General features: G+C 56.1%; 41 protein-coding genes, 1 tRNA gene and 1 pseudogene. 3 read left to right on the top strand and 40 right to left on the bottom strand.

Annotated features, from left to right (window positions below):
• A partial coding sequence (locus SD961_RS15950) for a hypothetical protein (protein WP_318791323.1) occupies positions 1 to 203 on the bottom strand: 203 nt, incomplete at its 3' end.
• A gap of 136 nt (positions 204 to 339) precedes the next feature.
• Here SD961_RS15950 and SD961_RS15945 point away from each other — a divergent pair.
• Positions 340 to 606, top strand: coding sequence for a hypothetical protein (locus tag SD961_RS15945; RefSeq protein WP_318791322.1), 267 nt, complete (start codon positions 340 to 342; stop codon positions 604 to 606).
• 46 nt (positions 607 to 652) lie between these two features.
• Here SD961_RS15945 and phnE (SD961_RS15940) read toward each other — a convergent pair whose 3' ends face one another.
• The 37 genes from phnE (SD961_RS15940) to SD961_RS15760 form a co-directional block, all read right to left on the bottom strand.
• On the bottom strand, positions 653 to 1,534 hold the full coding sequence (gene phnE / locus SD961_RS15940; protein WP_318791321.1) for a phosphonate ABC transporter, permease protein PhnE: 882 nt from the start codon (positions 1,532 to 1,534) through the stop codon (positions 653 to 655).
• Positions 1,531 to 2,400, bottom strand: a complete 870-nt coding sequence (gene phnE, locus SD961_RS15935; RefSeq protein WP_318791320.1) for a phosphonate ABC transporter, permease protein PhnE — start codon at positions 2,398 to 2,400, stop codon at positions 1,531 to 1,533. The genes phnE (SD961_RS15940) and phnE (SD961_RS15935) overlap by 4 nt, the downstream gene beginning before the upstream one ends.
• Positions 2,401 to 2,475: 75 nt before the next feature.
• On the bottom strand, positions 2,476 to 3,402 hold the full coding sequence (gene phnD, locus SD961_RS15930; protein WP_318791319.1) for a phosphonate ABC transporter substrate-binding protein: 927 nt from the start codon (positions 3,400 to 3,402) through the stop codon (positions 2,476 to 2,478).
• Positions 3,403 to 3,422: 20 nt separating this feature from the next.
• A complete protein-coding gene (gene phnC / locus SD961_RS15925) occupies positions 3,423 to 4,256 on the bottom strand; it encodes a phosphonate ABC transporter ATP-binding protein (RefSeq protein ID WP_318791318.1) in 834 nt (277 codons plus the stop codon).
• Positions 4,257 to 4,372: 116 nt separating this feature from the next.
• The gene (gene phnP, locus SD961_RS15920; protein WP_318791317.1) at positions 4,373 to 5,122 is read right to left on the bottom strand and encodes a phosphonate metabolism protein PhnP; all 750 of its coding nucleotides are present in this window, start codon (positions 5,120 to 5,122) and stop codon (positions 4,373 to 4,375) included.
• A gap of 78 nt (positions 5,123 to 5,200) precedes the next feature.
• Positions 5,201 to 5,779 carry a ribose 1,5-bisphosphokinase gene (phnN, locus tag SD961_RS15915; RefSeq protein ID WP_318791316.1) on the bottom strand — a complete coding sequence of 193 codons (579 nt, stop codon included), beginning with the start codon at positions 5,777 to 5,779 and terminating at the stop codon, positions 5,201 to 5,203.
• On the bottom strand, positions 5,779 to 6,915 hold the full coding sequence (gene phnM / locus SD961_RS15910) for an alpha-D-ribose 1-methylphosphonate 5-triphosphate diphosphatase (RefSeq protein ID WP_318791315.1): 1,137 nt from the start codon (positions 6,913 to 6,915) through the stop codon (positions 5,779 to 5,781). The genes phnN and phnM overlap by 1 nt, the downstream gene beginning before the upstream one ends.
• A complete protein-coding gene (gene phnL / locus SD961_RS15905; RefSeq protein ID WP_318791314.1) occupies positions 6,912 to 7,613 on the bottom strand; it encodes a phosphonate C-P lyase system protein PhnL in 702 nt (233 codons plus the stop codon). Before phnL ends, phnM begins: the two co-directional genes overlap by 4 nt.
• A gap of 31 nt (positions 7,614 to 7,644) precedes the next feature.
• Positions 7,645 to 8,406 carry a phosphonate C-P lyase system protein PhnK gene (gene phnK, locus SD961_RS15900; RefSeq protein WP_318791313.1) on the bottom strand — a complete coding sequence of 254 codons (762 nt, stop codon included), beginning with the start codon at positions 8,404 to 8,406 and terminating at the stop codon, positions 7,645 to 7,647.
• Complete coding sequence (locus tag SD961_RS15895; protein WP_318791312.1) at positions 8,403 to 9,248, bottom strand: alpha-D-ribose 1-methylphosphonate 5-phosphate C-P-lyase PhnJ; 846 nt, start codon at positions 9,246 to 9,248, stop codon at positions 8,403 to 8,405. Before SD961_RS15895 ends, phnK begins: the two co-directional genes overlap by 4 nt.
• Positions 9,241 to 10,314 carry a carbon-phosphorus lyase complex subunit PhnI gene (locus tag SD961_RS15890; protein ID WP_318791311.1) on the bottom strand — a complete coding sequence of 358 codons (1,074 nt, stop codon included), beginning with the start codon at positions 10,312 to 10,314 and terminating at the stop codon, positions 9,241 to 9,243. The genes SD961_RS15895 and SD961_RS15890 overlap by 8 nt, the downstream gene beginning before the upstream one ends.
• On the bottom strand, positions 10,314 to 10,889 hold the full coding sequence (gene phnH / locus SD961_RS15885; RefSeq protein ID WP_318791310.1) for a phosphonate C-P lyase system protein PhnH: 576 nt from the start codon (positions 10,887 to 10,889) through the stop codon (positions 10,314 to 10,316). The genes SD961_RS15890 and phnH overlap by 1 nt, the downstream gene beginning before the upstream one ends.
• Complete coding sequence (gene phnG, locus SD961_RS15880; RefSeq protein WP_318791309.1) at positions 10,889 to 11,335, bottom strand: phosphonate C-P lyase system protein PhnG; 447 nt, start codon at positions 11,333 to 11,335, stop codon at positions 10,889 to 10,891. Before phnG ends, phnH begins: the two co-directional genes overlap by 1 nt.
• Positions 11,336 to 12,052, bottom strand: coding sequence for a phosphonate metabolism transcriptional regulator PhnF (gene phnF / locus SD961_RS15875; RefSeq protein WP_318791308.1), 717 nt, complete (start codon positions 12,050 to 12,052; stop codon positions 11,336 to 11,338).
• A 297-nt stretch (positions 12,053 to 12,349) separates the two neighbouring features.
• A complete protein-coding gene (locus tag SD961_RS15870) occupies positions 12,350 to 13,195 on the bottom strand; it encodes an oxidoreductase (protein WP_318791307.1) in 846 nt (281 codons plus the stop codon).
• Positions 13,196 to 13,315: 120 nt separating this feature from the next.
• A complete protein-coding gene (locus SD961_RS15865) occupies positions 13,316 to 15,109 on the bottom strand; it encodes a thiamine pyrophosphate-requiring protein (protein WP_318791306.1) in 1,794 nt (597 codons plus the stop codon).
• A 61-nt stretch (positions 15,110 to 15,170) separates the two neighbouring features.
• Positions 15,171 to 17,156, bottom strand: a complete 1,986-nt coding sequence (locus SD961_RS15860) for a hydantoinase B/oxoprolinase family protein (protein ID WP_318791305.1) — start codon at positions 17,154 to 17,156, stop codon at positions 15,171 to 15,173.
• Entirely contained in the window at positions 17,146 to 19,203 is a 2,058-nt protein-coding gene (locus tag SD961_RS15855; protein WP_318791304.1) for a hydantoinase/oxoprolinase family protein, read from the bottom strand. The genes SD961_RS15860 and SD961_RS15855 overlap by 11 nt, the downstream gene beginning before the upstream one ends.
• Positions 19,200 to 19,667, bottom strand: a complete 468-nt coding sequence (locus tag SD961_RS15850; RefSeq protein WP_318791303.1) for a GNAT family N-acetyltransferase — start codon at positions 19,665 to 19,667, stop codon at positions 19,200 to 19,202. The genes SD961_RS15855 and SD961_RS15850 overlap by 4 nt, the downstream gene beginning before the upstream one ends.
• A 180-nt stretch (positions 19,668 to 19,847) precedes the next feature.
• Positions 19,848 to 20,354 (bottom strand): Lrp/AsnC family transcriptional regulator, encoded by a 507-nt coding sequence (locus SD961_RS15845; RefSeq protein WP_318791302.1) that lies wholly within the window; start codon positions 20,352 to 20,354, stop codon positions 19,848 to 19,850.
• 134 nt (positions 20,355 to 20,488) lie between these two features.
• Positions 20,489 to 21,805, bottom strand: a complete 1,317-nt coding sequence (gene gabT / locus SD961_RS15840; RefSeq protein WP_318791301.1) for a 4-aminobutyrate--2-oxoglutarate transaminase — start codon at positions 21,803 to 21,805, stop codon at positions 20,489 to 20,491.
• Between the two features lie 151 nt (positions 21,806 to 21,956).
• Positions 21,957 to 22,883 carry a glyoxylate/hydroxypyruvate reductase A gene (locus SD961_RS15835; protein ID WP_318791300.1) on the bottom strand — a complete coding sequence of 309 codons (927 nt, stop codon included), beginning with the start codon at positions 22,881 to 22,883 and terminating at the stop codon, positions 21,957 to 21,959.
• Positions 22,883 to 23,725 carry a GNAT family N-acetyltransferase gene (locus tag SD961_RS15830; protein WP_318791299.1) on the bottom strand — a complete coding sequence of 281 codons (843 nt, stop codon included), beginning with the start codon at positions 23,723 to 23,725 and terminating at the stop codon, positions 22,883 to 22,885. Before SD961_RS15830 ends, SD961_RS15835 begins: the two co-directional genes overlap by 1 nt.
• Positions 23,726 to 23,736: 11 nt before the next feature.
• Entirely contained in the window at positions 23,737 to 25,068 is a 1,332-nt protein-coding gene (locus tag SD961_RS15825; RefSeq protein ID WP_318791298.1) for an FAD-binding oxidoreductase, read from the bottom strand.
• Between the two features lie 53 nt (positions 25,069 to 25,121).
• The gene (locus tag SD961_RS15820) at positions 25,122 to 26,786 is read right to left on the bottom strand and encodes an ABC transporter ATP-binding protein (RefSeq protein ID WP_318791297.1); all 1,665 of its coding nucleotides are present in this window, start codon (positions 26,784 to 26,786) and stop codon (positions 25,122 to 25,124) included.
• The gene (locus SD961_RS15815) at positions 26,783 to 27,634 is read right to left on the bottom strand and encodes an ABC transporter permease (RefSeq protein WP_318791296.1); all 852 of its coding nucleotides are present in this window, start codon (positions 27,632 to 27,634) and stop codon (positions 26,783 to 26,785) included. The genes SD961_RS15820 and SD961_RS15815 overlap by 4 nt, the downstream gene beginning before the upstream one ends.
• Positions 27,634 to 28,587, bottom strand: a complete 954-nt coding sequence (locus SD961_RS15810; RefSeq protein WP_318791295.1) for an ABC transporter permease — start codon at positions 28,585 to 28,587, stop codon at positions 27,634 to 27,636. Before SD961_RS15810 ends, SD961_RS15815 begins: the two co-directional genes overlap by 1 nt.
• A gap of 14 nt (positions 28,588 to 28,601) precedes the next feature.
• Positions 28,602 to 30,206, bottom strand: a complete 1,605-nt coding sequence (locus tag SD961_RS15805; RefSeq protein ID WP_318791294.1) for an ABC transporter substrate-binding protein — start codon at positions 30,204 to 30,206, stop codon at positions 28,602 to 28,604.
• A gap of 31 nt (positions 30,207 to 30,237) precedes the next feature.
• Positions 30,238 to 31,515, bottom strand: a complete 1,278-nt coding sequence (locus tag SD961_RS15800) for an FAD-binding oxidoreductase (protein WP_318791293.1) — start codon at positions 31,513 to 31,515, stop codon at positions 30,238 to 30,240.
• 19 nt (positions 31,516 to 31,534) lie between these two features.
• Positions 31,535 to 32,203: a haloacid dehalogenase type II gene (locus SD961_RS15795; RefSeq protein ID WP_318791292.1), complete on the bottom strand. Its 669-nt coding sequence runs from the start codon at positions 32,201 to 32,203 to the stop codon at positions 31,535 to 31,537.
• A 34-nt stretch (positions 32,204 to 32,237) separates the two neighbouring features.
• On the bottom strand, positions 32,238 to 33,707 hold the full coding sequence (locus tag SD961_RS15790; protein ID WP_318791291.1) for an aldehyde dehydrogenase family protein: 1,470 nt from the start codon (positions 33,705 to 33,707) through the stop codon (positions 32,238 to 32,240).
• 381 nt (positions 33,708 to 34,088) lie between these two features.
• Positions 34,089 to 35,549 (bottom strand): NAD-dependent succinate-semialdehyde dehydrogenase, encoded by a 1,461-nt coding sequence (locus tag SD961_RS15785; RefSeq protein ID WP_318791290.1) that lies wholly within the window; start codon positions 35,547 to 35,549, stop codon positions 34,089 to 34,091.
• A gap of 176 nt (positions 35,550 to 35,725) precedes the next feature.
• Complete coding sequence (cbl, locus tag SD961_RS15780) at positions 35,726 to 36,682, bottom strand: HTH-type transcriptional regulator Cbl (RefSeq protein WP_318791289.1); 957 nt, start codon at positions 36,680 to 36,682, stop codon at positions 35,726 to 35,728.
• Positions 36,683 to 36,820: 138 nt separating this feature from the next.
• The gene (gene nac, locus SD961_RS15775) at positions 36,821 to 37,738 is read right to left on the bottom strand and encodes a nitrogen assimilation transcriptional regulator NAC (protein ID WP_318791288.1); all 918 of its coding nucleotides are present in this window, start codon (positions 37,736 to 37,738) and stop codon (positions 36,821 to 36,823) included.
• A gap of 333 nt (positions 37,739 to 38,071) precedes the next feature.
• Positions 38,072 to 39,103: an ABC transporter permease gene (locus tag SD961_RS15770; protein WP_318791287.1), complete on the bottom strand. Its 1,032-nt coding sequence runs from the start codon at positions 39,101 to 39,103 to the stop codon at positions 38,072 to 38,074.
• A gap of 17 nt (positions 39,104 to 39,120) precedes the next feature.
• Positions 39,121 to 40,605, bottom strand: coding sequence for a sugar ABC transporter ATP-binding protein (locus SD961_RS15765; RefSeq protein ID WP_318791286.1), 1,485 nt, complete (start codon positions 40,603 to 40,605; stop codon positions 39,121 to 39,123).
• A 22-nt stretch (positions 40,606 to 40,627) separates the two neighbouring features.
• Positions 40,628 to 41,551 (bottom strand): sugar ABC transporter substrate-binding protein, encoded by a 924-nt coding sequence (locus SD961_RS15760; RefSeq protein WP_318791285.1) that lies wholly within the window; start codon positions 41,549 to 41,551, stop codon positions 40,628 to 40,630.
• Positions 41,552 to 42,058: 507 nt separating this feature from the next.
• Between SD961_RS15760 and SD961_RS15755 the strand changes: the two genes are divergently transcribed.
• Positions 42,059 to 42,134 (top strand) — tRNA-Asn (locus SD961_RS15755).
• Positions 42,135 to 42,328: 194 nt separating this feature from the next.
• Positions 42,329 to 42,954, top strand: a pseudogene (locus tag SD961_RS15750) (tyrosine-type recombinase/integrase); the annotation flags it as partial.
• Positions 42,955 to 43,065: 111 nt separating this feature from the next.
• On the opposite strand, the gene SD961_RS15745 reads toward SD961_RS15750, so the two are convergent.
• The gene (locus SD961_RS15745) at positions 43,066 to 43,398 is read right to left on the bottom strand and encodes a type II toxin-antitoxin system PemK/MazF family toxin (RefSeq protein WP_318791284.1); all 333 of its coding nucleotides are present in this window, start codon (positions 43,396 to 43,398) and stop codon (positions 43,066 to 43,068) included.
• On the bottom strand, positions 43,399 to 43,656 hold the full coding sequence (locus SD961_RS15740; RefSeq protein ID WP_318791283.1) for an antitoxin: 258 nt from the start codon (positions 43,654 to 43,656) through the stop codon (positions 43,399 to 43,401).
• Positions 43,657 to 43,719: the final 63 nt, after the last annotated feature.

The following is a 43,719-nucleotide window of genomic DNA, read 5'->3' as shown; positions in this document are numbered from 1 at the left end:
CCCCTCCCTGGGGGCTGCGAAGCGGCGTCCATGCCGCTTAGCTTTTGCTTATCAGCCCCCTCTCCCTTCCCCACAGCATTGGTGTTGCCTGTTACAGAAAACCAAAACCAACTTCCAAAGCCAAAGCCAAAGCCAAAGCCAAAGCCAAAGCCAGCATCAAATCTGGTTTTGACCTGTGTGAACGCCAAACTCACCAACAACACCGAATTCGTTGGGTGGCACCCCGGAGTGCATTAGCCGAGTGTCTGCCGCAGGGATGCGGCAGCCAGGTTTGCGCTAATGCCCCGCAACATATCAAAGTTAACATTTCGCACTACGACGTCCCGGATAACGTGCTTCATGGTGACACCTTTGCACCGATCCGGTTTTGACCTGTGTGAACACCAGACTCCCCAGCAACCCCGAATTCAATGGGTGGCACCACGGAGTACGTTAGCCGAGTGTATGCCGCAGGGATGCGGCATCAAGGTTTGCGCTGATGCCGCGCAACATATCAAAGTTAACATTACGCACTACGGCGTCTCGGCTAACGTGCTCTATGGTGACGCCTTTACACCGAACCCGGTTTTGACCTGTTTGAACGCCAAAATCTACCAGCAACACTAAATTTAACGGGTGCCGCCACTCCACCGACTCCGGTTTTATCTGCACCCTATTCCTGACCAAACAGCGGGATCGCCTTGCCGGTAATATAGCGTTTGCGTAATTTTGCGGAGACGATATCCATCGCCATCACAACCATTACCAGAATCAGGGTAATAAACATCACCACATCCCAATTCCACAAGCGCATATTCTCGGCATAGACCAGACCGACACCGCCCGCACCGACAAAACCCAATACCGCAGCCGATCGGGTGTTGGACTCAATCTGATAGAGACTCAATGCCAGAAATGCCGGGAAGGACTGGGTAAAAATGGCGTAACGATGTTTTTGCAATGAATTCGCTCCCACTGCATTCAGCCCCCTGCCTGGCGAGCGCTCTACCGCCTCGTGCCCTTCCGCATAGAGCTTGCCCAGCAGACCTACATCCTGCATCACAATTGCCAGCACACCAGCCAGCGGCCCCATGCCTACGGCACGCACGAAAATCAGCCCCCAAATCGCCATATCGATACCGCGAAGAATATCAAGCAGACGGCGTATCACCAGCGCCACGGGACGCAGCATTTTGGATGACATCACGTTACGTGCGGCCAGAAACGACAGCGGTAACGCCACCAGCGTGGCGGTAATGGTACCGGCAAAGACAATTGCCAGCGTGATGAAAATTTGATTGAAATAGTAAGCAAACGGCCAGTTTTCCACATCGTGCCAGACAAACATCCGCAGAAAATAACGGCCAATTTGCGAACAGCCCGTGGCTAACTGCGCCCAGGAAATGCCGAACATATTAAAAAAGAAAAGGTAATAAAGCAGCACGGCGGCAGCGACAATGCCAAGCCTGCGCACATAGCGCCGTTGCAAAGAGAACAGCTCGCTGTGCTTCGCTTTCATACTGTTTAAAGAGTCAGAACCGGCTAAGGCGATCATGCTGCTCTCCCCTCCACAACCCAGCGGCGCAGATAGCCGGAAAAAGTATCCAGAAGCGACACCACCACGATAATCAACAACATCGTCATACTTACCTGATCGTAGCGATCCAGCTTGATATTGGTCATCAGCTCCTGACCAATTCCTCCGGCCCCTACCAGTCCGAGAATGGTGGACTGGCGGAAATTCACCTCCAGACGCATAAAGCTGTAAGAGAGAAACACTGGCTTCACCTGCGGCCAGAGCGCAAAGCGCATCCTTTGTAAGGGGCCAGCCCCACAGGAGGCCAGGCCTCGCCCCGGCTTTTCCGATGCACTCTCGATAGCTTCATAGAACAGTTTGGTGAGGCTGCCGATAGTGTGCAGCGCCAGCGCCAGAAAGCCCGGGATCACGCCGATACCAAAGGCCATCACAAACATCACCGCCCAGGCCAGTTCCGGCATGGTGCGTAAAAAGGCCACGGCGGTGCGGATGGCGTAGCGTAGCCAGACCGGGGAGTGAGTATTGTCAGCGGCAAGAAACGCAAGGAACACGGCAGCCATCACCGACAGCAGCGTTGCCGCCAGCGCCAGATTGAGCGTCTCCCAGATTAACGGCAGCTGAATATGCAGCCGGTAACCCCAGTAAGCCAGCGAGCCTTCGGTATGCCCGTCAGCAAACAGCAGATTCCAGTGCAGCACTGGCAGCGTTTCGCCAAGGTAATCAAAAAAATGAGGAAGCGACGTCCAGAGGGTAGTGAGGCTGAATTCGGCGAGATTGCCGGAAGCCAGGTAAAGAGCCAGAAGGATCAGTGACCAGAGGAGCGTATCGCGTTTCTGCCTGCCACGAATTTGCTGATAATAGCGCTCAAACTCAGTGATTTGCATAGGTTAACCGGTTAAGAGTTGAAACAAAAAGAGCGCCTGCTCAGTGACGTGAGTCAGGCGCTCCCGGGCTGCAACTTAGCGCGCGCCCTTAGTCAGTTCACGCTTCATATCAATGATATTCTGGTAATCAGCCACGGTAGCGGGGCCGATATGCTGTGTGCCGCCCATCGCTTTGATAAAGCAGCTGTGGTTCTCTGTATCCAGCTTTTTGATGGCGGCGACCAGCTTAGGTTTGAAATCGGCATCCAGCTTGTTGCTCACCAGTATCGGGCCGTTAGGGATCAGCGGAGATTCCCAGATAATACGGATCTGCTTCATCAAATCGGGGTGATCCATACGGATCATGCGGGTAAACGCCCCGCTGGTGTAACCGGTATTGTAATCGCCAATCATGGAAGCCCAGGTCACTGCGCCTTCAAACTGACCATTCAGTACGCCTGACACGTCCTGTTCATGGCCGCCGGAGAAGGTCACGCTTGAGAAGAAGCCGTTGTACTTATCATCCACGCTGCCGCCAAACTCTTTCCTGAAGGTCTGGTTGGGGATCAGGAAGCCTGAGGTTGAGTCCGGGTCAGCCATCCCGAAAGATTTGCCTTTCAGATCTGACAGCTTCTTATAGGGGCTGTCCGCTTTCACGATAACCACTGAGTGGTAGCCTTTTGATTTATCCGTATCGTCTACCGCAATACCCACAACCTCTACCGCTTTGGGATCTTTGAGGTAGACAGAGGCGTAGGAAGAGGGAGACATGCTCAGCACCATATCCACTTTGCCGCCCAGCAACCCCTGAATAACGCCAGAGTAATCGGAAGAGTTACGTAGTCTGGTATTCGTCCCCAGCTCTTTATCGAAGAAATCCTTTACGCACTGATTATCACCGATCTGCTGCGTGGCGTTCTGTCCCCCCAAAATGCCTAAGTTCAGTTCCTTTGGCGTGGCAGCCTGAGCAAAGCCTGATGCCATTACGCTGGCCAGAAGTGAGGTTAATAATAATTTTTTCATTGCCGGATCCCAAAAAGATCTTAGTTAAAATGCGTCATCTCTTCGCCATACAGCGTATGGAGAAGCTCTTCGGTTAACTGCGACGGATCTCCGTCAAATACGATGCGCCCTTTGGCAATACCAATGGCGCGGGTACAGTACTCTTTCACCAGTTCAACCGAGTGAAGGTTGACCATCACGCTGATGCCGTTGTCACTCACCTGACGCAGGACATCCATAATGCGACGAGTATTTTTCGGATCGAGCGAGGCAACAGGCTCATCGGCCAGCAGAATTTTCGGGTTTTGCATCAACGCACGGCAGATTGCCACACGCTGCATCTGTCCCCCTGAGAGGTTTTCCGCACGCTGCAGCGCCTGCGGTAGCATATTCAGCCACTCCAGCAGGCCAATAGCCCTGGCGCGATCGGCATCCGGGAAGATTTTAAAAAAGGATTTCAGGGTGGAGGTCTGACTGAGACGGCCAAGCAGAACATTGGTGAGCACATCAAGACGCGGAACCAGGCAGAAGTCCTGGAAAATCATGCCGCACTCGCTACGCCATTCGCGCATCTGGCGCGCATTCAGCTCAACGATGTTCTGCTGCTGACCTGATTCGCGATAATTCAGGATCTCGCCCTCTGTTGCAGCAAGGGTACCGTTGAGCACATGCAACAGCGTGGATTTCCCCGCGCCGGAACGTCCGACCACCGCCACCAGCTCCCCGGCGTGCAAATCAAAATTAATCTCCTGCAACACGCGGTTTTGCGCGTTATATGCTTTGCCAAGGCCTCTGACGGCCAGAACTTTTTTCTGCGCCGACCGCAGCATTGTGACCTCAGGAGCGGGGGCCGGTTTTAACAGTGCCTGTGCCATAATCTTTCCCGTAGTGAGTCAGGCGTTACGCCTTGTGCGCCCTATTAACGGCGAGCGCAGTGACGATTTAATGACAGTGGGATGATGAAAAAATGACGCAGGGGTAAGTGACAGCGTCACATTTCCAGCGTTAAACCGTCACTGGCTGCGGCTACGCCTGGCGGCAGTGCATTCTCAGCCAGCCAGTTATCCACCTCATGACCGATATGAGTCAGCCAGGTTTGGCTGGGGGCAAGCTGTTGATGTAAAGCCAGCGCCAGCGAGATGTCGTTGTGGTTTCGCGGCGGCAAGACGCTGGGGGCATAGCTACAGTCGAGAACCAGATGATCGATTCTTCGCTGCTGAAGCCAGTGCAGCGTCTCAACTGGCAGCCCGACGGTATCGGTAAGGTATGCCAGCCTCACGCCCTGATGCTCAATCAGATAGCCGAAGGTGATTTTCGAATGAATAAGCGGCAGCGGCGTAAACAGCAGATCGCCGCAGGGAAGCGGATCAAAAGGTCGCAGGAAAGGTTGAAAGGCGAGCAGGCCGGGATGGCGATAGAGATCGTCACATCCCTCTTCATCGGGCGGACAGTAAACCGGAATTTTGGCTCCCATCCCCCAGCGCAGCGCAAAAAGCCCCTGTACGTGGTCCATATGAAAATGGGTCAGAAAAATGCGGTCCAGCTCGCCCGGCGCAAATTGCTCCTCCAGATGGCACTGTCCCGCATCCAGTAGCGTGGTTTCGCCACCCTGGCGGATTAATGCGCTGGTGGGAGTGCGCCGTCGCGCGGAGTGCTGCTGAGCATCCAGACAGGCTGCGCAATCGCAGCCAAAAACCGGAACCTGGCGGACGTCACCGGTGCCTAAAAAAGTGAACTGCATGATGTTCGGTCTCCCTGCAGCATAATGCTCATTGCTCAGACATCTGCCTGCATAAGCTTATAATGGCCTTTAGCCTGACTACCTGAGGCAGAGCGCTTCCGTTGGCGAACCGGCTTCCCCCTCCGCCTGCTCTGCCAGCAGCGACACCAGCTGATTCAGCGTCTGGCTCAGCGGGCCGTCATTATTCAGCATCGTGCAGGAAGCCGGTGCGCCTTCTGCGGCACGGCGTAGGCGCTGCGCTATCTGCTCCTCTCCTTCCCTGCCGCGCTGCCGCAGACGCTGAGCCAGCACCCCGGGCGACACTTGCAGGCACACAGGCAGCAACTGCGAACCGTAACGCTGTTCAACGGCTGGCAGGTGTAACCGTGACCCGTTCACCACTACGTCAAGATCCTGCGCCAGCCAGAAGTCGATTTCGATGCCCACCGCATAGGCCTGTTGATGCGCCAACCAGTCAATCGCGAACAGCCCTTTTGCGCGCCGCCGACGAAACTCCGCCTCGCTGAGGGCAATATGATTTTCGCCTCCGGCATCAGCAGCCCGGGTAATATAACGATGCGCCACCAGCACGCCTTCTGGTGCGGCTTCACGCAGCGCATCCAGCAGGCTGTCCTTGCCTGAACCGGATGCGCCCATCAGCCAGATGAGCCTGGCCATCAGTAAACGGCCCGCCCTTTCGCCCAGGTTGAGCGCACGTGGACCTGCCCCTGATGGTGATTCACCAACACCAGATCCGCACGCTTGCCCTCCGCTATCACGCCGCGATCGGTCAGGCCGATTGCGCGGGCAGGATTGCTGGTCACCAGTGCTACAGCGGCGGGTAGCTGATAGCCATTGTGCTCGTCGCTGGCGATACGGAACGCCGCATCCAGCAGGCTGGCGGGATAGTAATCAGAAGAAAGAATATCCAGCAGCCCCAGCGCGGCGAGCTGATGCGCCGCGACGTTGCCCGAGTGCGAACCGCCGCGCACAATATTCGGCGCGCCCATCAGCACCTGTAATCCCTGTTCACGGGAAGCGCTTGCCGCCTCCAGCGTGGTGGGAAATTCAGCAATCACGCTGCCCAGGGTTTTAGATTCTTCAACATGCGCCAGCGTGGCGTCGTCATGGCTGGCCAGCGGGATCTGATAGTGGCGACACCAGGCTGAAATCGCCTCACGGTTGGGCTTCGACCAGCGCTCAGCAAAGCGCAGCTGGCTGGACTCAAACTCGTCCATTTGCAGATCGTTAAGGTTGTACTTGCCCTGGAAATAAACGCGGTACTTTTCCAGCGAGGTGTACTGGCGTTGCCCCGGCGAATGGTCCATCAGTGAGACCAGCGACAGCTCTGGCGTCTGCATCAGCTGCTCGAACAGCGGCAGCGTCGAATCATGGGGCAGCTCGCAGCGCAGATGCAGATGATGTTCGGCGCGGTTCAGGCCATGCTGTTCGCTGTAGCGGATGGCATTGATCATCTTTTCCAGATTATCCAGGCGATGGCCACCATCCCGCACGTCGCCTACCCCAATGGCATCCAGCACCGTGGTGATACCGTTGGCAACCATCAGCGCATCGTGACTGCTCATGGCGGAGTGCGCTGGCCAGTCAACTTTTGGACGCGGCGTAAAGAACTTATCAAGGTTATCGGTATGCAGCTCCACCATCCCCGGCATCAGCCAGCCGCCTTCGCCGTCAATGGCCGCCGGCAACTGGCTGGTGGTATCGGAGAAGGCCTGAATAATGCCGTTTTCACAAGCCAGCGAGCCGCTGACCACTTCATTTTCCAGAATCAGTTTGACGTTATTGATGATCATACGGCGCGCTCCGCAAGGGGGTTCATCACATAAAGACGGTTAGCAATCCGCTCCCGGACGGCGTTATCGTGGAAGATGCCAACAATAGCCGCGCCGCGATCGCGAGCCTGTTCAATCAGGCTGACCACCGCGGCGCTGTTGGCGCTGTCCAGCGACGCAGTCGGCTCATCCAGCAGCAGCACCGGATAGTCGGCAATAAAACCGCGGGCGATATTCACCCGCTGCTGCTCGCCACCGGAGAAGGTGGAGGGGGCAAGATCCCACAGGCGGGAAGGCACGTTCAGGCGGCTGAGCAGCGATTTTGCCCGCTCTTCGCTCTCCTGCCGCTCCACGCCGCGCTCACGCAGCGGCTGGGCTACCACATCAAGTGTGGAGATTCGTGGGATCACCCGCAAAAACTGGCTGACCCAGCCGAGCGTGTCACGCCGCAGCGCCAGAATCTGTCGGGCAGGCGCAGCCACCAGATCAACCCACTCCTGCTGGTGTTTAATCCAGATATGCCCCTGGTCCGGCAGATAGTTGGCATAGAGCGAACGCAGCAGCGTGGATTTCCCGCTGCCCGAATGGCCATGCAATACCACGCACTCACCGGCAGAGACTTCCAGGCTGGCGTGCTCCAGCACCGGCAATTCGGCTCCATGCTGGTTGTGAAGCACGAAGGTTTTAGACAAATTTTCGACGCGCAGTTGAAGACTCATGGCAAATTCCTGATTAGGTTGGGCTTTATGCTCAGCCGAGTACTGATGAGACCAGCAGTTGGGTATAGGGGTGGTGCGGATCGTCCAGCACCCGGTCGGTCAGCCCGCTTTCCACCACCTGCCCTTCCTTCATCACCAGCAGACGGTGCGCCAGCAGACGCGCCACGCCCAGATCGTGGGTCACAATCACCACGGCAAGGTTCAGGTCGCGAACCAGGTTGCGCAGCAGATCGAGCAGGCGCGCCTGAACTGACACATCAAGCCCACCGGTTGGCTCATCCATAAATACCAGACGGGGATGGGTCACCAGGTTGCGGGCAATCTGCAGGCGCTGCTGCATGCCGCCGGAGAAGGTGCCTGGCAGGTCATCAATGCGCGACAGCGGAATCTCCACATCCTGCAACCATCGGCCTGCTTTCTCGCGGATGTCGCCGTAATGCCGCTCGCCAACGGCCATCAGGCGTTCACCGATATTGCCGCCCGCTGAGACCTGCGCCCGCAGTCCGTCCATCGGGTACTGGTGCACCACGCCCCATTCGGTGCGCAACAGGCGACGGCGATCGCTTTCACTCCGCGCGTAGAGATCCTGGCCCTGATAAATAATGTTGCCTTGCTGCGGCGCCAGACGGGCAGACAAGGCCTTCAGCAGAGTTGTTTTGCCCGAGCCGGACTCACCGACAATGCCCAGCACCTCGCCCGGAAAGAGTTCAAACGAGACGTCGCTGAAGCCTTTGCCCGGCGCATAGAGATGCGTTAGCTGGTTAACCGCCAGCAGCGGTTGTTCGCTGATCATGCTTGTTGCGCCTCTTGTTGCTGATGGCAGTAATCGGTATCGGAGCAGACAAACAGCCGGGTGCCCTGGTCATCCAGCACCACCTCATCCAGATAGCTGTGGCGGGAGCCGCAAAGTGCGCACGGCTCGGACCACTTCTGCACCGTGAAGGGATGATCGTCAAAATCCAGGCTTTCAACTTTGGTATAAGGCGGTAAGGCATAGATGCGCTTTTCGCGCCCGGCGCCAAACAGCTGCAGGGCTGGCATCATATTCATTTTGGGATTGTCGAATTTCGGGATGGGCGAGGGGTCCATCACGTAGCGATCGTTGACCTTCACCGGGTAGGCGTAGGTGGTGGCGATATGGCCGTAACGGGCAATATCCTCATAGAGTTTCACCTGCATGATGCCGTACTCCTCCAGCGCGTGCATAGTGCGCGTTTCGGTCTCGCGCGGCTCAATAAACCGCAGCGGCTCCGGGATCGGCACCTGGAAAATCAGGATCTGATCCTCAGTCAGCGGCGTTTCCGGTATGCGGTGACGCGTCTGGATCAGCGTGGCATCGACCGTGCGCTCGGTGATGGCCGCACCGCTTACGCGCTGGAAGAACCGCCGGATTGAAACGGCATTGGTGGTATCATCCGCACCCTGATCGATCACTTTCAGCACGTCATGCTCGCCAATCACGCTGGCGGTCAGCTGGATACCGCCGGTTCCCCAGCCGTAAGGCATCGGCATTTCACGTCCGGCAAACGGCACCTGATAACCTGGAAGAGCCACCGCTTTGAGGATCGCCCTGCGGATGGTGCGTTTACTTTGTTCATCAAGGTAGCCGGGGTTATAACCGCTGAGTTCAGTCACGGTGCTTCTCCTGGTATTCGGCACGCAGGCGGTTAAGCAGCTCAACCTCCGCCTGGAAATCAACGTAGTGAGGAAGTTTGAGGTGCGAAACGAAGCCCGCCGCCTCAACATTGTCAGCATGGGAGAGCACGAATTCTTCATCCTGTGCCGGACTGGTGATGCGTTCGCCGTACCGATCTGTTTGCAGCGAGCGATCCACCAGCGCCATCGCCATCGCCTTACGCTCGGCCCGACCGAAAACCAGGCCATAGCCCCGCGTTAAATGCGGCGCTTTATCCTCTGGCGTGGTGAAGCCGTTGACCATCTCACATTCGGTCAGCAGGATTTCGCCAATTTCCAGTGAAAAGCCCAGCTCTTCCGGCTCGATCTCCACCGTGAGATAACCGGTTCTGATCTCGCCAGCAAACGGGTGGTTACGTCCGTAACCGCGCTGGGTTGAATAGCTTAATGCCAGCAGGAAGCCTTCATCGCCGCGCACCAACTGTTGCAAACGGGCAGAGCGCGGAGAGGGATAAGATGGCGGTTCACGCGTAATATCCAGCGGCTCGCTGCCGTCGTCCTCTTCACGCCGGGCCAGTCCTTCACGGGTCATCAGGTCGAACATGTGTGGACAGCGCTCATCCAGCGGCAGTTCAGCACGTGGGGCCTGCGGTGCCTTGCCTTCGGCCAGCAGCGTGAAGTCCAGCAGGCGGTGGGTGTAGTCAAAAGTCGGACCCAATACCTGGCCGCCAGGCAAATCTTTATAAACCGCAGAGATACGGCGCTCCAGGCGCATCTCTTCCGTCTGTAACGGCAGGCTGTCTGCCAGTCGTGGCAGCGTGGTGCGGTAGGCGCGCAGCAGAAAAATGGCCTCGACCAGATCGCCACTCGCCTGTTTGATGGCCAGCGCAGCCAGTTCCCGGTCGTGAATTCCGCCTTCGGTCATCACCCGGTCTACGGCCAGCCCCAGCTGTTGATCGATCTGCTGGCACTGCAGTTCGTTATCTCCACTACCACGGCGCAGGTTTTCCTGTAACTGATGAGCGGAGGCAATCGCCTTTTCGCCCCCTTTAACGGCAACGTACATCAGCAGACCCTCACGTCGGTAGTGCGGGGCAGCGCCATCATGTTTTCGCCGCAGGTGAAGATCAGATCGATCCCCTGAGGAAAGCTGTGCGGACGTTCGCGCAGATAGTGCAGCACGCTTTCCGGCAGCTGAGGCGCAATCGCGCGGGACTCCATCAGCCCTGGTCCGCTCAGGCGCAGCGTCAGGCCGCCGTTAAGGCTGGCGACTTCAATAATTACCGTGGTGCTTTTCTCTGGCGAATGATTGCTGCCCGGCGAGAACTGCTGAATGGCGGTATCAGATTTGGCATGCAGCAGCGCAAAAGGCACATCGGTCTCTTTGCTGACCGGCGCGCCGGTATGAAAACGCAGGTTAGCCAGCAACGCTTCGTTACTCAGCGTGCTGTCGAGGTAAAGCGGCGTTTCACGGTCAACCAAAGTCATCAGCACCGCGGTTGCAGCGGGAGAAGCATTGCCCCAGGCAGGAAGATGCGGCAGCGAAACCATCACGCCTGGCTCGCTCATGGCTTTCAGAATGCGGCGAAAAGCGCGCTGTGCATCCGCAACAGGATGGGCAAAGCTGGCAAGTAAAGTCATTAATTATCTCCCCGGACAAGGGTGAAGAAATCGACGCGGCTGCTGGCTATTTCACGTGCACGCAGGGTGAGTTGCTCCTGGCGGGCGGCGGCCAGCGGCGCAATAATTTTTTGCTGGATCAGTTCTGCGCTGCTGCGCTGCTGCAACAGGGCATCCATCAGGGCGCACAGTTCGGCATGCTCTTTATTGCGGGTAAGGACATAGCTGTATCCGCAAATGCCATCGTCCAGACGCACCACGGCACGGGTTACCGTAGTATCGCCCAGGATAAAGCGGCGACCGGTGCCGCCCATCCTGGCCTGCAGACGCGTCAGGCCAGTTTCTGGCGCACGCAGCCGTTCATAGTGCGGGTGAAGATCCAGCGGCTGCCAGCAGGCCAGCAGCTGAGCTGGCTGGCTGTGGGCCAGTACCGAAAGCCAGCGCTTTCTTGCTTTGATGGGGTCCATCTAGTGCTCCAGCGTCAGTTCAATCATGTCAGCGCGCGTCAGGCTGACGGAGTATTCCGCCACCTTTTGCTCACCGGTGATATTCAGCGTGCGTACGCATAGCAGCGGAGAGTGCAGCGCAACTTCCAGCAGCTTGCTCTCCCTGGCCTGAGCGCGGCGTGCAGTGATTCGGGTTTGTTTGCGAGATAACGACAGCAAGAGATGCTGCTGCATATAGTCGTGCAGCGATCCGCTGCTGAACTGCTGTAAGGTGGGCCACCAGTGCAGATCGGCCAGATAGTGATTAATGACGCAGACCGGCACGCCGTTGACGCGGCGAAGTGTACGCAGATGGATAACCGTCTCTCCCTCCGCAGAACCCAGCGCGGCGGCGATTTCGGCATTACAGGGACGCAGCACCGCCAGCAGCCGCTCGCTGGTGGGATGACTGCCCTGCTCCATCAGGTTCTGGCTGAAGCGCGCCTGCGAGTGCAGCGGATAATTGTAAGGCCGCATCAGCACCAGAATGCCCACGCCCTGCCGCCGCTGCACCAGCCCTTTGCTGACCAGCTCATCTACCGCACGGCGCAGCGTATGGCGGTTAACGGCATAACGTTCTGCCAGCTGCTTTTCAGAAGGCAGATATTCACCGCAGCGATAATGAGTGCTCAGTTCAGTTTCCAACTGGGCGGCAATAGCCTGATATACAGTGGTCGGATGTCTGGACAGGTTCAGCATCTGAAAATCCTCATTCACAGGGAGGCGGCGATGTCGCCGGGGAAAACCGGGCGACCTGACTTTTTCAATGCAGGTATGTTGCAGGCGCAATATGACAGCGGGGTTAAGGCAAGGTGTCCGGGAGATGAATTTGGATTTAGGGTATTGAAGAGCTGGCTCTACATCATCAATCGCAGAATGCGGTATGCCATTTAAAAGTAGCGATCAGGGTTTTCTGAGAGAAGGGTTTTGCCAAGATTTGAAAGCGATAGAGCCGCTTCAGCCCCCTTTCCAGCGGGCAGAGCGGCATTAAAGAAATTATTTCGGAAAATCGGTGCCTACAGTAGTCTCTTTCCACGCTTCTATCTGGCTCAGACGCGCTTTGATTTTGGCGGTAACCGCATCATAGCCCCAGGCTCCCATCACCAGATGACGCGGGGCGTCATGATCTTCCGCAATGGCGATCATCGCCTGAGCAGCCCGTACCGGATCGCCCGCCTGCTTACCGCTGTTTTCCGCCGTCCCTTTCATGCGGGCGGCGGCGGTTTCGGCATAGTCGTCGATCTGGCTTGGGGTCTGATGCAGCGAACGGCCAGCCCAGTCGGTACGGAACGGTCCCGGCTCCACGCAGGTCACCTGGATGCCCAGCGGGCCAACCTCAGCCAGCAGCGAGTCTGACCACCCTTCCACCGCATGCTTGCTGGCCGAATAGTAACCCGAGCCAGGGAAACCGATGATCCCGGCCACCGAAGTGATATTGATGATATGGCCGCTTCCGGCCTTACGCATTGTCGGCAGCACCGCCCGCGTCATGGCAAACAGACCGAAAACATTAGCATCGAACTGAGCACGGATCTCAGCATCTTCCCCCTCCTCCACTGAGGACTGATAACCATATCCGGCATTATTGACCAGCACGTCGATAGTGCCGAATTTCGCCAGCGCTGCGTCAACCCCCTCTTTGATCGTCCCGTTGTCGGTAACGTCAAGCGCCAGCGCCAGCGCGTGCTCTTCCGCACCTGAAACCAAATCTTCCACTTTGGCGAGATCGCGGGCGGTCACCACCACGTTATATTTTTTCTTTATCAGTTCATTTGCCAGTTCGCGGCCAAAGCCCGTTGAGCATCCGGTAATAAACCAGACAGGTTTTTTTTCTGTAGTCATGTCGTTGTCCTCGTTAGGCCTTTGCGCAGTATCAGGCCCGCCCGGCTCAGCGAGTCGGGCGGGCCTTAAAGCATAGATGCCTGCCGCTAAAGGCAGTTTGTCCTTTTGTGCACACTGCGCTTAATGCTTACCTGGCAGAACCTCATTCAGCAGTTGGCTGGCAGTATCGGCCAGGACTTTACCTGCGCCACGATCGCCTTTCGCCATGGAAGCCATAAATGCTTTTGCCTGTTTAAAGGTAATATGCGGCGGGAGCGGCGCGACTTCCGGGTCGGTTTTCACCTCCAGCACTACCGGTCTGTCGGCGGCGAGCGCTTCAGCCCACGCGCTCTGGAGCTGTTCAGGATCATCCACATAGATACCTTTCAGGCCCAGCGATTCCGCAAACTGCGCATAGTGCACATCCGGCACATCCTGACTCGCCTCATAACGGGGGTTGCCCTCCATCACGCGCTGCTCCCAGGTCACCTGATTAAGATCCTGATTATTGAATACGCAGACGATAAGGTGGGGGTTTGCCCACTGCTTCCAGTATTTCTGGATAGTGATCAGCTCAGCCATATTGTTCATCTGCATGGCACCGTCACCTACCAGCGCCACCACAGGTTTGTCCGGCTCGGCAAATTTTGCCGCAATGGCATAGGGTACTGCCGCCCCCATACAGGCCAGACCGCCGGAGAGGGTCGCTCTCTGCCCCTGCTTCACGCGATAATCGCGAGCAAACCAGTTGGCGCAGGAGCCTGAATCAGAGGTGACGATGGCGTTATCCGGCAGCAGCGGTGACATTTCCCAGACAACTCTCTGCGGATTAACCGGCTTAGCGGCAGCCATGGCTCGCTCCTCCATCACCGTCCACCACTCCTGCACCTGACGGGCAATCTCTTCCTGCCACTGACGATCTTCTTTATGCGTCAGCAGGGGAAGCAGCGCACGCAGAGTTTCTGCCGCATCACCGTGCAGATTCACCTCACTGGGATAACGCAGCCCCAACATGGCGGGATCGATATCAATCTGTACCGCTCTGGCCTGGCCCTCTTCCGGCAGAAACTCCGTCCATGGGAAACCAGAGCCGATCATTAACAGGGTATCGCAGGATTCCATCATCTCGGCCGATGGCTTAGTGCCCAGCAGCCCGATAGATCCGGTGACAAAAGGCGCATCGTCCGGCAGCACATCCTTGCCCAGCAGCGCTTTTGCCACCCCTGCACCCAGCAGATTTGCGGCCTGCACCACCTCGACGGCAGCGCCTCTGGCACCAGAGCCAATCAGGATCGCCACGCGCTTCCCGGCGTTCAGCACCTCAGCGGCGCGAGCCAGATCGGCTTCGTAAGGCACCACTCTGGGACGTTGATAACCCACCGCAGAATGGGTGAAGCCGTGAGCATGAGCGGGAGATTCCCAGGGTTCATCCTGGACATCTTTTGGCAGAATAAGCACCGCCACGCCATTTTGCGCCTTAGCAATACGCACGCCACGGTCAACCAGATGCCGCAGCTGCGCGGGTGTGGCGGTTTCCTGAACAAAATTGGCTACGTCAGCAAATACCCGATCCAGGTTCATCTCCTGCTGATAGCTGGCCCCTCGCGCGGTGGTTTCCGCCTGGCCTGCAATCGCCAGTACCGGCGCGTGGTCCATTTTTGCATCATACAGCCCGGTCAGCAGGTGCGTCGCGCCAGGCCCGCCGGTAGAAAGGCAAACACCCAGCTCGCCGGTAAATTTGGCATGGCCTACTGCCATAAAGGCGGCCATCTCTTCGTGACGAACCTGGATAAACTCGATGCCTTCACCGCGCTTTTCCGCACGCTGGAGCGCGCCAAGCACGCCGTTTATGCCGTCTCCGGGATAGCCATAAATACGGGTCACGCCCCACGCTTTCAGACGTTCAACAAAAAAATCGCTGGTTTTGGTGCTCATTATTAGCCTCCAGTTTTCAGGTTCAGGCTAATAAGGATAGATGACAAAATTGCCTTGCGGGTTAAATGGGTTCTCCCTGCAGGGCGGGAAAACGCGCAAGCAACGCCTTAAAAAGCCTGTCCATCTGCTCCTCAACCGGTAAATCAGCCAGTTCTCCTGCCGCTACCGCTGCGAAAATTTGATGCTTGAGAAAGTGACGCCAGACGATGGGCCGGCCAGCCAGAAACGAGGTCATAAGGCGATAGCGCTGCTGCGTCCACAGGGCCTCAAACGCACGTCTTGCCGGTCCGATATCGAAATGTTCCGCAGCGGTTTCTGGCATGGCTGCGCGCAGTCTTGCCGTTTCGACGGGGTCTGTCTCTCCCTGGACGATCGCCACGCCGTAGTCATTACGGGCAGCGGCCAGCGAGACAAACCCACACTTCACATCGTTAAGCACTGCCGCTGGCCGACGGTTTCTGGCCAATCCATACCCTCCCGCGCCCGGCCCTTTTACCGTGACCACATCGCCAGGCCCGCAGTGGATCACATCCGTATTGCCGTGCTCCGTTATTTTTCCTTCCGCACTTTGCGTGCGGAACCAGGAGAGCGAGCCCGATTTTCCACCCAACGTTCCGGCAGAGGCAAATACAGATCGGTTGCGGTTACGTGCGGTAATGGTGGTGTTAGGGGTAAACACTTTGAACACCATTTCGGTAGCCAGGCCCCCCCGATATTCACCAGCACCGGCACTGTCGCAGGCAAGGCCATAACGCAGGAACTGCACGGGCACTTCCGCTTCATTGATCTCAATCGGGGTATTTTTCAGGAAAGCAGAGAGGCCGCCGGAACCTTCTGGTCCATCATGGTCAGGTGTGCCGCCTGAGCCGCCACCGACCGGCCCCAGCGAGGCGACCACCGTGCGGTTGTGTCGGTCAACGGTACGGATATTCATAATGGCATTACCGCCTGGGGAGTTGGCGGGAAGCCTGTCGGGCATGGCCAGAGAGAAGGCGCCCAGCGTGGCGATTTGCGACATTGCGCAGGTCAGTGAACGCATGCCTACTGCAGCCGGAGCTTCACAGTTCATGATGGTTCCGGGAGGTAAAATTGCCCGGGTTGGTCGCAACGTTCCGGCGTTGAGCAGCAGCTTACGATCCAGCGTTGAGAGCACATAGGTCACACCAACCAGCGCCAACGGATGGCGCTCGCGTCCGCCGGTAGGCATATTGAGCGATGACATCAGTTGGGGATCGCTACCCGTATAATCCAGTTCAAGCTGCTCTCCTTTCACGCGCAGCGTCACGGCTATCCGGCAAGGGTAGCCTCCCTCACTGTCTTCATCGGCGTAATCGGCATAAAAATAGTCCCCATCGGGGATGGTGGCGATAACTGCTCTGGCCTGTTTTTCGGCATAATCCAGGATCCCTTCAATGCCACTAAGGAAATCCACTACGCCAAAGCGCGCGATAATCTCGTGAACTTTGCGCTCGCCGATATTCACAGAGGCGATCTGCGCATTGAAGTCGCCCCAGTTCTGCTCCGCAGCCCGCACGTTCAGCCGCATGATCTTCGCCACCTCTTTATTCAGTTTGCCGCCGGTAATAATTTTCAGCGGTGGAATGCGTATGCCTTCCTGCACAATATCGGTTAACGAGCGGGAAAGAGAGGCTGGCACCGCGCCGCCGACGTCGGTGTTGTGGATATGACCCACCACAAAACAGACGATTTCCCCGTCGTGAAATACCGGTTTCCAGATATGAATATCGGGTGAATGCGTGGCCACGTTACCGGCATAAGAATCATTGGTTATGCAGATATCTCCCTGCTGATAGCTGTCGATAAGCGTCAACACCGGGCCGTAATCAATTCCGCTGTACCAGGGCGCACCAAAGCTGCGCGGCGAGGCGAACGCCATCCCGCTGCGGCTGACGATCTGACAGGAGAAATCTTCGGTCTCTTTCACGAAGGTGGAGTGCGCGGTGCGCATCAGGGTAAAGGCCATCGCATCGGCAGCGGCGGCACAGTAGTTGGCAAGGATTTGCAGATTACGTCCATCAATAGCCATTTGTCGCCTCCCACGGCGTGATAAGAAGGTTGCCGAAGCGGTCTACCTCTACAGTCATCTCCGGTGGCACACAGGTGGTGCAATCATCCTGCAGCACGATGGCTGGCCCGGGGAAGTGATGTCCTGCCGCCAACGTGGCGCGAGAGATCACTTTCACCTGCCACCAGCGCCCATCCAGCCAGGCTTCCACCTGTTGCAGCACCTCGACCGGACCAGTCGCTGCCGCCAGCGTCACCAATGCCGGTTTTGGCGTTGGGGAGGTAATTACCAGTCGTAACGCAATGAGCTGGACGCCAGCCTCAGGATCGTGATGACCAAACATCCGCTGATGATGAGCATGAAAAGCGGCGCTCAGGGCAGCGGTATCGCCTTTCATCAGCCATGCTGGTTCCAGCGGCACATCAATCTCAAACGACTGCCCCCGGTAGCGCATTTCAGCCGAGAAGCTCAGGGTATGCGGCAGGCCAACACTATACTCCTCCTCCAGCCAGGCCTCTGCTTCCTGGTGCAGCAGCGCAGCTTTCTCAGCCAGTTCAGCAGCCACAGCAGGCTTGAGATCGCAGTAAAGCGTGCGGATAAAATCGTTTTTCAGATCCGCCACCAGTCCGCCCAGCGCGGAGAGCACGCCCGGAGTTGGCGGCACGACGACGCCCTTCATATTCAGTTCACGGGCCAGGAAGCAGCCCATCATCGGACCGGCCCCGCCGAAGGCCAGGAACCAAAACTCCCGGGGATCCAGGCCAAAGCGTGACAGCAGCCCACTGGTATCGCTGTACATACTGGAGACGGCCAGCGCGATGATATTCTCTGCTGCTTCTTCCAGCGTAATACCCAGCGGTTCGGCCAGCACTCTGACCGCCGCCCGGGCGGCGGCCACATCGACCTGCACGGCGTTATAGCCCAGATCGCCATGACCAATCAGACCGCAGGCGGCAAAGGCATCGGTGGCCGTAGCCTGCGTTCCGCCACGCTGAAAGCAGACCGGTCCCGGCAGCGATCCCGCGCTGTCCGGGCCTACCTGCAATACGCCGAGCGAATCGATCCAGGCCAGCGAGCCGCCACCCTGCCCCACCGACGTCACGGAGACGGAGGGAATATAGATAGGAAAATCACCGATAATTTCGCCGGTGCCATATTCTGGCTTGCCGTTGATGATCACCGCCACGTCCGCGCTGGTGCCGCCAATATCCAGGCTCAGCAATTTATCGAAGCCGCAGGTTTCTGCCAGATAACTGGCTCCTGTCACTCCGGAAGCGGTCCCCGAAAGCACCATCTGCACGCACTCTGCTTTTGCCTGCGCCACGCTCATCACTCCGCCGTTAGACTTAGTAATTCGCGGCGGCACCGTGACTCCCCGCTCCTTCAGGGCAAGTTCGAATGCCTGCAGATAACGGATAACCAGGGGCTGAACGTAAGCGTTAATCGTGGCGGTGATGGTACGTTCATACTCCCGGATAATGGGCCAGATCTCTGCAGAGCAGGAGATCAACAGTTCGGGCGCCACTTCGGCGACGATCTCCCGCACCGCCCGTTCATTGCTGCCATTGCGGTAACTGTGGAGAAAGGCGATGACAATACCGACGCAACCCGCTGCCCGGGCATTTTCTACAGCCGCCAGCACGCTTTCGCGCTGCGGCGGCTGGAGAACAGTCCCGTCACGATCGGTTCTTTCCGTTACCGGAAAGACGCGATCGCGCGGGATCAACGGCACCGGCCTGCGAGAGAAAAGATCGTGGATATGGGGGATTTTCAGCCTGGCCAGCTCCAGCACATCGCTGAACCCTTCAGTGGTAAACAGCGCCAGCCTCACCCCTTTACGCTGGATCACCGCATTAACACCTACCGTGGTGCCATGCGTGAAATAGCTTATCTCCTGTGGATTAATGCCATCCCGCTGCTGAAATGCCATGAGTCCGGTCGCGATTTCACTGCCCGGACTGTCAGGCCGCGAGAGTACTTTCAGCGTTCTGATGGTGTTATCCCGCTCATCCAGCACCGCGAAATCGGTGAAGGAACCCCCAATATCCACACCAATCCGATAACTCATGGCGCCACCTCGTTTGCCGTGGGGCGGAACTCCATAAGCCGGTTCGGCTCGGTAACCGCCTGCCAGCCAGCGCGTTGATAAATCGCATGGGCATCATCAGTCGCCAGCATCCAGCGCTTCACGCCGGACAGCTCAGGATGCTGCGTGACGCAGCGGGCGAACCACTGTCCCAGCCCTTTACCCCGATGCTCCGGGGCAATAATCACGTCACTGAGATAGGCGAAACGGGCATAATCGGTGATCAGCCGCCCAAAGCCTACCTGCTGCTGCTGCGTATAAAGTCCAAAGGGCAGCGAACAAGCCAGCGTGCGCAGCGTGGTCTCCTTCGACTGATCCTTAGCCCAGTAACAGTGTTGAGAAAGCTGGTGATGTACCCAGTCCACCTCAAGTAAACCAGGATCGGTACTCAACAGGTAGTCGTCACGCTGCCAGCTGGCAGGAGGGGGAACAAATGGCGGGATCATGGTAGCTCCTGATTCGGTTTATCACGGAATAACATGAGTTTAAAGCGAAGCGGGATCGTGTCAGAGGTGAAGTCCGGGGAATGGCAGCGTATTTATGGCGAAATTAGCGGGGAAATGACATTTTCTGCCGGAGAGGGCAGTAAGGACGCAGAGGTAAAATTGCTTCACCTCTCGCCGTAATTAATATTCGACCTGGGTATGACGGGCAATCAGCGAACGCAGCGGAACGCTGCTTTTAACAATTGGCGACTTGATCACGATGTAGCTGAAATATTTGTCGATACCCACTTTGGCATCCAGTAAACCTTCAATCACTTCCTGATAGTGTTCAATACTGCGGGTAATAAAGCGCAGCAGATAGTCATAGCCGCCGGTAATCAAGTGGCACTCCATCAGTTCGTCCACCTCGCGGATCGTCCCTTCAAACCGCATAAAGTCCTCGCGCCGGTGCCCGGCCAGCGTGACTTCAGTGAATACGGTGACCGAATCGGTGATTTTCGTCAGATTAATATGCGCTTCATAACCGGTAATAAACCCGGCAGTTTCCAGTCGCTTGACGCGCTGCAGGCAGGGGCTGGGAGAGAGGCCAACGGCATCGGCCAGGTTCACATTGCTGATGCGGCCATCTTTTTGCAACTGCACCAGGATGTTGATATCGATACGATCCAGTTTCATTAAACCATTCATATTACCCCCTCACATTCTGCTACCCGATGAGGATGGTATAGCACGCTTCCCGTCCGCGGCGCCAGCGTTTTACCGTGCTATACCTTCCGGCCATATTATCAATAACCGTAATAATATCAATGAGGAAGCACTATTCAGCCTAACCGACCCGTCGCACGGGCCAGGGCGATATCGAAGATATGCAGCGCTTCTTCCAGCTGTGAATCACTGGTCACCAGCGGCGCCAGGAAACGGATGGTATTGCGCTGCACGCCGCACTTAATCAACAGCAGCCCTTCCTGGCAGGCGCAGTCGAGAATTTTTTGCGTCAGCGCCGCATCAGGCTGCCTGGTTTCGAAATCGATAATCTCTACGGCTTGCATCAGGCCAATGCCCCGTACATCGCCAATACAGGCATATTTATCGCTTAACTGCTGCAAACGTGCATTAAGTTGCTGCCCCAGGTGGTTAGCCCTCTCCAGCAGATCGCCATGCTCCAGCAGGTCCAGCACCGCCAGTGCAGCCGCGCAGGCCAGCGCGTTACCCCCGTAGGTTCCCCCCAGCCCGCCTGGAGTAGGTGATTCCATAATCTCTGCTTTCCCCACCACGCCAGAAATCGGCAGGCCGCCGCCCAGGCTTTTCGCTACGGTCACCAGGTCCGGCACGATTCCGGTATGCTGGAAGCCAAACATCTTGCCGGTACGGCCAAAACCGGTTTGCACCTCATCACAAATCAGCAAAATGCCGTGCCGGGAAGTAATGTCACGCAGCGCCTGCATAAACGCCGGGGAAGCTGGCAGGAAACCTCCATCACCCTGCACCGGCTCAATAATGATCGCCGCGACACGCTCCGGCAGAATTTGCACCGCAAAAAGGGTATCCAGCGCTTTCAGGCAATCTGCTTCGGAAATCCCATGAAACGCATTCGGGAAAGGAACGCGATAGATATCGCCAGGGAATGGCCCGAAGTTTTGTTTGTAAGGCTGGCTCATGCCGGTCAGCGTGCAGCCCAGTAATGTGCGGCCATGGAAAGCGCCATCAAAGGCGATAATGCCTGGTCGGTTGGTCGAGGAACGGGCAATTTTAACCGCATTTTCGACTGCTTCTGCGCCGCTGGTAAAAAAGACGCTTTTAAAATTCTCACCGGCACCCACCAGCTTATTCAGCCTCTTTGCCAGCTCAATATAAGCGGGATAGGCAGCGACCTGAAAGCAGGCGTGAGAAACCTGCTGAAGCTGTTCGGTGACGGCAGCAACTACCGCCGGATGGCTGTGGCCCACGTTAAGCACGCCAATGCCCGCCACAAAATCGAGATAGCGGTTACCCTCCACGTCCCAGACTTCCGAGCCTTTTCCTTTGGCAATAACAATCGGGTGGGCGGTTACAATTCCGCGTGGAATATGCTCCTCACGGGCATCAAGAAATAACGCGTTGTCAGAAAATGTCTGCTGCTCTGCCAGTAAATTGTGCATCTTTGTTCCTCATCGATAGAACGATAACAGGGGTCAAGTATCGCAATAAGCCTTTTTATCTCGCTGCCGTAATAGCGTCGGCAGCAGCATTAACTGTTGAAAAGCGTGGTAATCCATGGGGTAAATTTTTGGCGTCAAAGGGAACGACGTCTCAATAACCTTTTTCCCTGTCAACCAGGCCAATCAGTTTTTCTCCCCGCTCATAGCGACGGATATTCTCCAGCAGGGCAAGAACCGCACTTTCGGGCTGCGTCTGGCTGGCAATATGCGGCGTCAGCCAGATGCCCGGATGTGACCAGAAAGGATGCCCGGCGGACAGCGGTTCTGGTGAGGTGACGTCAAGCACTGCGGCGCTGAGTTGACCACTCTCTAGCGCATCCAGCAGATGCTGCTGGTTAAGATGCTTTCCGCGCCCCACCTGTATCAGAGCGGCGCCCTCAGGCAGCTGGCTGAACAGGGAGGCATTAAGGATACCTTCGGTTGCGGCCGTCAGCGGCAGCAGACAGATCAGGATATCGGTGCGCGCCAGAAAAGCCTCCAGGCGCTCCTCACCCGCAAAACTCCTGACGCCTGCAATCGCTTTGTGCGTGCGGCTCCAGCCTGCGCAATCAAACCCCAGTTGCACTAGCGGTTTCAGCGCCGCTTCGCCAAGCTCGCCAACGCCCATCACGCCCACCCGGCAACGGGAAGCTGGCTGGCTGGCGTGCTCATGCCAGATCTGCTGTCGCTGCTGATGCAGATAACGCGGCATCTGCCGGTGCAGTCCCAGAACGGCGAAGGTGACATACTCCACCATGCCGCTGGTCAGCCCCGGTTCAATCATCCGCACCACCGGGAGATCAGGTGGCAAAGCCGCGTAATCAAACTGATCGGCTCCTGCGCCTACCGAGAACAGAACTTTGAGGTTGGGAAACTGCTGCCGGAGATTTTCCGGCGGTTGCCAGGCGACCAGGTACTCCACCTCTTCCGGGTTACCGGTGTCTGGCCACTGACAAAAGCTCACCTCTGGAGCCAGCGTTGCCAGAAGTTTTGCCCAGACGGCACCGCGCTCCGGGGAAGATTTATAGACGATATTCATCAGGCCATCGCCTGGGACATCAGCCCGTAGGCCAGCATACCGTTGGGCTGCCAGGGTACGCCTTTAATCATGGTGACGGGCCCGTCCACTTCGGTCAGGCCCAGCGTATTAAGCCAGTCGCCCAGCCCATATTCGCTGTCGGTATCAATGCGCACAAACTCGCCTTTAAGTCCGGCCAGCAGTGATGAGACCAGCACTTTCGCGCATGCTAAATTGCGGCAGATAATGGGGCCGATGGCAAAACCGTGCCCGAAACGCCGCAAACAGGCAAAACCCACAACTTGGTCCTGCTCTTCCAGCACTACAATGCGCTCGGCGCTTTCTGACAAGTTCGCGATCAGTTCAGGACGGTGCTGGCCGTGAGCCTGCTGATCCAGCTTAACCAGCTGCTCAAGGTCATCCTGCGTTGCGGCTCGCAACTGTTGCCCCTGCTCCGGCGGCAATGGATAAATTTCACCCAGTTCGCGGCACTGATGCTGTTCAATATGGCCTGCTGCCACAAAGCCGAGTTTTTCGTAAAGCGGCTTGCCCATTTCGGTAGCATGTAGGCGAACCGTGCTACCCTCCAGCTTCTCCAGCATCGTCTGCATCAGTTGCTTGCCAATGCCTTTCCCCTGCGCCTCATCGGCCACAATGACCAGCCCGAGCGAAGCGTAATGCCCGCCCCAGCGCCAGAAGATTGCCGTACCGAGAACCCTGCCTTCCTGCTCGGCAATCACGCCTTCTCCCAACCGCAATGCCTGCTGCCAGTCCGCGAGTTGGTGCGGCCACCTGAGGTTCTGCGTCAGAGCAAAGGCCTGATCAAGATGCGATTCCTGCATCGGTTTTATCTGGATAGTCATCTTTTTCTCCTTTACATCATGCCCGGTGCGTCAAAGCTGGCTCCATTCACCAGCCGTGAATAGCGGTAAGGCGTCGGATCCACTATTGGGGTAGATTCCGTTGCTAAATCGGCGGCCAGCCTGCCAGCGCCGGGACCGATACCAAATCCATGGCCGCTATAGCCAGCCGAGACAATCAAACCCGGCAGCCGCGGGATGTGGGAGATAACCGGTACGGCATCTGGCGTGCTGTCGATCATTCCGCCCCAGGCCTGCTCAACGCGCACCGCAGACAGCGCAGGGTACTCCTTACGCATCGCTGCCAGGCCCTCCTGCACCATCGCCATATCTGCGGCAGGATCGAGGATACGTACTTTTTCAAACGGCGAGGTCCGGTCAAACTGCCAACGCGCCAGCGACTCCGGGCCGCTGAAGAAGGCCGCCAGCGCCAGCTCGATTTTCAGATTCTTGCGACGGGCTTTAAAAGTGGGATAGAACTGCCGCGCATAGCGTAATCCCTGCGCACCAGGCGTTAATCTGCCCCGGCCAGAAACAGAGACGGTATAGCTCCCATCCAGCTGCGGGCGGCAGGCGAAATCCGGAGTATAGAGCGGAACAGTAATCGCCTGCTCTACCGGTGCTGTGCGAAAGGCGGTACCGATTACATTGCCCAGCGGCAAATCGATGCCGTGGCGGCGGCAAAACATGGAGGTCCAGGCACCGCCGGCACAAATAACCCGGGTAGTCTTGATCATGCCGCGTTCGGTAATCACCCCGCTGACTTTGCCTGCTGAGATATCCAGCCCCCGTACGGCGCACTGCTGAAACAGGGCCGCGCCCAAACGCTGAGCGGCAATAGCCAGCCCCGGCGAGGCCAGCGAAGGCTCGGCGTGCCCATCCGTTGGCGAGGAGACGCCGCCAAGCCAGCGGCTGGTGCTGCCGGGCGTCATCGCTTTTGCCTGCTCACTCGTGAGGATATCGCTGCGTACGCCATACCCTTTTGCCATTTTGCCCCAGTTATCCCAGGCATTGATATCCTCCTGATTCCCGGTGGCGTAAACCAGCCCGGTACGGCGGAAGCCCAGCTCCTCACCGGTCTCCTGCCCTAATTCCGCCCAGCGTTGCAGTGCATAGATGATCAGCGGCAGCTCGCGTTCATCACGGTTTTGCTGACGGCACCAGCCCCAGTTGCGGCTGGACTGCTCGCCACCCACCAGCCCTTTGTCAAGCAGCACCACGCTGACGCCCTGTTTAGCGAGTTCGTAAGCTGCCGACGAACCGGCAATGCCAGCGCCAATAATCACTACATCTGCCGAGTCTGGAAAAAAACGGCTGTCCTGAACATATCGAATGGGTGCGGGCATGCTCTTGTTAACCTCTTATAGCAGTTGTGTCAGGTGACGCTTCACCTGAGCAGTCAAAGCGCAATATCACTGGCGTCGTGCTCATCGAGCCAGCCCTGTCGCAGTTCAGGAACCGCGCGCTTCAGGCGTTCGTAATACAACTCGGTGGAAGGCTTGTCATAATCGGCACGCGCAACCTGGGTAATCATCCGGCCATTCTGCACCACAATAATTTCGTCGCAAACGGAACGGACGGCATGCAGATCATGACTGATAAAGATCACGGAAAGCCCCAGCTCACGGCGGAGATCGGTAATCAAATCCAGCACGGCGGCCGCAACCACGGTATCCAGCGCGGAGGTTACCTCATCGCACAGGATCAGATCCGGCTCCGCCGCCAGCGCACGGGCAAGATTGACGCGCTGTTTCTGTCCGCCGGAGAGCGCCCACGGACGCCGCCAGAGGACATTTCGCGGCAGCCTGACCAGCTCCAGCAGTTCGGCAAGACGTTTTTCCAGCGCCGCGCCGCGTAATCCGTGGAACAGTTTGAGCGGGCGGCTGAGGATAGTCGCGATAGTGTGCGCAGGATTAAGCGCGGTATCGGCCATCTGGAAGACGTACTGAATGCGGCGCAGCTCATTCTCAGACCGTTTTTGCATCTCTCCGGCGATGTAGTGTCCGTTAAAAAGAATATGGCCGCTTGAAGGAGGATTCATTCCGGCGATAGCGTGCGCCAGCGTGGTTTTGCCGGAGCCGGACTCACCAATAATACCGATTGCCTGACCGCGATAGAGTCGGAAGTTGATCGCCGACAGGATAGGGATTTTAGGCTGCCCCTGCTTATTCACCGGACCATAGCCCGCCGAAAGATCCCGCACCTCCAGCATTGGCTGCACGGTTTCTTCGGGCTGAAGCCAGGGAGTAGGACGTGATTTTTGCTTTGCCGCATCAAGCAGCAGGTGGCTGTACTCTGCCTGCGGCGCGCGAAGCAACTGCTCCGTGGTACCGTATTCAGCAATAGCGCCTTTCAGCAGAACCAGAATTCGGTCGGCCATTTGCGCCACCACGGCCAGATCATGGCTGACATAGATCGCCGTCATGCCTCGCTGGCGCACTACCCGACGAAAGGCCTTCAGCACCTCGACCTGAGTAGTGACATCCAGCGCGGTAGTGGGTTCATCCAGAATGACGACTTCAGGATCGCTGATTAACGCCATCGCGGTCATCAGCCGCTGCAACTGCCCGCCGGAAACCTGATGAGGATAGCGTTTGCCGATGGTTTCCGGGTTTGGCAGCGCCAGCTCCCGAAACAGCGCCACAGCTTTTTTCTCCGCTTCGCTGCGGCTCATCAGACCGTGGATCACCACCGGCTCAACCACCTGATCCATGATCTTCATCGCCGGGTTAAACGACGCGGCAGCGCTCTGCGCAATGTATGCCACTTTGTTACCGCGAAAGGCGCACTGCTGCCTGGGCGTCAGCGAGGTGACCTCCGTTCCGGCGATATGAATGCTGCCCTCCGCTATCTTGCAGCCGTGTCTGGCATAACCCATCAGGGCCAGGGCGATGGTGGTTTTGCCCGATCCAGACTCCCCAATCAGCGCCAGCACTTCCCCTTTTTGCACGGTGAAACGAATATCAGAAACCAGCGGGATTTCCCGCCCATCCCCGGCATGAGCAATAACGCGTAAATTCTCAACAACAACTACCGGCGTGGCACTGTGTGGCGTTACGTTCATGCGACCCCCTTTGCCTGAATAAGAGGACGCATCCCCTGCAGGCTGTCAATAAACAGGTTGGCGCCGATCGTCAGGCTGGCGATGGCAACGGCAGGCATCAATACCGCAGGCGAACCGTCAAACAGCCCCTGCAGGTTTTCCCGGACTAACGTCCCCCAGTCCGCATATGGCGGCTGGACACCCAACCCCAGGAAGCTCAAGCCGCTAAGCAGCAGCACAATGTAGACAAACCGCAGGCCGAAGTCGGTCAGCATGGGATGAACCATATTGGGCAAAATATCGTGAATGGCGATATAGAACCTGCTTTCACCCCGCAGGCGCGAGGCCCGCACGTAGTCCATCGACCGCAGGTTGGACGCCATGGCATAGGCAATGCGGTAGGCACCAGGCCAGTAGGTGAAGACAGCCGTGACGATCAGCATCGGTAATGAGGAACCAAATACCGCCACAATCATCAGCGCCAGGATTTTACCCGGCAGGACCAGCAGCGCATCATTGATGCGCCCCAGCACCTCTTCCAGCCAGCGTCCCGCTACCGCCGCCAGCAACGCCAGCAGCGTGCCGGTCAGACTGGCAAGCACCGCAGCGCCCAGCGCCAGACCTATTGAATAACGCGCACCATACAAAATACGGCTGAGCATGTCGCGCCCCAGATAATCCGTGCCGAACCAGAATGCTTTACTCATTCCGCCCAGCATAGGGCCCACGCCGATCTCTTCAAGCTGGTACGGGGCCAGCGAGGTACCAAATACCGCAAGGAAAACCCAACTCAAGGTGATCAGCAGTCCGGCACGGCCGCTGACAGTCAGTGACAGGAAGAAGCGCCAGGGAAGCGTTAAGAGACTCATCAGCCCCTCCATTTTGGATTGAATGCGATAGTCAGAATATCGGCCAGCAGCAGCAGGATCAGATAACACAGGGCGAACAGCATGACGCAGAGCTGCACCACCGGCAGGTCACGGTTGCTCACCGCATCCACCAGCTGGCTCGCCAGTCCCGGATAACTGAAGATGCTTTCAATAATGATCACCCCGCCAAACAGATAAGAGAGGCTCAGCGAGATGGCATTAGCAATTGGCCCGACAGCGTTAGGCAGCGCGTGACGCAGCATCGCGCGCAACGGCGAGACGCCTTTCAGCAGCGTCATCTCCAGATAAGGACTCTCCATCTGGTTGATCAAAGCTGAACGGGTCATGCGCGCCATCTGCGCGACCAGCACGCAGCATAACGTCAGTACTGGCAGCGCGTAGGCTTTCAGATAGCTGACGACGTCCGGCGCTGGCGTGCCCAGCGACATCGCTGGCACCCAGTGCAGCTTCACCGCAAAGAGGATAACCGCGATCGTCGCAACCAGAAATTCCGGCACGGCGACCACCGCCATCGTGCCGACCATCAGACCGCGATCGAACAGCGATCCGCGCTTCATGGCAGCGGTCAGGCCAATTAATAACGCTAACGGGACCGACACCAGCGTGGTGATCCCGGCCAGTTCAAAGGTGGCGGGAATCCGTTGCGCCACCAGCTGTGAGACAGGCAGATGGCTGGCAAACGAAGTGCCGAAGTCGCCGTGCAGCATGCCGCCCAGCCAGCTCAGATAGCGCATCATCAGCGGCTGATCCAGCCCCAACTGCTGACGCAACGCCGCCACAGTTTCCGGGGTGGCATTCTGACCCAGCACCATCTGTGCCGCATCTCCCGGCAGCAGGCTGGTGATGAAGAACACCACGGCCGAGACGATCAGCAGCGTCAGCAATCCGGCGCCACAGCGCCGGGCAATCAGGAAGAGCATGTAGCGGTTCATCGGCATTCTCCTTATCAGGAAGCGAGCCAGGCAAACTCGTGGAAGCGGTAGCCCATCATCATGCCTGATGGCCAGGCCTCAACCCCTTTGACCTTACTGCTGTGCCCGTCGAGGGTACTGATAAAGGTCGGGATAATCGTGCCGCAATGATCGTAAATCAGCTTCTGCATATCGCCGTACATCTGCTTGCGCCTGGTCTGGTCGCTCTCTCCGCGTGCCGCTATCACCAGCTGATCGAACTGGGGGTTTTTCCAGCCGGATTCGTTGTTTGGCGCTTCTGAGAGGTAGAATTGTGACAGCAACAGGTCGATAGTTGGTCGTGGGTTTATCGAGCCATAGCCCAGCGGATCTTTGGTCCAGTGGGTGGACCAGTAGCCATCGTAAGGCACACGCCGTACGGTGAAGTTCATGCCCGCAGAGCGACCCAGTTGCTGGAGCAGCTGCCCGCCCTCAACGGAACCTTCGATATTTTGGGTAGTGATAATCTCGGCCGTAGCCCCAGCCATTCCCGCCTTTTTGAAGTGATATTTCGCTTTTTCGATATCCAGCGGACGCTGTGGAAGATCCTTGTTGTACATCGGATGCCATGGCGGCACTGGCGTATCATTGGCCACCTGACCAAAGCCCTGCATCACAGTTTTTACCATCATTTCACGCGGTTGCAGGTACTTCATGCCGAGCACAAAATCTTCATTGCTGCCCGGCTTGACGTCGGTACGGACAATAAGATTGGTGTACATGCCGGACTTACTCTCCATCACGCCAAACTGGCCGGACTGACGCAGACGTTTTACGTCGTTGGCCGTTAGCGTGGCCACAATATGCAGATCGCCAGACATCAGCGCATTGACGCGGGCTGCCTGATCGGTGACCCCCATCAGCTCCACTTCATCCAGATACGGCAGGCCAGGCTTCCAGTAATTTGGGTTTTTTACGCCAACAGTACTGACGCCAGGGGAGAAAGTCTTGAGTTTAAACGGACCGGTTCCGACAGCTTTACTGAACTCTTTCGTATTCTCCTGCAGGATCAGGAAAGGAGAGGTAGCCAGCACCACGGGAATATCAAAGTTGGGTTGGGTCAGCACCAGTTTGATCTCGGTCGGGCTGACCGCCGTGAGGCTGTCGAACTGCTTCGCCTGGGTGATAGCCGTGGAGGCTACTGCAGGATCTTTATGCCGGTTCAATGAGAAAATGACATCCTGAGCGTTCAGCGCTTTGCCATCATGGAAAGTCACGCCGGGGCGCAGCTTAATCTGCCAGGTGATGCCGTCTGTACTTTCAATCGACTCTGCCAGGGCCGGTTTCGCCACCAGCGATTTATCCAGCTCAGTCAGGCCGCTGTAGAACATAAACAGACGGCAGTAATCCCCGCTGTTACTGCCTTTCGCCGGGTCCAGCGTATCGGTAGCGGAGGCGTTAGCCACGGCGGCACGCATTTTACCTCCCTGAACGGGGGTTTCAGCAGCAAAGCTCATTTCCGGGAAGCCGATCAGGCCTGTACTCATGACTGCCCCAGCTGAAAGCAGTTTCATCATCCCACGCCGTGAAATCGAGACGTCGTTGATAGCCTGCGTTAAAGATGGGGTAACGCGGCTAAATTCTTTACGAAATTTACTCATCTGCACACCCTCAATGACGAACGTTAGATACTCAGGAGAGCCGGTCCTTAGCCTTGTAATACAAGCCCGCAACGGGCAAAAACCAGGGTTTACCAAAATAGCCGGGGACGGCGGGCCAGCTTTCGCGCTGCCAGGGGTTTTCATCACTTTTTTCAGCTACCAGGTCAGCCATGACCCGCCCCATCCACACCGACATCTGGGTGCCGTGCCCGCTGTATCCCAGCGAGTAGAACACCCCTTCGTGCTCGCCTGCATGAGGCAGCCGATCGGCGGTCATATCCACCAGTCCGCCCCAGCAGTAGTCAATTTTTGTCCGTGACAGCGACGGGAATATTTTGGCCATGCCTGCCTGTAGAATTTTGCCGCTGCGCGCATCTGAAGTTGGGCTGCTGACGGCAAACCTCGCGCGTCCTCCAAACACTAACCGGCTATCCGCCGTGGTACGGAAATAGTTGCCAATGTTCAGCGAGGTTACGCAGGTGCGGTTCTGCGGCATCAGGCTGCGCAGCTCCTCAGCCTCTAGCGGTTCGGTGACAACAATAAAGCTGCCGACGGGGATAATGCGGCGCTGGAACCAGTCAAACGGCCCAACGTTGGAACAACCGGTCGCCATCAGCACTTTGTCAGCGACAATATCGCCTCTGGCGGTGCCGACACGGTGGCGATAACCGTTCAGGCGAGTCAGGCTGGTCACCGGCGTCCGTTCAAAAATCTCCGCACCGCTTCTTGCCGCCGCTTCGGCAAGTCCGATGCCAAACTTGCCCATATGCATCTGCCCGCCGCGTTTCTGGATCAGGCCGCCATAGAAGGCTTCCGAGTCGATTTCCCTGCGGATCTCATCGGCGCCAACCAGTTCAACCTCACTGTCCACCGTGCTAAGCAGCGCCTCATAGGTGGCCTTGAGTGACGGGAAATGGGACGCTTTGCTTGCCAGCTTGATTTTGCCCGTACGCAGGAAGTCACAGGCGATCTGCTCGTTTTCCACCAGGCTCTGCACGTAATCGACCGCATCAGCGAAAGCCCGGTAATAACGGCTGGCCTGCTCCACGCCCTGACTGGCAATCAGCGAGGCGAAGTTTTGCGACACGCCAGTATTGCAATGCCCGCCATTACGGGCGGAGGCCTGACTCATCACTTCGGCGGCTTCCAGCACCACCACCTTCAGCCCGCTTCGGGCGAGGCTTAGCGCGGCGGAAATACCGGTAAAGCCCGCCCCAATCACCACCACATCTGCCGTGGAGGGCAGATCGCCTCTTGCTGCCCCGCTAAATGCCGGGGCCGTTGCCTGCCAGAAAGATTCGAGTTTCATCGCCCTGCTCCAGTGCTGATTACAGGCCTACAACGCCCGGAAGGCCGCCAATGTGCTGAATTTCGGTATAGCCATAGAACGGGTTGCCCGGACCGTGCCCGCGGTTAACGAAGACTTTGTGGGTAATACCCAGATCGTGAGCTGTCATCAGGTCATAGCGCAGGCTGCTTGAGACGTGGAGGATTTCATCAGGGGCGCAGTTCAGCTTGTTTAACATATACTCGAAGCCCTTCATCTGCGGCTTATAAGCACCGACCTCTTCCGCCGTAATGGTCATATGGATGGGCGCGCCGAGGCGGGGAACGTGGTGTTTAATCAGTTCATCAGTAGAGTTTGTCAGCAGTACCAGAGGAAACTGTTGCGCTACTTTTGCCAGCCCTTCTGGCACGTCCGGATGTGGACCCCAGGTCGCGCAGGCTGCCATGATCGCCGCACAATCTTCATCGGTACACTCAACGCCCCACTTGTTACAGGTGCGGTAAAGCGCGTTGCCAACTACCTGCGGGTAGAGCCTGAACGCACCCAACACTTCATCCATACGGTAAGCAGAAAAATCGTCGGTAAACGCCTGCATTTTTTCCGGGCTGACCCGTTCAGCAAAGACGCTGGCCGCCGCGCCAGACATGTCGAAATTGATTAAAGTGCCGTAACAGTCGAAGGTAATGTATTTCGGTTTAAACACAGCCATGACGCATCCTCTGTTAATCAGGAGTGAGTGGAGTTTAAAAGTCGATCAGTACGCTCTTGTATCGCTGGCAGGCCTCAAACGCCTGACGGCCTAAATCTTTGCCGATGCCGGATCCCAGGAAGCCGCCGGTAGGAATAATGAAATCACCTGAGCGCCCGTAGCGGTTAATCCATACCGTTCCCGCCGTGATGCCGCGCATAGCGCGCAGTGCCCGATCGATATTTTTGGTGTGAACGCCCGCGCACAGGCCATAAGTAGAATGGGAAGCCAGCGCCAGCCCCTCCTCTTCCTTATCGAAAATCTGGATGGTCAGTACAGGACCGAAGATCTCCTCCTCTACTGCCGGGCTGTCAGCCGGAACGTTAGTCAGCAGCGTCGGCTGCCAGAAATAGCCTTCGCCCGTGCCTTCAAACCGTTTCCCTCCGGCCAAGATTTCCGCGCCCTGCTGCCAGGCCGCATCAACAATCTGCTGCACTTTGCATGCCTGGCGGTGGTCAATCATCGGTGCGTAACGGCTGTTTTCATCCCAGGTGACGCCGGGACGGAAGTTGCCACAAAGATCGATCAATTCGGCAATCAACGCATCGGCAATACCGCGCTGTACAATCAGACGAGTCCCTGCCACACAGGCCTGGCCGCCGTTAGCAGTAAAACCGCGCAGGATACGTCCGGCGACTTCAGCCACCTCGCCAGCATCGTCAAAGACCAGCTGCGGGCTTTTGCCGCCCAGCTCCAGAGTGACCGGCTTCATTCCGTTAAATGCGGCATCACTCATAATGCGGGCACCTGTTACCGTTGAGCCGGTAAAAGAGACTTTGCGGATCAGCGGGTGAGCGACCAGCGCGCTTCCGGTCACGGCACCACCGCCCTGCACGATGTTGAGTACCCCTTTGGGCAAGCCGGCTTCAATTGCGAGTTCCGCCAGGCGCACCGTGGAATAAGGGGTCAGTTCAGAAGGTTTCAGCACCACAGCATTTCCTGCTGCCAGCGCCGGGCCACATTTCCACGAGGCCATCGACAGAGGAAAATTCCACGGCGTAATCGCCCCAATCACGCCATACGGTTCCGGCACCAGCATTCCCAGGCTGGCCTCACGAGTTGGCAGTACGTCCCCGCTATATTTGTCCGCGCATTCGGCATAAAAGCGAATCGCTTCTGCGGTGAAAGGCAGTTCGTGATTGACCACGTCATGCACCGGGCGGGTTGAACCTAAGGATTCAAGCTGAGCCAACCGGGTATCGGAGGCTATCAGATCAGCCCAGCGATTCAGCACGGCCCCTCGCTGACGGGGCGGACAGCTTGCCCAACCGCTCTCTTTTACCGCCCTGTCTGCCAGCGTGACCGCTTCATCAACCATCGCCGGGCTGGCCTCGGTCAGTTCTCCAGCGATCAGGCCATCAGAGGGGCGTTTCACCAGCAGTTTACTGCCGGAACCCATCCTGGATTGTCCATTGATATAATGGCCTTCCGGCAAGGAAACTTTATCTGGGTCGAAACTCAACATGGAAAGATCCTTATATTTATCCGGCCTGTAATCAGCCTGCTTGCTGCTTTCATTTAGCCTGCTAAGTAATTAATCACCGCATCGCTCTTGCTCGCCTTATTCACTTAATGCAGAAAGTATGCCAGCCAGCGAAAAAATAATAATGCGTAAAAATGAGCTGAAAAAAATTTTATGCCGTAATCAAAGCGCAAATCTCACGGATCCATTGAAGGTGTAAATTCATGATTTAGTTAACATTATAAACGCACCATCTCAGGGCGGGATGTTATCAGGCTGCACCATGCCGGAGAGAAAATTTAGCCGATGAGCCAGATATGAAATAAAAAAGGCCCCTCTTCATGAATGAAGAAGGGCCTCTTTACGCAATATTAACGATTATTTTTAATTCAGACTGCCGAAATGAAAGGCTTTTATTTCAAGGTATTCGTCAAGGCCGTGATGCGATCCTTCACGCCCGATGCCGGACATTTTAATTCCTCCAAAGGGTGCGACTTCCAGCGAAATGGCGCCAGTGTTATGCCCAACCATACCAAACTCCAGCGCCTCGCCTACGCGCCACGCCCGGCGCGTATCTTCAGTAAAGAAATAGGCGCCAAGACCATAAGGCGTGTCGTTAGCCATATTCACGGCCTGCTCTTCGGTATCAAAAACAAACAACGGCGCGACCGGCCCGAAAGTTTCTTCATGGGCAATGCGCATTGCAGAAGTGACGTTACCCAGCACGGTAGGTGCCACAAACGTGCCTTCTCCCCGGGTTATTCCGCCGGTGAGAATGGTTGCGCCTTTACTGACCGCATCATCAATATGCGCATTCACTTTTTGCACCGCCGCCGCGTTGATCAACGGTCCCAGCATACTGCCGTCCGTAAAGCCATCGGCAACTTTGAGTTTCGCCACCTCTTCGAGCAAACGCTCAGCGAAGCGGGGATAAATACCGCGCTGCACCAGGATGCGGTTAGCGCAGACGCAGGTTTGCCCGGCGTTACGAAATTTACTCACCATCACCCCACTGATAGCAATCTCCAGGTCAGCATCATCAAACACAATCAGCGGCGCGTTGCCGCCCAGCTCCAGACTGAGACGTTTGATGCTGTCTGCGCTTTGCTGCATTAACAGTTGTCCGATGCGGGTCGAGCCGGTAAAGGAAATTTTGCGGACTGTGCGGCTTGCGGTCAGGGCGGCTCCAATTCCCTGCGGTAAGCCAGTAAGTATTTGCAGCACCCCATGCGGAAAACCAGCGCGTTCCGCCAGCACCATCAGCGCCAGCGCTGAGAGCGGCGTGAGTTCTGAAGGTTTGACAATAATCGGGCAGCCTGCCGCCAGCGCCGGAGCAACTTTACGGGTGATCATTGCAATCGGGAAATTCCACGGGGTAATAGCCGCAGCCACACCCACAGGCTGTTTGATCACCAGAATGCGGCGATCGCCAGTGGGAGCGGGTATGGTTTCACCGTAGATGCGCCGCGCTTCCTCGGCGAACCATTTCACAAAGCTGGCGCCGTAGAGCACCTCGCCTTTCGCTTCGGCCAGCGGTTTGCCCTGCTCCGCGGTCATGATGATCGCCAAATCATCGACATTATCGAGGATTAACTGATGCCATTTTTCCAGCAGCTGCGCACGTTGTGCATTGGGGGTTTTTCCCCAGCGGTGACGTACGGCTTCCGCGCAGGCAATCGCACGCTCCGTCTCCGCGCTCTGTAAAGCGGGAATAGTGGCCAGCGTTTCGCCGGTTGAGGGGTTAATAACCGGGAGCGTCTCCCCATTATCAGCAGACTGCCAGCGGCCTTCCAGACAGGCCTGTTGCCGGAGCAGATGTGGATCTTTTAAGCGTTGAGTAAGCATAACTTCCCCTTTGAGTGATAATTTCACTCTAACGGAAGCGCGGCGGCGAATGCTGCGTTATACGACAAGGGAGAAAGTGAGTGCAGGGGTTTTACCGACAGAAACGAAATTTTATGCTGCGGGAGGCAGACCGACATCTCCGCCCCCACAATCACCAGTCAGCCAGCCTCTGGCACTCAAATCTGAAAGTCCAGCACCGGCTCCTCTGCGGTGACGGAAAGCGCCTGGCGCTTGATCTCTTCCAGTGAGAGGTTGGCATTGCAGAGTTCCAGGAACTGCCAGACGTAGTTGCGCTGCAGCTGCCCACGCTTCAGGCCCAGCCAGACAGTATTGGATTCAAACAGATGTTTGGCTTCCAGCCGGGTCAGCGACGAATGCTGATCTAACTGGCAGGCCTGATCGGCCAGCACGCCCACTCCCAGCCCCAGTTCGACATAGGTTTTCACCACGTCGGAATCCTGTGCACTTAACACAATATCTGGTTTAAGGCTGGCGGCCTGGAAAGCGCGGTCAACGCGGGAACGGCCCGTGATCCCCTGCCGGTAAGTGATAAGAGGGTAGCGGCTCAGGGCAGCAAGGGATACCGGCTGCTGCTGCTCCAGCTCATGGCCTTTGGGAACCAGCAGCGCATGGTGCCAGTTAAACCAGGGGAAGGCTGCCAGCGCCGGGTTATTCACCACCTGCTCGCTGGCAATGCCCACATCCGCTTCGCCCGCTGCCAGCATTGCGACGATCTCCTGCGGCGATCCCTGATTCAGTTCCACGCGCACGTTTGGATAGAGCGCACGAAACGCTTTAATCACTCGCGGAAGGCTGTAACGGGCCTGCGTATGAGTGGTGGCGATGGTCAGCACACCGCTGGATTCGTTAGTAAAGACATCCGCCAGCCTGCGTACTTTGCCCGCTTCATCCAGGATGCGTTCAGCAATAGTTAACAGCGCTTTACCCGGCTCTGTCATACCCAGCAGACGTTTCCCGCGGCGAATAAAAATCTCCACGCCCAGTTCATCTTCCAGATCGCGGATATGGCGGCTGACGCCAGATTGCGAGGTGAACAGCGTGTTTGCCACTTCGGTGAGATTGAAATCGCAGCGTGCCGCTTCTCTGATGATCTTAAGTTGCTGAAAATTCACGCGGACACCTCTTCTGTTATCTGTTGGTTTACCTCATGTTAAGGAGGCGGATTGATATCAACAAATAATAAAAAAAGGTTTTATATGCTTTTAAGTGCTAAGAAGTGAGGCGCGCTGCTGCGCGCCCGACAGGGGGAATTAGCTCACTAACATCAGTTCACGATCTTCTACTACCGGCTTATTAAGCAGGGAGAGAAGAATATTTTTTACGGCCTGTGCGGAAGGGGAAAGCGGCAAGCGGGCTGACACGTTCAGCGACAGCGGCAGATTCAGCGTTGGGCTGTTGATACGCGCCATCCAGGCATTGGTGGAACTGACCAGCGCACGGGCGGCGGATTCGGGTAACACGGTCACACCCATTCCGCTGGAGACAGCGGCAGTCAGCGTAGCGATAGATTCAATTTCGCCAATAATGCGGGCGCTCAGACGACGCAGTGAGAACGCTTCATCGACACGTTTGCGAACCGCGCTGTAGTCTCGCGGCAGGAAGAGATTCATCAGAGCGACGTCCGCCAGATCAATATTCTGTCCGGGACATTCGCTGGCGCCAACCAGATAAAGTTCTTCTTTCATCAGCGGCATGCTGGTAATGCCCGCTGTAGGCGCACGATCGTATAACACTGCCATGTCAAGCTGCCCATTCATCACTTTTTCGTTTAATGAGGCGCCGCTGTTTTCATGCAGATAAACCAACACATCGGGGAATTGCTCGCGCACAGTTTGCAGTAAAGGCATGGTCAGACTGGAGGCTGCGGTGCCGGGGGCCAGGCCAATTGAAACCTGACCATTTAAAGACTGTCCGGCATTAATGACTGCCGTTTGCGCCTGTTCACACTGACGTAAAATGGTACGGGCATGAGAGTAGAGGATCTTGCCAGCTTCAGTAGGCGTCACGCCTCGCTTGGTGCGGATCAACAATTGCTGGTCCAGTTCATTCTCAAGCGTAGCGACCTGCTGACTGAGCGCAGGTTGCGCAATATGCAGGACTTCTGCGGCCTGGGTCAGACTGCCGATATCGACGATTTTAACGAAATATTTGAGTCGTCTTAAGTTCATGTTGCCTCCGTCACGGATCCCCGCGTGCCATTTTTAGTGGCGATAAGAAATAAGTTTTCACTCTGGTGCAGAGGGGTAATTGCAAGGGGCGTGCCAGATTTTTCTTAAGAGCTGACCAGGGCATCAGCTTATGGCTAACAGGCCGAAAAATAAGAGAATCTGATTACTCCTTTAGAGGTAGCGACAATTTTTCACTGACGGGAGGTCGGATGACCCAGTGGTTTTGCACCGTGATGGTGCAAAATATGCTGTTCTGCTGTGCATGTAATCGTTTTCACTGCTGTAAAAAGGGCCAGACTGGTAGGCCTGGCCCTGAATGTTGCAACAAGCGGCTCAGCGTTTGCTGCGGTTGCGATACATATCTATAGAAACAGCAGCCACAATAATGATGCCTTTAATAATGTCCTGCACGTAAGCATCCACGCCAACAAAGGTAAACCCGCTTTTAATCAACCCCAGGATCACCGCCCCGATCAGCGTACCGGTAATGCGGCCTACGCCCCCCATCAGACTGCTGCCGCCGATAACCGCTGCAGCGATGGCATCCAGCTCGTAGGACATCCCCATGCTGGATTGTCCGCTGCTGACGCGGGCAGCCAGCACCACGCCTGCCAGCCCGGCAAGACCGCCTGCGATGGTATAGACGATAATCAGGTACTTATTAACCTTGATCCCTGAGACTTTCGCGGAGGTCATGTTGCCGCCGATAGCGTAAACATATTTACCGTAGCGAGTATGCTTCAGAGCGATATGGAAGATAACCGCCACCACCAGGAAGATAATAACCGGCATCGCGCCCTGACCGATGGAGGTAAAGCCGTCAGACAGGAAACTGATGGGATTTCCCTGCGTGTAATACTGTGCCAGACCGCGAGCCGACACCATCATGCCCAGCGTGGCTATAAAAGGGGGAATGCCGGTTCGGGTTATCAATACGCCGTTAATCACACCAGCGAGAATCCCCACCCCTATCCCGGCAACGATAGGCACCACCGCAGGCATATTTACCAGCGAAGGATAGACTGGCGACAGGCTGTCTGAGGTCTGTGCCAGGCTGGCCGCCACAACAGCAGCTAAAGCGATAATCGACCCGGACGAGAGGTCAATACCGGTGGTGATAATGACCTGGGTCACGCCGACCGCAATGATACCGATAATGGCGACCTGCAAAATGATCAGCACCAGACGGTTTGGGTTCATCAGGAAGGATTGATCCCGCACATACCAACCGAACGCCTCAAAGATCAGCGCAATCCCCACCATCACGATAAAAATACCGGTATCTTTAGGCATTCTGCCTTTCAGGTTACTGAATACGGATGCCGACGGAGTCGGTTGTTGAGTAGTCATTTTTACGTCACTCATAGGGTTACCTTACGTCCTTACTCGGACGCCAACGACAAGATGGTTTCCTGGTCAGCCTCTTCTTTACTGAGGATGCCGGTGATACGACCGCCGTGCATAACCATGACCCGGTCACTCATGCCCAGAATTTCAGGCAGTTCAGAAGAGACCATGATGATGGCAACGCCGCGATTCGCCAGTTCGCTTATCAGGCGGTAGATCTCCGCCTTGGCGCCTACATCGATGCCGCGCGTTGGCTCATCGAGGATCAGGACTTTAGGCTGCGCCAGCAGCCAGCGGGCAATCAGCACCTTCTGCTGGTTACCGCCGCTCAGGTTATTGATGATTTGATCCATGGTCGGCGTTTTGATGTTCAGCCGCCGGATCTGATCCATGCAATCTTTCGCCATCTGGACATGGCTGACAAAGCCCCCTTTACTGCTGTATTCCGGCATGTTGACGATGCTCATGTTCTCCATCACCGACAGCACCAGAAACAGGCCGGACTTTTTGCGATCCTCCGTCAGGAATGCAAGGCCCTTTTCGATCGCCGTTGAAGGCGAGTCAATTTTGGTCGGCACGCCGTCAATCAGGATCTCTCCGCCGTCAAGGCTGGTCATGCCGAACAGGCTTTCCATCACCTCACTGCGCCCTGCGCCAACCAGCCCCGCCACGCCCAGGATCTCGCCACGCCGCACGCTGAAGTTGATGTCATGGAAAACATCCTTGCGGTGCAGGTTACGCACCGTCAGCACATCGGCACCGATATCGTTGTTGAATTTTGGGAACAGTTGAGTCAGTTCGCGCCCCACCATCTGGGTAATCAGTGACTGACGCGAGTAGCTGGCGGTAGTGTCGCTGCCAACCCAGGCGCCATCACGGAATACGCTCACTTCATCGGTGATAGCAAAAATCTCATCCATCTTATGGCTGATATAGATGATTGCTTTGCCCTGCTCGCGCAGGTCACGGATGATGGCAAACAGATGCGCGACTTCCGTTTCGGTCAGCGCCGAGGTCGGTTCGTCCATGATCACCACATCGGCATTCCAGGAGACAGCTTTGGCAATCTCCACCATCTGCTGTGAAGCAATACTCAAATCGCCTACCATCCGGTCAGGAGAGAGACGGATATTCAGCTTGCTCAGCAACTCTTTGGTCATCCTGTTGAGCCTGCCGTGGTCAACAAAACCAAACTTCATCGGCTCACGGCCTAACCAGATATTCTCCGCCACGGTCATATGGGGGACTAAGTTCAACTCCTGATGGATCATTGAGATACCGGAACGCAACGCGTCCATGGTATCCATGAACTGCACCGGCTCCCCTTTAACTTTTATTTGTCCCTCATCGGGACGGTAAATCCCGATGAGGCATTTCATTAAAGTGGATTTGCCCGCGCCATTTTCGCCCATCAGCGCATGGACTGTTCCTGTCTTCACGCGTAAAGAGACATTATTCAATGCCTTTACGCCGGGGAAAAACTTGCTGATGCCTTCGGCTTCAAGCGCATATGCGGCCATGCTTCACCTCCGTACGGCGGGGTTATTTTTGGTTCATGCTGGTAAATTTGGTGTAGTTATCTTTGGTGATCAGCTGGAACGGGATATCGACGACCTTCTGCACTTTCTCACCGTTAGCCAGCTTCACTGCGGTTTTTACCGCCCCTTCACCCTGGCCTTTTGCATCCTGGAATACCGTGGCGACCATTTTTCCGTTCTTGATCATCTGCAGCGCATCGGGCGTACCATCCACACCGGCAACCATTACGTGAGCGTTATTTTTGCCCAGAGCCTGCAGTGCGCCGATAGCCATCTCGTCGTTATTTGCGGCAATGGCCTGGATATCGTCGCCAGCGGTTAACCAGTTGCTCACCACGTCTACCGCATCGTTACGCATAAATTTTGCGGTCTGTTCCTTGGTGACTTTCATTCCGGGATATTTTGCAATCACAGCCTTTACACCCGCAGTGCGTTTACGGGTGGATTCGTTAGCCAGATCGCCCAGGAGAATGGCGATGTTGCCCTTGTAGTTCATATTTTTTGCCAGGGCTTCCATCTGCAGACGGCCAGCCAGTTCAGAGTCGGAACCAACATAGGCCATTTTGTCGCCGAGTTGCTGGGCAGGCTGACGGTTGACGAAGATAAGGGGAATCGACGCTTTCGTCGCCAGATCGATGATTGGCTTCACTGCGTTGGTATCAACCGGGTTGACGATAATGGCATCGACGCCCTGACCGATAAAGCTTTGCACCTGCGAGAGTTGCTGAGCAACATCCCCTTTCGCGTCTTCAATCTGCCCTTTTACATTCTCTGTCTGCATCTCTTTCTGCATAGAAGTGCGCAGAATAGTCAGGAAGTTGTCATCAAAAAGCGCCATTGACACACCGACCTGCAAATCTTTGGCAAAGACGGAAACGGGTAACATACACACTAACAGCGACGCTAAAATCGTTTTTTTGACGTTCATGGCTAAGCCCTTTTTATCGTTAGTATGCGCAGGCTGGCTGGACATCGAATGAAAAATATCTTTTACATTCACTCAACTTCACCGACGGCTTAATTAAATTACAGGGGAGAAAGTGTTAAAGGTAAGACCAGATCAGGGTGGTTGCTCCTGTGTTTATTTTCAATTTAAATCAGTCAGTTAATTTCAAACTCACGTTTCATTTATCGGGCAATGCGATCGCCATCACGCCCGGCAGTTCATTTGTTTCAAAACAAAGTTATTTGAAATTTTCAATATGAAAGCACCGAAACGCCTGTTTTAAAATCAACAAATAACAAAAATTTGACACACCTCTAACATCGGTGAAGGATTCCGATCAAAGTGAGATCTGGCGCAAGAGATTGAAGGTTGCACAATGGCAGGTGAAATCGCCAATTCGCTGGTTTTGCCAGCAAACGCACAGGAATTTTGCATAAGGGCTTTGACATCAGAGTGCGCTGTCGATAACATGCGCCCCGTTGAAACAATTCCTCTGTAGTTCAGTCGGTAGAACGGCGGACTGTTAATCCGTATGTCACTGGTTCGAGTCCAGTCAGAGGAGCCATACATAGAAAAGCCCGCTCAGGGAAACCTGAGCGGGCTTTTTGCTTTCGTGCCCGGTGCCCAGGCCTGTGTGGCTTTGATGCAATCAGTGAGTGTGAAAACAGGCCCGATGCATTTTCAGTTTTCCTTCCGATCCGGGAAAATTTGGTGGTCAGATTTGGGGCCATTTCAGTTCGATTAAGGAGTGACCATCATATGTCCCTTAACGACTCAACAATCCGCAAATTAAAACCACCCGCAAAACCCTTTAAAATTTCCGATTCTCATGGCCTGTACCTTTTAGTCAATCCAGGCGGTTCACGTCTCTGGTATCTCAAATATCGTATCAATGGTAAAGAATTCGCCTCGGCTTAGGTGCCTATCCCGATGTTTCTCTGGCTTACGCCCGACAGCAACGTGTTAGCATACGCAAGCTGCTGACGCAGAATATCATTCCAGCACAGCAACGTATCGCAGAGAAAGCTGCCCGCTCACCGAAAAAAACGTTTAAGCACGTTGCATTAAGCTGGCATAAAAGCAACAGAACATGGTCACAGAACCACTCCGCCCGTCTGCTTGCCAGCATAAACAATCACATCTTCCCCGTGATTGGACATTTGCCGATAGCTGAACTGAGACCTTCGCACTTTATCGACCTGCTAGCAAAAGGTCTGCTGGAAGTCGCTGCACGTACCCGGCAGCATATGTGCAGAATCATGCGGCATGCCGTGCATCAGGGGATGATTGAGAGCAATCTGGCCTCGAATCTCGAAAGTATCATCGCAGCACCGGTTAAACGACACTACCCCGCCCTGCCGCTGGAGCAGTTGCCCGGACTACTGGAGCAGAAAGGAAAAATTGGTTTTACCCGCAAAAGGATTTTTAATCACTTGTCGTTATAAAAAACGAGGGTGCTGTAATGACAGCCCCTTATTCAACTGACATAAAAAGCATCAGCTCAGAATGGCTTCCAGTCGGGCCAATACTTCATTCACGACAGTGTCAGGTATACGTTCCAGTCGCTTGCCGTTCCGGGCGCCCATATCAATGGTTCTGGGCTGATCACAGCGAATAACGCCCGTTGTTTTTGTTCCCGCCCCGTCCAGTGAAACGGTAAAACCGGCTGTGCGGGCAAAGTTTCCGCCGCTGGTCACAGGTACAACAACAGGCAGTCGGGTCAGCTTGTTGAACGATGCAGGAGAAACAATGAGTACCGGACGTTTTCCGCTTTGTTCATGACCGGCTATCGGATCAAGTGAAACGAGCCAAATTTCTCCTCTGTCCATTTACAGGATCTCCTTGCCTGCCGCAGGCGCATCGATCCATTCCCGATCCTCCACGCTTATTTCAGCATGCGGATCGCATTGTGCCAGCAGTTCGTCGAGCGAATAACGAGGGCGTTTTTGCGGTTCAATAATCAGGCAGCCATTATCAATGGTCATGCCGACTTCGCTGTCCGTAGACAGCGCCAGCGTTTTCAGCACGGCGGGAGGGACTGCCAGCATGACAGAGCCGCCGACTTTTTTCAGGCGAGTTGTATACATAGAGCACCTCCTAATATTATATTTTAATATAACATTTACGGCAGGGGATGCACAGTTATTCAT

It is taken from the genome of Erwinia sp. MMLR14_017, from assembly GCF_033657285.1.
Classification (GTDB): Bacteria; Pseudomonadota; Gammaproteobacteria; order Enterobacterales; family Enterobacteriaceae; genus Erwinia.
Note: the sequence above shows the minus strand (reverse complement) of the source record. Positions and strands in the feature narration are given on the sequence as shown.

Coding starts and splice junctions, on each gene's coding strand:
- SD961_RS15765 (WP_318791286.1), bottom strand. CDS start 40,605: ATGGCCGCATATGCGCTTGAAGCCGAAGGCATCAGCAAGTTTTTCCCC.
- phnN (WP_318791316.1), bottom strand. CDS start 5,779: ATGGCCAGGCTCATCTGGCTGATGGGCGCATCCGGTTCAGGCAAGGAC.
- nac (WP_318791288.1), bottom strand. CDS start 37,738: ATGAACTTAAGACGACTCAAATATTTCGTTAAAATCGTCGATATCGGC.
- SD961_RS15740 (WP_318791283.1), bottom strand. CDS start 43,656: ATGTATACAACTCGCCTGAAAAAAGTCGGCGGCTCTGTCATGCTGGCA.
- SD961_RS15805 (WP_318791294.1), bottom strand. CDS start 30,206: ATGAGTAAATTTCGTAAAGAATTTAGCCGCGTTACCCCATCTTTAACG.
- phnE (WP_318791321.1), bottom strand. CDS start 1,534: ATGATCGCCTTAGCCGGTTCTGACTCTTTAAACAGTATGAAAGCGAAG.
- phnP (WP_318791317.1), bottom strand. CDS start 5,122: ATGCAGTTCACTTTTTTAGGCACCGGTGACGTCCGCCAGGTTCCGGTT.
- phnD (WP_318791319.1), bottom strand. CDS start 3,402: ATGAAAAAATTATTATTAACCTCACTTCTGGCCAGCGTAATGGCATCA.
- SD961_RS15820 (WP_318791297.1), bottom strand. CDS start 26,786: ATGAACGTAACGCCACACAGTGCCACGCCGGTAGTTGTTGTTGAGAAT.
- SD961_RS15865 (WP_318791306.1), bottom strand. CDS start 15,109: ATGAGCACCAAAACCAGCGATTTTTTTGTTGAACGTCTGAAAGCGTGG.
- SD961_RS15870 (WP_318791307.1), bottom strand. CDS start 13,195: ATGACTACAGAAAAAAAACCTGTCTGGTTTATTACCGGATGCTCAACG.
- SD961_RS15945 (WP_318791322.1), top strand. CDS start 340: ATGGTGACACCTTTGCACCGATCCGGTTTTGACCTGTGTGAACACCAG.
- SD961_RS15760 (WP_318791285.1), bottom strand. CDS start 41,551: ATGAACGTCAAAAAAACGATTTTAGCGTCGCTGTTAGTGTGTATGTTA.
- phnK (WP_318791313.1), bottom strand. CDS start 8,406: ATGATCAGCGAACAACCGCTGCTGGCGGTTAACCAGCTAACGCATCTC.
- phnE (WP_318791320.1), bottom strand. CDS start 2,400: ATGCAAATCACTGAGTTTGAGCGCTATTATCAGCAAATTCGTGGCAGG.
- phnL (WP_318791314.1), bottom strand. CDS start 7,613: ATGAGTCTTCAACTGCGCGTCGAAAATTTGTCTAAAACCTTCGTGCTT.
- SD961_RS15745 (WP_318791284.1), bottom strand. CDS start 43,398: ATGGACAGAGGAGAAATTTGGCTCGTTTCACTTGATCCGATAGCCGGT.
- phnH (WP_318791310.1), bottom strand. CDS start 10,889: ATGACTTTACTTGCCAGCTTTGCCCATCCTGTTGCGGATGCACAGCGC.
- SD961_RS15785 (WP_318791290.1), bottom strand. CDS start 35,549: ATGCTTACTCAACGCTTAAAAGATCCACATCTGCTCCGGCAACAGGCC.
- SD961_RS15800 (WP_318791293.1), bottom strand. CDS start 31,515: ATGAAACTCGAATCTTTCTGGCAGGCAACGGCCCCGGCATTTAGCGGG.
- SD961_RS15835 (WP_318791300.1), bottom strand. CDS start 22,883: ATGAATATCGTCTATAAATCTTCCCCGGAGCGCGGTGCCGTCTGGGCA.
- SD961_RS15810 (WP_318791295.1), bottom strand. CDS start 28,587: ATGAACCGCTACATGCTCTTCCTGATTGCCCGGCGCTGTGGCGCCGGA.
- SD961_RS15860 (WP_318791305.1), bottom strand. CDS start 17,156: ATGGCTATTGATGGACGTAATCTGCAAATCCTTGCCAACTACTGTGCC.
- SD961_RS15845 (WP_318791302.1), bottom strand. CDS start 20,354: ATGAATGGTTTAATGAAACTGGATCGTATCGATATCAACATCCTGGTG.
- phnM (WP_318791315.1), bottom strand. CDS start 6,915: ATGATCATCAATAACGTCAAACTGATTCTGGAAAATGAAGTGGTCAGC.
- SD961_RS15855 (WP_318791304.1), bottom strand. CDS start 19,203: ATGAGTTATCGGATTGGTGTGGATATTGGGGGTTCCTTCACCGATTTC.
- SD961_RS15795 (WP_318791292.1), bottom strand. CDS start 32,203: ATGGCTGTGTTTAAACCGAAATACATTACCTTCGACTGTTACGGCACT.
- SD961_RS15850 (WP_318791303.1), bottom strand. CDS start 19,667: ATGATCCCGCCATTTGTTCCCCCTCCTGCCAGCTGGCAGCGTGACGAC.
- phnC (WP_318791318.1), bottom strand. CDS start 4,256: ATGGCACAGGCACTGTTAAAACCGGCCCCCGCTCCTGAGGTCACAATG.
- SD961_RS15830 (WP_318791299.1), bottom strand. CDS start 23,725: ATGACTATCCAGATAAAACCGATGCAGGAATCGCATCTTGATCAGGCC.
- gabT (WP_318791301.1), bottom strand. CDS start 21,805: ATGCACAATTTACTGGCAGAGCAGCAGACATTTTCTGACAACGCGTTA.
- SD961_RS15790 (WP_318791291.1), bottom strand. CDS start 33,707: ATGTTGAGTTTCGACCCAGATAAAGTTTCCTTGCCGGAAGGCCATTAT.
- SD961_RS15890 (WP_318791311.1), bottom strand. CDS start 10,314: ATGTACGTTGCCGTTAAAGGGGGCGAAAAGGCGATTGCCTCCGCTCAT.
- SD961_RS15825 (WP_318791298.1), bottom strand. CDS start 25,068: ATGCCCGCACCCATTCGATATGTTCAGGACAGCCGTTTTTTTCCAGAC.
- phnF (WP_318791308.1), bottom strand. CDS start 12,052: ATGCTGAACCTGTCCAGACATCCGACCACTGTATATCAGGCTATTGCC.
- phnG (WP_318791309.1), bottom strand. CDS start 11,335: ATGGACCCCATCAAAGCAAGAAAGCGCTGGCTTTCGGTACTGGCCCAC.
- SD961_RS15815 (WP_318791296.1), bottom strand. CDS start 27,634: ATGAGTCTCTTAACGCTTCCCTGGCGCTTCTTCCTGTCACTGACTGTC.
- SD961_RS15770 (WP_318791287.1), bottom strand. CDS start 39,103: ATGAGTGACGTAAAAATGACTACTCAACAACCGACTCCGTCGGCATCC.